Raw genomic sequence first — 50,926 nt, 5'->3', positions numbered from 1 at the left:
GACAGGAAAAAGGTGAGATTCCTTTTCGGTAGTTGGCATTTGACTTGGTTCGCCAACAATTTATAGATTTTTATAAGAATTTTAAACCAGGGGACGTTATGAGCTTAGGACAACAACTTAAAAGATTACGAGAGTCAAACGGGTTTTCACAGGAAGATGTTGCTAAAAAAATTGGTGTGACAAGGCAAGCTGTGTATAAGTGGGAACATGATAAAAGCTGTCCGGATATTGATAATTTAATTTTGCTTAGCGAAATGTATAATGTCACATATATGATAAGAAGTGAGAAGCGTAAGTTATATTTCCTAGGAAAGAGTATAACGAATGAAAATTGTCTTATAATGATTTTGAGATGATGATAGTATGTTAAAAAGCTCAAACAAGCATAACCCCGTTCTAAAGTTAGGACGGGGTTGGAAATCTAAGTTTTATGAAGCAAGAATTTCTTTCAAATATTTTTACTTTAGTAAAGACTTCTTATAAAACATTACTTATTTATTACCGAGTTCTTCTGCTAAACCAATTAAAATTCCTTCAGTTCCACGAATGTAGCAAAGTCGATACGAATTCTCGTACTGAACTACTTCACCAACGAGCTGAGCACCATGCTTCTTAGTAAGTCTAGATACCATTTCGTCAATGTCTTCAACGGTGAACATGACGCGCAAATAACCGAGGGCATTTACAGGAGCTGTCCGGTGATCTGCAATAGTAGGTGGTGTGAGAAATCGCGAAAGTTCAATTCGGCTATGGCCATCTGGGGTTACCATCATAGCAATCTCCACGCACTGAGAACCGAGACCAGTTACGCGACCGGCCCATTCACCTTCGACAGTAGCGCGTCCTTCTAGTTTTAATCCAATCTCTTCGAAGAAAGATATTGCGTTATCAAGAGATTCTACAACGATGCTGACATTGTCCATTCTTAGTAATTTGTTGTTTGCCATAGTTTTTATCTCCTTATATGTAGAAATGTATTATTTAATTCTCCCCATAATTATACTAAAGTTCCTTCTAAACCAAAAACACCTTGTCACAGTGTAGGAAAGTGTGACAAGGTGTTTTCAGTATAGTATATAATATCTTATTAACGAACAACACTTCGTAAACCCTCTACTATTGAAATACGCGTGAACTTTCTTTCGTGAATGCTATTATTTTAAGGGTTTGATAATGTAGTTTCTATTCGGTAATATAACTTCGACTTCCCCGCAAAATATTCCCATCCTATTTCTATTAATATAGGTAGGAAATAGATTCATATAATTTGTTTTAAGTTTTACTAGTGGAAATTAGCTCATCTGCACTAAAGGCTCAATTTTCGCCATAAATGATTGATGCAGCGCCTCGACACCTGTTACTAAATGAAGGCGGTCAATAACGACAGACACTTTAATTTCTGATGTACTTACCATTTTAATATGAATATCTTCTTCTTTTAAAGTAGTGAACATATTCGCAGCAACACCTGGATTAGAGACCATACCAGATCCTACAATTGATACTTTTGCTAAATGATTTTCATATTCTACAGATTCATATTGTAACGTTTCTTGATATTGTTCTAATACCTCTAATGTTTCTTTTAAATCATTAGAATGGATTGAGAAGGAGAGGTGAACAGTTCCTTCATTTGTAATACTTTGAATGATGATATCTACATTAATATGTGCCGCTGCTAATGTAGAGAAGACTGTTGAAAGTGAACCGTGTTCCAATCCTTTCATTGTGACGCGTGTAATATTATCTTCAAATGCAATACCTTTAACGATTGATTGTTGTTCCATGTTACATTCTCCTTTTACAATTGTTCCGTTTTCTTGTTCCATACTTGAGCGAACTTCTAAAATGACATTATGATTTTTAGCAAATTCAACAGCACGTGGGTGTAATACACCAGCACCGAGATTTGCTAGCTCTAGCATTTCGTCATAAGAAATTTCATCTAATTTATAAGAGTTTTTTACAACTCGTGGGTCCGTCGAATAAACACCGGTCACATCCGTGTAAATATCGCATTTTTTTGCTTTCAGTGCAGCAGCTAATGCAACAGCAGTTGTATCAGAACCACCGCGTCCAAGCGTTGTAATTTCATGGTTTTCACTAACTCCTTGGAAGCCAGCTACAATAACAATCGTACCTTCAGTAAGATAAGATTGAATTCGATCTGTATGAATGTCAGTAATCCGTGCACTACTATGTACAGATTCTGTCGTAATACCAGCTTGCCATCCTGTTAATGAAATCGCGTTATAACCTTTTGCTTGGAGTGCCATCGTTAATAATGAAATAGTTACTTGTTCTCCTGTAGATAGAAGCATATCCATTTCGCGTTTACTCGGATTTTCTGAAATCGCGTTAGCAAGTGCGACAAGTTCATCTGTGCTCTTTCCCATTGCCGAAACGACAGAGACGATATTATGTCCTCGTTCATATTCTTCAATAATTAAATTTGCTACATGTTGAATACGCTCAACACTTCCGACAGAAGTGCCGCCAAATTTTTGTACAATCGTTTCCATTACGAATTCCTTCTTTCATCCATTTTTAAGAATAGATTAGGACATATATAAATCCCAATATTCCTGTAGTTACCAGAGAAAAACAAAAAACACCATCTCAAATAAGTGAGGATGGTGCTGTTACAGGAAAAGGGAAACAGAAAACGGAGCTAATAAAAAAAACCGCCAAAAAAGGAATATCATAAGAATGATATCTCTTTTTTGTAGATAGCTCTTCATACATACACTTCTGTACATATGACAGTTCTGTTTCTATTCGAAAACAGCCCCAATCGATAAATGCAGAGAAGATTATCGATTTCGGCAATACTTCCTTTCATCTAATTTCGTAGACATCTCTGTGTCTCCATTAGAATAATCATAAGTATCGCAACCTCTATCTCACGTTTTAGGCGAGAGTGTTTGATTTATAAAGTTGTTGGTAACATTTGTTTTATAATAATTTAAATTTTTCGGGGAATCAAGTGTTTTGTATAAATTTTAAAAATTCTTTCTTTTCTTAAAAGAGTTTGTGAAAAATGTAGCAAAATAAATTCATTGCATGTACATTAAACTTATAGTGCATAGGAGGTGGAAGAATGAAGGGGAAAAAGCCTATTTATGTTTCGGCAGAAATGAATACAACAATGGAAAAATTATGGGGATATACGCAGGAACCAGATATACATACAGAATGGGATGCTCGCTTTACTGAAATTTCGTATTTAGAGAAAACGGAAGGAGAACCACAGAAGTTTTTATATAAAACAAAAATCGGATTTGGACTTGAAATAGCTGGTGAAGGGGAATCGATAGGTGAAATAAGAAAAGAAACAGGTGAACGGATTTCTTCTTTAAAATTTTGGACAGACAATCAATTATCACTTATTCAAATAGGGCGTGGTTATTGGAAGTATACACCGTGTAAAGAACACATTCATTTTGAGACACAATATGATTATAATACGAGGTTTGGTCGTATAGGGAATGTAATAGATATCTATATGTTTCGGCCGTTATTGGGCTGGGCGACTGCTTGGAGTTTTGATGCTTTAAAATTATGGTTAGAAAAGGGATTGCATCCTAGATTACTAATTAGAAGAACAATGACATACTGGCTCGTATGTTTTTTATTTGCATTTGTATGGATGTATCAAGGAATAGTGCCGAAACTAGTTTTTACTCATTCAGAAGAAGTAAAAATGCTATCTGTGATGATTGGTTCAACTGAACATAGTATTTTTGTACTTAAAATAATTGGATTACTAGAAATTATTTTTGGTGTCCTATGGCTGTTGCCATTTCCGAAACGAAAAGTATTTGTCGTACATATTTTTATTTTAATAGCCTTAACGATAGCGGCAGGATTTACGAATATCGTAAGCTTTACAGAGCCGTTTAATCCAATTACATTAAATGTTCTACTAATGGGGTTATCAATTGTCGGTTATATAAATAGCACGAATTTGCCAAGTGCAAAAAATTGCAAGAGGAAGAGAAAGGGATAATGTATGGCTAATATGTATGAAAGACTACTAGGGGATTCTTATAAAAAACTTCATCCGAAATTACAGAAACGCTATGAGATTACGGAAGAAAATAGCTTTACTGGAGAAGGAAAAATGGATGAAATTTACGGAGGTTCTATTTTCGTAAAATTAATATTAAAAATTGCATCGAAGTTTAGAATTTTTTTCTCTGAGCGGGGGAAGGAAGTGCCATTTACAATACATAATACCGCTGAGCGAGATGAACATGGAAATGAACTTGTGCGGTGGAATCGTACTTTTTATTTTCATAATAAGAAAAGATACTTTAACGCTATTATGCAGATGGATGAAGAGAATAATGAAATTGTAGATTATTTTGGTGAGCCGCACATACTTGTTTCTACATTGAATTTTCATATTGATGAGGTGGGGGCAATGCATATTTCTTCAAAGAAACAATGGTTTTACATGTTTGGAAGGAAAGTCCCGTTACCTAGGTTTTTATACGGAGAGGCCAACATTGTAGAAAGTTATGATGAAACACTACAATGCTTTCGAATTCATGTACAAGTACGAAATCCGTTAATTGGTTCATTATTTTCATATAAGGGAACATTTGTGGAGAGGAAATAAATAATATGAAAAATATAATAGTTGGACTTGCTTGTTATACTATTTTTCTAATATATGAGTGGTCAAATATAAACCCAGTTGAAGCAATTATATTATTATCTATTTTGTTATTTATACCGATGTCATTTTGCATTATTGATAAGAAAACAAGAAATGGATCGTATGTATTCTTTTATAAATTTGTAGTGCTGTTATATCCAATCGCAGCAATTAGTGCAACGCTAGCTTTCGTAACAAATCACTATTTCTTTGCGTTACTTTGGTTTGTATATACAGGAATTGTTGCGTTATTTGGTGTAAGTAGATTACTAGAAAGCGGATGGAAACCGTTAGAAGAGACGGCTATCGATAGTGCGTTTATGTATTTGTTTTTAGGTGGTTTCTGGTTTTTTGCTGTAGTAGCAAAACTCTCCATTATGCACTTTAGTTCTGACATTGTTTTGCTTACCGCTGCACACTTCCATTATTCGGCATTTCTACTGCCGTTATCAGCTGGTTTAATTGGGAGAAAAAGAGAAAAGAGAAGTAAAGTATATGATGCTATTATGTTTATCATCGTCATTTCACCTATGACAGTTGCAATAGGAATTACGTATTCAAGGGTATTTGAATTTTTTGCAGTGTTCCTATATTTATGCGCTATTTATAGTTATGGGATGTATGTTTGGCGCACGAAATTTAATGCTATCAGTGCAAAGGTTCTTCTGATCATATCTTCTAGTACACTCATGGTAACTATTATGTTTTCACTTATATATTCATATGGGAATTTGAAACATGTAATGACGATTACAATTGCTCAAATGGTTTGGATCCACGGTGTTGTCAATGGAATTGGAGTAGCGTTACCGGCATTTGTCGGTTGGATGATTGAAAAGAGTGCTCCGAATTATGAATATTACGGGAAACCAATGAGCAGGTTAAGAGGAAATGCGACAGTTGGGGAAGCATTTTTACATAACAGAAATTTAATAGATAGTAAGGCATACAACGGTTTAGTTGATAAAATGAATGATTTTCATAGTGAGTTATTTGACGCGGCGAAGATTCCTTTAAGCATTGTTCGCTTTTATGAAAATACAAAAGAGTATGAGTTACAATCACATATTAAATGGAATCGTTGGTTCCACCCGCTTGCATTTTGCTATGAAAAAATGAGTAAACGTGTAGGACAAATACATTTAGGAATGGGAGGCAAGTGGGAAACGATGCATGGCTCTATCGTCGGGATAATAGATGAGACGGATGGAAGAGAGGATGTAAGGGCTTGGCTAAGAAAAAATGAAGCAGGAGAATCTATATTTGTAGCTCTTTACTCAAAGCATACATATATGAACGAGACATATATGAATATTGCATTACCTTTACCATATTCGAATATGACAGGGATTTTGAAATTATGTAATAAGAGTAATGATTTAATCATTACTAGTAAGTTAAGAGAAAATGGTAAGGGAGATGAGGGTATTTATTTACATACTCGTTTCTTTACAATACGTTTACCGTTAGCAGAGACATTTATTATAAAAGAGCGCACGAATCACATATTAGAAGCTAATCATAGAATGTGGATATTTGGAGTTAAGTTTTTAGAAATTGATTATGAAATTAAGAAAATAGAGGAGAAGTAAGAAAAGCTTGGAGAGATTCCAAGCTTTTTTATGTATGTGTAATTGTTATAGCAATTTGTTTATCTAAGTCTCGGTCCCAAACGCGTTGAATTTCAAACGTACCCTTTTCAAAAAATAATGGGAATCTCTCTTTAAACCAATCTTGCATAGGAAGATTTAGTGCTTCATCAATTGGCACCCATAATAATTCGCCCTCAGGAGGGTTCCTAAGAAGTTCACCATCAAATGAGTCTGTCCAATAATTGAATACCATATATCGAACATTTTCTTTCGGATTTACGTATTCATCTAGTCCCTTGAAAATTAAGTTAGAAACGTGAAGGCCGGTTTCCTCTTTCGATTCTCGTATAGCAGCTTGTAAGATGCTTTCTGGGAAATCTACTTTTCCGCCAGGAGCTATGTAGCCAGGAAAACCTCGATGATTGGGACGTTTTATAAGTAAAACGTCATTATTTTGCTGGATCATACACATTGTATAGATGCGGTGCTCGATGTTATGAGGGTTTTGAGGCATAATCATGTATTCTCCTTTATTTTTCTTGATAATTTTACCATAACATAATAGTTTCTTATATAATCAAAAATAGAATAGTACTAATTTTCAGTTATATATATTATAAATCCTATAATCAATTGAAAAGAGGAGAGAGAAATGCAAGGGGAAGTACAAAGAGAAAAAGATTTGGGGTATGTTGGAAAATTATTGTTGCCAGTTAAAGCATCACCACATTTTAAATTTTTGTGGATTGGGCAATTGCTTTCGACTTTAGGCAGTTCTATAACGATGGTTATTTTGCCAGTCGTTGTGTATTCATTAACTGGTTCAACAGTTGTAATGGGAATGACAATGGCAATGTATATGCTTCCTAATGTTCTTGCGTTACCGTTTGCTGGATTAGTAGTAGATCGAATTGATCGGGTGAAATTAATGTTATTTACAGATATAATCCGTTGCACATTAATGCTATTACTTGCAATGCTTATATTTATGGATGTTTTAACAATTCCACTTCTATATGTACTCGTAGCATTATATGGGCTTATGGAAGGGATATTTCAGCCAGCATATGCGGCTGTAAGAGCGAAAGTATTTGTACCGGAAATTCGAAATGCAGCTAATGCATTAACGCAAATGAGTAATCAAGGTATACGACTAATAGGACCGGCTCTTGGAGGATTAGTCGTTTCAGTTGCATCTGCTGGAATAGGATTTGGACTGGATGCAGTAACATATTTGCTATCATTTTTTTGTTTATTATTTTTAAGAGAAATAAAGTTTAAAAAAGTAAAACCCATCGAAAAGAGGAAGATTGATTACAAACAAGAGTTTATGGAGGGTGTTTTCGTTTTAAAAAGTCATCCGTGGTTGTGGGTTACAATTTTAGTTTTTTCTTTTGTAAACATTTGTTATGCCGGCATTATCGTCGTATTAATTCCATGGTTATTTAATGTTCATCATCATTTTGAAGCATACGTGTATGGATTAGGAATGGCATCTTCTGGTGTTGGAGCTGTAATTGCCGCGCTAATATTTGGCGGGAGGGAACGGTGGCATAAGCGGGGATTACTTGCCTATGGTGGTGTACTAATAAGTGGTTGTGCGCTTTTAATAATGCCGTTTATTACTTGGGCACCTGCATTAATTGGATTAATGGCAATTGAAGGGTTCGGTATGATGATATTTGGACTCATTTGGGAAACAAGTTTACAAGAACTCGTACCAGAAGAAGCATTTGGAAGAGTGGCAAGCCTTGATATGCTAGGTTCATTTGCTTTATTGCCACTAGGTTATGTGGTTGTAGGATGGTTAGCTACTGTCATAGGTGGCGAGATAACGATTATAACACTAGCTATATTAGTACTTGTAACAATTGGAATAGCGTTATGTGTACCAAGTATTCGAAGATTTGATTGATGATATAAGGGAAGGGGAACGACTTATATGATTATAGAAAACTTGAACGACATAGTAGCAAAGGAATTGGACAGCGAATACACTTTGCAGGAAAAGATCTTTGAAGCAAAAAATTTCACAGTCTATATCGTTACCCGTAGAGAAAATACGCTAACATATAATCAACTAGTATTATTAAAACATCTTTGTAACGAAAAGCCTTCTGTACATATTTGGCGTAAGAAAATTAGCACCGAAGCAACAGAACTGGAAATCACAAAAGAGGTAACAGAAGCGATTCAATATGGTTTTGTAAATGAAGAGTAAGCCATAATCAAATTAGGGCTTACTCTTCATGGAATACAAATGTTTGTTTCATTTGTTCCCCCTCATTTACCGGATGGCCGTTGTAAGAGAAATTATTTTCTTCCCAAGTGATGACGACTTTGAAATTATGGCTGTGAAAGTCTAAAGGGAATACGATGTAGTCAAAGCTTGTCTGACTTTTTGAAACGTTGTTATGTAATGTAGTAGGATTAAAAGCAACTTTAGAGGTAGGAGTGTTATCAACTATTTCTACAGCTATGTTTGACACATCATTACCGATGTTTTTTACGAGTAAACGATATGTATCATACACACCTTGTTTTGGCTGCACTGCTTGCTTGTTTGCGTTATGGGATTTATCAATTTTGATATACCACTGTTTTGACTTTGATTCAATTGGTAGTGATTGGAATGTGTATGCACTAGCTTGTATTGGCAATGCTAAACAGATTAGTGCAAAGAGAGAAAATATTTTTCTTTTCATTTTTAGAGAGCCACCATTCTGTAACGGATTTATTTATTATTATCTTCTCTTTATGTGAGTATATACCATATAATGTAAGGTGATATTTGTGACAATCATGAATATAATTTATATTTTAAATGCAAAAATTGCTTTTAACATTCAGTTAAACACATCTTATATGGTAGGTGCGGGGGGAATACCGTTATATTAACGGCTGTATTCTTTATGAAAGCTGTGAAAAATAAAAATGAGAATATTGAAGTAGATGTGCAATTAGAGAAGGAAGCTGTGTAGAGATTTTTCTACACAGTTTTTTCTAATGTGAAAAAATTTCCAAAAATATGTTAAAATAACATTGTCATACAACAAGGGGGATTTGTTTTATGGAAAATGGACATCTTGCTAAAGTAGATGTAACGAAAAGAATTGAATCGAAATCTAAGTACAATAAGAAACTTGAAAAATATCAAAGGCGCTTATTAGCATTGCAGCAAATAGTAAAAGAAGAAAAAATCGCAGTGATGCTCGTTATGGAAGGCTGGGATGCGGCTGGAAAAGGTGGAGCGATTAAGCGAGTGACAGAACACCTTGATCCACGTGGGTTCCAAGTAAATCCAATTGGAGCACCAGCACCTCATGAAAAACGGTACCATTACTTGCAACGTTTCTGGCGAAAACTTCCTCAGTACGGACAAATTACTATTTTTGATCGCTCATGGTACGGCCGTGTGTTAGTTGAGCGTGTTGAAGGTTTTGCTACAAAGGAAGAGTGGACGAGAGCGTATGATGAGATTAATGATTTTGAAAAACTATTAACAGATGATCATTATATAGTCGGAAAGTTTTTCTATCATATTAGTAAAGACGAACAATTAAAGAGGTTTAAAGATAGAGAGAACAATCCTTTGAAAAGATGGAAAATTACAGACGAAGATTGGCGCAACCGTGAAAAATGGGATGAATATGTTGAAGCGATGGAAGACATGTTTGAAAAAACAAATAAGCCAAATGCGAAATGGCAAATTATCGCGAGTAACGATAAATTATACGCTCGATTGAAAACGTTGAAAGTGATTATTTCATTAATTGAGGATTACCTCTTAGAACATAATATAGAATTACCTTCGTATTATCATGAAATAAAAGAGGGAAAGACAGAGGTTTTTGCAGCTAATGAAGATGCAGTTGTAAAATAGTACAGAGTTTACATATGAAATATAAAGTAGAGTTACCCTGTAATTTTGAACAATAAAATTACAGGGTATTTTTTTATTTAGAAACATTTTACAATTAACGGAATAAGGTATATAATCAATAATTATATTAACATTGTTAATATAATTATTGATTATATACAATGTGGGGGTCTTATTTTGAAGGGAAGAGATGTTGTTTTAGGTTTATTGATGGAAAAAGAATTGTCTGGTTATGATATTAAAATTGTGTTCGAAGACGTATTTACTCATTTTTTTGATGGGAGTTTTGGAATGATTTATCCAACGTTACGACAGTTGGAAAAAGAGGGGAAAATAAAAAAAGAGGTTATTATGCAAGAAGGAAAACCGAATAAAAAAATGTACTTTATTACAGATGAAGGACGTGAAGAATTTTATCAATACATGCAAACAGATGTAGAGAAAGATGTTTTACGTTCAGATTTTTTAATGAGGATGTATTTCGGTAATTATAGCGATGACAAGGCGATAAAAAAATGGATTGAGGACGAGATTGAAAGGAAAGAGGTATACATTGCGGATCTTCGTTTGAAATATGAAAAGTGGAGAGAAGGTATTACTTTTGTTGAGGAAATTTCACTCGATGTAGGTATCGCATCGTATAGTGCTCAAGTAGAGATGTTGAAAAGAAAACTAGAGCAACTAGAAGCAAAAGAACACAATAAAATGGAAGAATGAAAAATCCGTTCATAATAAATAAAGGGGTAGATGAACATGGAGCAATCAAAGGGTATTAAGGTTGTCTTTTTAATGTGTCTAGGTATATTTCTTTGTATGATTGATACGACAATTATGAATATAGCTTTACCCGCGATACAAACGAGTGTAAATACGTCATTAGAAAAGATGTCTTGGGTATTAAATGTATATACGATGACGATTGCGGTACTCGCCATTCCGTTAGGGCGGATAGCTGATATTTTTGGGAAAGCAAAGATGTATATTCTTGGTTTGATAATTTTTGGCGGTGGATCCGTACTTTGTGCTTTTGCTAATACGGGCGATTTCCTTATCTTTTCTCGCTTTATACAAAGTGTAGGTGCAGCGATTTTATTTCCGACAAGTATGGTAATTGGTGTATCAGCAATGCCATTAGCTAAGAGGCATGTTGCACTTGCAATTTTAGGAGTATCACAAGGATTATCAGCCGCGATGGGACCAGTAATAGGTGGAATTATTACACAAAATTTCGGTTGGAGATGGGTGTTCTTCGTTAATATTCCAATTTGTATTCTTGGAGTCATTTTATGCTGCATTATGTTACAAATAAAAAATGAAGAACGTATTATTTCAAAAATAGATTGGGTAGGACTACTATTAAGTAGCGCAGCAATTTTTTCTTTTACTCTCATATTAGTAAAAGGCAATGCATGGGGATGGCAAAGTAATATAGCTTTGTCTTGTTATGCAATTAGCACTATTTCTCTTATTCTATTTGTTCTAGTGGAACGAAAGATTCATAATCCAATGGTAAATTTAAATTTATTTAAAGATCGTATATTTGTTGGAGCATCTATCGTTGTAATATTAAGTAATTTGTTTTTAATTGGAGTAACTGTATTACTTCCAACGTTCTTAACGAAAATACAAGGCCGAACGGAAATCGAGGCAGCTTTTTTAGTGACACCTATTTCAGCAATGATATTTTTTGTTTCACCAGTTGCAGCAACATTAATTAAAAAGCTTGGCAAAGTAACTATTATTTTGTCAGGCTTTCTTATTATGGGTGTATCTTATTATTGGTTGCAAATGATTGATGTTAATTCAACAAATATAGAAATAATTATTCCATGTATGATATTAGGTGTTGGGTATGGTTTAGTAGTAGGTCCAATTACAGTTTTAAGTGCTTCTTCGTTTGAAGGGGAATTATTAACTGCTTCTCAAAGTGTTGTCTCGATGTTACGACAAGTTGGAATTGTATTAGCAGTTGCAATATTTGTATCTAACTTAACGTACAACATAACTGTAAATAAAGAGAATGTATATCGTTATGCAGAAGAAAAAGTGCGTAATATTCATGTGAATAGTGCCCAGCAAGCTGAGATATTGCAAATAACAAAAGAAAAAATAGAGAACCAAAGTATAGAAACAAATGCAGAAAAACATCAAAATGAAACATTTGTAGAGTTAAATAAAGAGAAAAAAGATGAATTAATCCGCCAAAAAGTAAATGAAGTATTAAATGATGTTCCGGTAGAATATAGAGATATAAAAAGAGAAGAAGTTATGAATCAAGTGACAAAGGAAGTTGAAAAACAAGAGGAAAGTATAAAAAAAGAAGTACTTGTATTTTCGAAGGATGTAAATCACTATACTCGAAATCAAATGGCTATGAGTTTTACAGATTTATATAAAGCAAGTGTGCCGATTATATTCATGTGTGCTTTAGTAAGTTTGTTATTTTTGGAAGGAAAGGCTTGGAGTAAAAGGAGAAGGGGAAGAGCGGTTGGGGGACTGTAAGGGAAATAAGTTAAAGATCAGTTATATTCAAATGATGGAACGCTAGTTATGAAAAAAATAGTATAGTTATTTTGGGAACTCTTCGGTAATGGTTGAAACATAAGCCGTAGGGTTCTTTACATGTATAAATAAATGTTCGTATTTTAAATTTGGGGATTTTGTTGTTCTATAGTACATTAACAAGAGGTATTAGTTTTATAGAAAGGGTGAGAAAATGATAGATACAGCAGATGCTTCAATAAGTAATCATATATATACAGAAGAAGAGCAACAAAAATTATACAAAAGAACATTAATAATCGTAAGTATTTCACAAATGTTCGGCGGAGCAGGGTTAGCTGCTGGCATTACAGTAGGTGCACTTCTTGCGCAACAAATGCTTGGGACCGATGCATTTGCAGGATTACCGGCGGCTATGTTTACAATGGGATCTGCGGTAGCGGCTTTCTTTGTTGGCAAGTTATCACAAAAACATGGCCGCCGCATAGGGCTTGCAGGAGGTTTTATAGTAGGTGGACTAGGGGCTATTGGAGTTGTGGTGGCAGCTTTAACAAATAGTATTATTCTTTTACTAGTTTCTTTACTTATATATGGCGCGGGCACAGCTACGAATTTACAAGCGCGTTATGCTGGAACAGATTTAGCGAATAAGAAGCAAAGAGCAACTGCTATTAGTATTACGATGGTAATGACGACTTTTGGTGCAGTCGCAGGTCCAAATTTAGTAGGTGTAATGGGAAGGTTTGCTCATTCAATTGGAATTCCTGAACTTGCTGGTCCGTTTATATTATCTGCAGCTGCATTTATACTGGCGGGTATTGTCCTATTTGTTATGCTTCGTCCAGATCCGTTACTTATTGCAAATATGATAGAAACATATAAACAAGAACATACATATAAAGGGCAAGCAGTAACAGAAGAAGCGACAGAAAACAAACGAGGTATTACTGTTGGGGCAATTGTAATGATACTTACGCAAATCGTGATGGTTGCGATTATGACGATGACTCCAGTTCATATGGGGCATCACGGTCATGGATTAAGTGCAGTAGGGCTTGTGATTGGTTTTCATGTAGGTGCCATGTACCTTCCATCTCTCGTTACGGGAATGTTAATTGATAAAATTGGAAGAACTACGATGAGTATAGCTGGTGGAGTAATTTTACTAGCGGCAGGTGTCATAGCTGCAATCGCGCCGAGTGATTCTTTAATACTATTAATTGTTGCTTTATCTTTACTTGGATTAGGGTGGAACCTCGGTTTAATAAGTGGTACGGCTCAAATTGTTGATGCAACTATACCTTCCACACGTGCAAAAACACAAGGGAAAATAGATGTGTTCATTGCGCTAGCTGGAGCTTCTGGCGGTGCGATGTCAGGTATGGTAGTAGCGAATTCAAGTTATGCGGCATTGTCATTAGCTGGAGGAGTTTTAGCTTTCATGCTGATTCCTGTTGTGATATGGGCTCGGACAGGTAAAGTGAAACTTTAATTAGTGGGGGGGGTCTTACTGCCCATTAAAGCGGGATAAATAAAATTAAGATAAAAAAAGCTGCGTTCAAAGGGAAGTAACCAATCTTTGAATGCAGCTTTTTTGTAGTTAGTTGTATAAAAAAATGTTAGTTTAAATCCCACTCTATAATAAGGCCTAAATGCGTAAGACCACCGCCAAATCCGTATAGTAAAAGTGTGTCTCCGTTATTTAATTTTCGTTCTTTTCTAGCTAGATCTAGAGCGAGTGGAATAGAGACGGAAGATGTATTCCCCATATATTCCACACTCGTTAATGTTTTTTGCATTGAAATTTGAGATTTTTCGCAAATAGATTCGATCATTCTTAAGTTAGCACTATGAGGAATAAACCAGTCTAGATCATCTATTTGCATATTAGCGGTATGTAATAGTTTTTTTATACCTGCTGGCACCGTACGTGTTGCCCATTTATATACTTCTCGCCCATTTTGCACGATTTTTTCATTTGTTTGCAGTTGTGTGCCATTCATAGTAGTAGATAAGTTTGTTCGGTATAGATGAATACCACCGTGCCCATTTGTTCCCATATGAGCAGCAATAAAGCTCGGTTTGTTTTCATCCCTTTCTAATAAAATAGCGCCAGCACCATCACCGAATAAAATACAAGTCGTTCTATCGGTGTAATCAGTAACTTTAGATAATGTCTCAGTTGCTACGACAAGTACTTTTTTATGTGATCCAGAAGTAATCAAGCTATTCCCAACGTGCAAGCCATATGTGAAACCAGCGCAAGTTGCATTTAAATCAAAAGCTATTGTATGGGGTATGTTGAAGTGTTGTTGTATTTGACACGCGACACTAGGAAAAACATAGTCAGCGGTTGTTGTAGCGACGATGATACAATCTATATCTTCTAAGTTCTTTTTAAAAGTTGTACATAAATTTTCAATTGCTTGAATGGCTAAGTGTGAGGAGTATTCGTCTTCGCAAGTAATTCTTCTTTCCTTCATTCCTGTTCTTTGTACAATCCATTCATCGTTCGTATCAATCATTTTCTCTAAATCGTTATTAGATAATATTTGATTTGGAACATAAGTACCAATTGCAGTAATACGAGATTTAGAATGCATAGGAACATCTCCTAACTTATTTTATAACCTGATACTAATATTAGGTTATAAAAATGTCAATAAAGACTTTTATTATATTGAAGTGATAATGCTTAACTTATTATGAAGGAATTTGGTGAGTGGTGTAAAAATAATATACGATAAGTTTTAAAAATTGATAATGAAGAGAGTTGAGCTCCTTGAAAAGGATTTTGTATATATTTCCTGTTCTCATTATTTGTAGCTTTATTCTCATTATTTTTCCAGAGAAATCTTATGCTTGTGATTGTATGAACGTATCAGCAGAAGATGCATTTCAAAAAAACGATGTAGTATTTGAGGGGAAGGTAATTGAGGTTGGAAGGAAAGAAGGGATTGGGATTGAAGTATTATTTGAAGTGAAGGGAATTTGGAAAGGGACAACGTCTTCGCAAATTATTGTGTATACAAATGGTGGGGATTGTGTGTTTCACTTTGTAGAGGGAGGAGAGTACTTAGTATATTCTTCTCAAAGAGGATCAGAAAAACAATTATACACACATAGTTGCAGTGGAACGAAGAGATTAGATGAGGCAGGGGCGGACAAAGTGGCTTTAAGTCAAATTGCAAAAGAATCTGTTCCGACGAAGAAAGTCGATTTAAAAGATGACATGTTGAACGGTTTCAGTTGGTGGCAAGTTGTTACTCTTTCTGTAGGTCTGTTACTAATAGTAGTTCTTGTGATTTTTATTGTAAGAAGAACGCGCAAAAAATGACGATTAAAGTAAATATATAAGGATTTTCTTTCTGTTTCTATAGGTGGTTTCATCTTGTGAAAGCGAATTACTTATGCTACACTTTATGTAACTTAAAATGAACGGAGGGGCTTCCTTTGATCTTAATCAGATTACGTCTCAATACTTTGTGCCGATAATTGAATAGCGCTCAAAGGCTCTGTCTGTGTACAGAGTGAACGGGATTGGTCTGCCTATTTTAAAGGAACCCTTTATTAAGCTTATATGTGAAAAAGAGGGAGGGACGAATACGCCCTCTTTTTGTTTTGCCTTTATAAATAGAATGGGATTGTATAGGTGAACACTTATTGTGGATACGTATATGATCTTGGGACTTATTGACTATGAGATAGGATGAAAGTATAGCTTTCTCCTGTTTCTTTGGTGAACCCTTATCCGTTTACGAAAACACAGGCAGTGACCTGTGTTTTTTATTTTACGTAATCGAAATGGAGGAATAAATATATGGAAGAATTATTACAAAGAGCAGTTTTAGTTGGAGTAAATTTAGGTAATGAAGATGACTTTGCGTATTCGATGGAAGAGTTAACAAATCTTGCAGAAGCTTGTGATGTAGAGGTAATCGGGCAAGTGACGCAAAATTTACAACGAGTAAATCCGTCCCATTATATCGGAAAAGGAAAGATTGAAGAAGTAGCAGCCTATGTAAATGAAGTAGATGCGAATATGGTAATCTTTAATGATGAATTATCTCCTTCTCAAATTCGAAATTTAGAAGCGGATTTAGATTGCAAAGTAATTGACCGTACCATATTAATTTTAGATATTTTTGCGCAACGTGCGAAAACGAAAGAAGCGCAGTTGCAAGTTGAGGTAGCGCATCTTCAGTATATGATGCCTCGTTTAATCGGGCTTCGTGAATCATTAGGAAGACAGAGCGGCGGAGTTGGTACGAAAAATAAAGGTGTCGGTGAGAAGAAATTAGAGTTAGATCGTCGTAAAATTGAAGAACAGATTTCAGTTTTAAATAAAGACCTAGAAGCACTTGTTGCCCAGCGTCAAACGCAGCGAAAGCAGCGTAAGAAAAATGAAGTTCCTGTTGTAGCTTTAGTAGGTTATACGAACGCAGGAAAATCAACGACGATGAATGCGATGCTTGAAATTTATAATGGTACAGAAGAAAAACAAGTATTTGAAAAAGATATGTTATTCGCGACGTTAGAAACATCTGTACGAAATATTGATTTGCCAGATAACAAATCATTTTTATTAACAGATACAGTTGGATTTGTAAGCAAATTACCGCATCACCTTGTGAAAGCGTTCCGTTCAACGTTAGAAGAAGTAGCGGAAGCGGACTTACTTATTCACGTTGTAGATTACGCAAATCCAAATTATGAACAGTTAATTGATATTACAAATGAAACGTTAAAGAAAATTGGAGTAGAAAATATTCCAACCATTTATGCTTATAACAAATCAGATATGGTAGATGTTGAAATTCCGAAAGTACAAGAAGAACGCGTTTATTTATCGGCAAAGAAACATATTGGAATAGAAGAGCTTGTCGAAATGATTCGCTCACACATTTATAAAGAGTATACGAAGTGTGAAATGTTAATTCCATATGACCAAGGGCAGGTAGTTTCCTATTTCAATAATCATGCGCACGTTTTATCTACGAGTTATGAAAACGAAGGTACGAAACTAGAAGTAGAATGTAAGACGAGTGATTACGAAAAGTATAAGCGTTTTGCGATTTAATAAAAAAGGCGATCCTAATATATGTTAGGATCGCCTTTTTCTTATTCTGTAATAGAAGCCCATTTATAAGAATAAATTCCTGCAAATGGACGAATAACAACACCTTTGACTGTTGGACGTTCTAAATATACAAGTCCTGATTGGAAGATTGGAGCGATAGCTGCATCATCTTCCAGTAATATTTTCTCAGCATCTTGGAACGCTTTCCAACGTGCTGGTAAATCAGTTGCTAAAGTAGAGCTAGTTCTCTCAATTAATTCGTCGTATTTTTTGTTTGAATAACTCATCTTATTAAACGGTCCGTCAGTGACAAACATATTTAAGAATGTTGTAGGATCAGGATAATCCGGTCCCCATGTAGAAAGTGAGATGTCATAGTCACCATTTCCTTCACGGTCTAAAAATGCTTTTACTGGAAGGGGCTGTAATGTGATTTTTAATCCTGGTAAGTTTTTCTCCAGTTCACCTTTTAAAAACTCACTAATTTTCTTATCGTTAGATTCATCAGTTGTTATGATTGAGAGAGAAGCATTTTGTAAATTTGTTTCTTTTTTCGCAGTTTCCCATAGTGTTTTAGCTTCTTTCACATTTGTTTCTACTTTTACATTACTTGTACTGCGAAAATCTTTATTATCAGGTCCTTTTACAAATCCTTTCGGAACGAATGCATTCGCAGGTATAGAACCATTATTTAAAATTGTTGTTGCGATTCCTTGTTTATCAAAAGCAAGCGAAATAGCTTTTCGAGCGTTTTTGTTTGCTAATAAAGGATTCTTTTGGCTAAATCGGAAAAATGTCATAGAAGGACGTTCCATTTTCTTTAAGCTCGGATCTTTTTGATATTTATCAACAAACTCTGAATTAATCGTAATTCGGTCTACTTGTTTGCTTTCAAATAAATTAACGGCTGTGGAAGTATCTTTTACGATATTTACATTAATTTCATTTAACTTCACATTTTTATTATCCCAGTAGTTCGGATTTTTTGTCATTTTATAACTTGTATCATGTTTCCATTCACTTAATTGGAACGGCCCGTTATAAACCACATTTGCAGCTTCAAGTCCGTAATTTTTTCCTTGCGCTTCTACAACTTTTTGGTTTTGAGGATAAAATGTCGCAAATCCCATTAAACCTAAAAAGTATGGAACAGGGTGTTCTAACTGTACTTCTAACGTTTTATCGTCAATTGCTTTTACACCAAATGAGTCAATTGGTAATTCTTTTTTATTTATTTTTTCAGCGTTTTTAATATCGAACATAATATGTGCGTATTCAGAAGCAGTTTCTGGATTTACGGCCCGTTTCCATGCATATTCAAAATCATGGGCAGTCACTGGATCACCATTTGACCATTTTGAATCGTGCAATGTAAACGTATATGTTTTTCCGTCTTCGCTCAGTTTGTGTGATTCAGCTGCTGCAGGAACGGGTTTATTGTCAGGACCAGGCATATATAATCCTTCCATTACGTTGTTTAATGCAGCGTAAGAAAACCCATCGGTTGCGATAGACGAATCAAGTGTAGAAATTTCCCCAGCTTCTACAATATTTAATACTTGTTTTGAAGATTCTTTTTTCTTTTCCCCGGTAGTTGTTGCCTCTTGTTTTTGACCACATGCTGTTAAAAACATAGATAATGTGATTGAGAGTGCAACGATTCCTTTAGTTTTTTTCTTCATAGTTGTCATCCCTTCCTTCATCTCTGTCCTAGTATAAAAGAAAATATAGAAAATTTCTATAAATAAATCCGATAAAACGTATAGAAAAAATATATTATGTGAGAAGTGATATTTCTGGAAAAAGAAATGAAACCAGTATAGAATAGAAATGTTTCAAAAGTCAGAATTTATTACACCTACTGTAATAAATATATATTTTGTACAGGAAGGAGAGATTCATATATGCAGGCAGTTTCGAAAAAAAATACAATGGAAACACCGACGATATATCGAATACTATTTGCGATTAGTTTCGGTCATTTTTTAAATGACTCGATGCAAGCAGTTGTGCCGGCGTTGTTTCCTATTTTGGAAAAAACGATGAATTTATCCTATATGCAAGTAGGGTGGATTGCGTTTGCGTTAAATATGACGTCATCGATTATGCAGCCGGTTTTTGGTATGTATTCTGATAAGAAGCCGTCACCATTTTTATTACCGGTCGGTATGTTTTCGAGTATGCTTGGGATGATTGGACTTGCATTTGCACCGAACTTTATTATTGTTATTATTTCTGTTTTATTTATCGGATTAGGTTCCGCAGTCTTTCATCCAGAAGGGGCTCGAGTTGCTTATATGGCAGCCGGTGCAAAACGAGGTTTAGCGCAAGCGATTTATCAAGTAGGAGGAAATACAGGGAATTCCCTAGCGCCTATTTTTACAGCGTTAATTTTCGTGCCACTCGGCCAAATTGGCTCTTTAGGTTTTACCGCATTTGCAGCGGTAGGAATTGTATTATTAATATTCGTATCAAATTGGTATAGGAATGAATTAGCTACTGGTGCTGTAAGAAGAAAGAAGAGGGCTGCGCTTGAGGCTGAAAATGCCATAGTAAGTACACATATTAAATTTGTTATTATACTTCTTGTTTTTCTTACTTTTGTACGTTCTTGGTACGGTGCTGGTATCGGGAATTTTTATCAATTTTACTTAATTGAACATTACGGTTTATCTATAAAAAATGCCCAGTATTTCGTATTCGCATTTATGATTGCCGGTGTATTAGGAACTTTCTTTGGTGGACCGTTAGCAGATCGATTTGGAAAGAAAACAATTATTGTATTTTCAATGCTAGGTTCGGCACCACTTGCACTTTTATTACCTCACGTTTCGCTCGTATGGGTCGTACCGCTATTCTTATGTATTGGTTTTATTAGTTCAAGTAGTTTTAGTGTAATTGTTGTTTATGCGCAAGAGCTTGTTCCTGGAAAAGTAGGAATGGTATCTGGATTAATTGTAGGGCTTGCGTTTGGACTCGGCGCTTTAGGTTCTGTAGTCCTTGGGAAATTGGCTGACATATATAGTTTACAATTTATTATGCTACTATGTAGTTGTCTACCATTAATTGGTCTTACTTCTTGGTTATTACCAAGTGATAAGAAAACGATAGAATAGGGGATGCACTATGAAATTATGTGAAAATGTTACAGAATTAATAGGAGATACACCTGTCGTCCGATTATCTAAATTTATTCCAGAAGATGCAGCAGATGTGTATGTGAAACTAGAAATGTTTAATCCGTCACGCAGTGTGAAAGACCGTGCTGCCTATAATTTATTGCACGTTGCAGAAGAGAATGGTCTTATCAAACCAGGTGATACAATTATTGAGCCAACAAGTGGTAATACAGGAATCGGTTTAGCGATGAATGCAGCTGCTAAAGGATATAAAGCGATTTTAATTATGCCAGATAATATGTCAAAAGAGCGTATAAATTTATTGAAAGCATACGGCGCAGAAGTAGTTTTAACACCAGCAGAACAAAGAATGCCAGGAGCAATTGCGAAGGCATTAGAACTGCAAAAGCAAATCCCAAATAGTTTTATTCCGCAACAATTTGAAAATCCAGCAAACCCAAATATTCATCGTTATACGACTGCACTTGAAATCTATGAACAAATGGATGGTAAGCTGGATGCATTTGTAGCAACAGCTGGAACTGGTGGGACGATTACAGGGACTGGGGAAACGTTAAAAGAGAAACTACCAAACTTATATATTGCAGTAGTAGAACCGAAAGGATCTCCCGTTTTATCAGGTGGTGTTCCAGGTCCTCATAAACTAGTAGGAACAAGTCCAGGGTTTATCCCGAAAAACTTAAATACAGAAGTGTATAACGAAATTATTCAAATCGCAGACGAAGAGGCTTTAACGACAATGAGAAAATTAGCTAGACAAGAAGGATTATTAGTTGGGCCATCGTCTGGAGCATCTGTTTACGCAGCAATTATGATAGCGAAACGATTAGGCGTTGGTAAAAGAGTTTTATGTATTGCACCTGATACAGGTGAGCGTTATTTGAGTATGGGATTATTTGAATAAAAATGATAGAAACCCCTTAATGGTGAAATAGCGCTATTAAGGGGTTTGTTATAGGTTATTAAGAGAGGAGAAACACAATGAAACTATTAAAACCGACAAATGAATATAGCGAACTAATTATGGAGTATCGAGAGGCATTTTTACATGCGGATGAACAACCACATGGCAGTAGTTCTTTACAAAATTTTGCTGCACTTGATGAATGGTTTGAAAAAGTGAGTAAACAGGAACTGGGAGAAAACTTACAAGATAATCGAGTACCTTCTAGTCAATTTTTAAGTGTTGAACAAGGAGAACTTATAGGCTTTGTGAATATTAGAAAACGATTAAACCAAGAATTATTACGGGAAAGTGGTCATATTGGATATAGTGTTCATCCGAATAAACGTCGCCAAGGTTACGCGACAAAACAATTGAAACTCGCATTATATGAAGCACAAAAGTTAGGATTGCAGAAAGTGTTAATAACTTGCGATAAAGCTAATATTGCTTCGGTTAAAACGATTCAAAAGGTTGGCGGTGTTTTAGAAAATGAAGTAGTTTCTTCTCATACTGGGGAAATTGTTCAGCGTTATTGGGTAAAAATATGATTTAGTGGGAATTTGAAAAGGGAATGTAATGCGCAATATCGAAATAGATAAATGAAAAAGTAAGGGTGTACTGCATTTATAGGGGGAAATGAAGTGGGATTAAAAGAGAAAGCGATAGAAATGTCGGAGGTTTATAGGAAGAATCCGAAAGTGGAGGCTGTTATTTTAGCGGGTTCAGTAGCTAGAAAGTTAGAAGATGAACATTCAGATATAGAATTACATATATTATGGTCAACGCCACCAGAGGATGAGGATCGTAAAGGGCCTATTAATCATATTGGTGGAGTGATTTTGTCATATCATCCTTACGAGGAAGAAGAATGGTCGGAAACATATTTGACAAAAGAGGGAATTAAATTAGAGATTAGTAACTTTTTAACAGAAACAGTAGAGAAAGTTATTTCGGATGTGGTGGATCAATATGATATAAGTTATGAAAAACAATGTATCATATCATCCGTTCATGACGGTGTTAGTTTGTATGGAGAAGAGAAAGTGAATGAATTAAAAGATAGGGTGGTAGCATATCCAGAAGACCTTGCGGAACGGATGATTTCAGAAAATCTTTGGTTAAGCAATCGCTGGCATAATCGAGAGGCACTTTTAAAACGAAAAGACTGGCTTATGTTATATGATGTTATTTGTGAAGTACAAAGGAATATATTTGGGGTCTTATTTGGTTTAAACCGAATGTATGTGCATCACCCTGCATTTAAATGGATGCCGAATAATGTGGAACGAATGAGTATTAAGCCTGAAAACTTATATGAGCGTATGGCGAATACGTTAATAGGGAAACCGGAGTATAGTGTACAGGAGTTAGAGGTGTTAATCGAAGAGCTATTACATTTAGTAGAACAACATGCGCCAGAATTACATATTGCGGAACAACAAAAACATATTCAATATGCGAAGTAAAAAATAAGGGATGTAACAATGAGTTACATCCCTTATTTTTATTTGACTAATTTACCTAGTACGGGTAATCGCTGAATCCTATCACCGAGAATATGTGAAGCGAGTCCGCTTGTTAATACGAATAAAAGGTAAACAATCCCTCCTGCAGCGCCACATATAACAACAATGAGAAGTGATTCGATATAAGATTGTCCAGGAATTAACCATTTTAAAATTGCTTTTAATGCAATTACAACAGCAGACATTGCTGCGGAGTAAATTATGATAAGGAGTACTGTTTTTGCTGTTTCGCCAATTTTAAATTTCGCAAACTTAATGATGCAGTACAACATAATAACATTGGAAACGAGGTATCCAAGAATTGTTCCAAGTACAGCACCGTGTCCGCCAAATAAATGTAAGAGCGGTGTATTTACTAAAACTTTAACGAGAATACCGGCTGAGAAAGCAATCATCGTTTTTCTTTGATAATCGATTCCTTGTAAAATAGCTGCTGAAACTGTGAAAATCGCACTTAATATAGCAGAAGGTGCAAATGAAATTAAATATTGTGATCCACCAAGTGCAATTTCAGGATTTACATAAACCATACGAAATGCATCATAAGCGATACTAGCAAGACCGAATGCAGCTGGGATAGTGAAGAATAACAAGACTTGAAATATCTTTGCAATTTGTTCTTGTAATTCTTCTAGTTTCCCGCTTGTATAAGATTTCGTTATAGCTGGAATGATCGTTAATGAGAATCCGGTTGCAAGTGAAGCTGGAATCATAATTAACTTTTGGGCATAGTTCGTTATATAAGCGAACACTGCATTCGCTGTTTCTAACCGCTCTCCCATCGCTCTAAGGACATCAGCTACAGTATATTGATCTACTAACGTATAGAGCGGAATGGCAATACCGACAAATACAATTGGGATTGCATATCGAAGTAATTCCATATAAATATTTTTTAACGGGATATTCGATGCTCTTGATTTTAATTCTCCTTCGGGAGGTTTTAATCTATTATATTTTTTCCAGTACATCATTAAAATCGAAACGCTGGCAAGTGCCCCGATAACAGCGCCAAACGTAGCAACTGCAACAGAAGAGGCGACTGAACCTCCTAATAGTTTTGAGACGATAAAACTACCAACTAAAATGAAAACAACGCGCGCAATTTGTTCTACGACTTGAGAAACGGCACTTGGTTTCATATGTTGAAAACCTTGGAAATAACCACGTGTAACACTCATAGCTGGTACGATAATAAGTGCGAAACTTAATGCTCGCATCGTAAGTGTTACGTCAGCAATAAATTGTGGATCTGGCGTTTTTGAGCGAATAATAAATTGTGATATGTACGGTGCTCCAATAAATAAAGTTAAAAACCCTAAAAAGCCCATAAACAACATTAATTTTACGCTAGAGTTGTATAATTTTTTGCTTGTACTATAATCACCAAGCGCATTATGCTTTGCAACAAATTTGGAAACGGCAATAGGAATACCAGCTGTTGAGAAGCTTAATAAAATACCGTACCAAGAGTATGCATATCCATATAAAGCGACACCTTGTGTTCCGACTAATAGTTGAAAAGGGAAGAAGTATATAAAACCTAATATACGTGAAATCATTGTTGCACCACTTAATAAAGCAGTACCTTTTAAAACTTTTGAAGTAGACAAAATTCTTTCCTCCTACTCGTGCTGTCTTGCATTCATCGTATACTACTATAAACCCGTTAGCGAAGTTAATACAGTATAAACCATAAATGTTCTAATACTATTCATTTAAAAAGTCATATTTCGAATTTTATAAAAGAAAGTACTCATAAAAATTCAAAATATAAGTTGACACTATTTTTAATGTGTGATAAAAATGATAGTAATCAATTCGGAAAATAATATTTGGGCAATGAAAGGGTATAGTAGTGAATATCTCCCTATTTCAGAGAGCTGATGGTTGGTGTGAATCAGTATATAGATTATTCATGAAGTTCGTCCTGGAGCATCTTTCATAAATCTCACATTATGAGGAAATGAAAGACGGTAGTTTATACCGTTATCAAATAAAGTGGTGAAGATTGTTTCACAACTAGGGTGGTACCGCGATATTTATCGTCCCTACGTATTTACGTAGGGACGTTTTTTATTTAGGTCCTAACTTTGGTGTGGCTTCATAACTAGGGTGGTACCGCGATAATTTATCGTCCCTACGTATTTGCGTAGGGACGTTTTTTATTTAGGTCCTAACTTTGGTGTATCTTCATAACTAGGGTGGTACCGCGATATTTTTGTCGTCCCTACGTATTTACGTAGGGGCGTTTTTTATTAGTAGGGAGGAAGTGAACGTATTAGAAAAGAGTATGGATAGAACAATATAAATACCGAATTGTAATAAAGAAAAAGAGATAGAGAGGAGATTAATAAATGAATTCACAGCAATGGACATCGAAATTAGGTTTCGTATTAGCTGCAGCAGGTTCAGCAATTGGTCTAGGGGCGATTTGGAAATTCCCGTATATGGCCGGAATTGGAGGGGGCGGCGCGTTCTTCCTTATTTTCATCGGTTTCACATTATTAATTGGTTTACCGCTATTATTAGCTGAATTCGTAATCGGAAGAAGTACACAAAAAGAGGCTGTTGATGCATATAGAGAAATCGCACCAAAAACATTATGGCCATGGTTAGGGAAATTAGGAATTGTAACTTGTTTCATACTACTTTCTTTCTACAGTGTTGTAGGCGGATGGATTTTATTATACTTATGGAATGCAATTACAGGTAGACTATGGGAAGGAAATGGAGCATACGAAGCTACGTTTGGTGAAATCATTTCCAATCCGTATTTAGCAGTTGGATCACAGCTATTATTCATCCTTATTACTATTTTCATCGTAAGTAAAGGTGTACAAAATGGTGTGGAAAAAGTAAATAAATATTTCATGCCAGCACTATTCGTTTTATTCTTTGTATTAATCGTTCGGGCACTTACATTAGACGGTGCTGGAGAAGGGGTTCGTTTCTTCTTACAACCTGATTTCTCAAACGTAACATCAGAAGTCATTTTATACGCAATGGGGCAATCGTTCTTCTCCCTATCTGTCGGTGTAGCTGTTATGGTAACGTATAGCTCTTACTTACCGAAAGAAGAAAGTTTACCGCGTTCAGCATTTTCTATCGTAGCTTTAACGCTTGTGATTACATTACTTGCAGGACTTGCAATTTTCCCAGTTGTGTTCGCATTTGGAATGGAACCATCACAAGGACCGGGACTATTATTCATCGTACTGCCAGCTATTTTTAGTAAAATGGCATTCGGGAAATTATTCTTCATCGTTTTCTTATTACTATTCTTCTTTGCGACTATTACTTCAGCAATTTCGATGTTAGAAATTAGCGTTGCATCTTTAACTGCAAAAGGTAAAGGGAAACGTGAAAAAATGGCTTTAATCGTAGGGTTATTAATCTTCGTTGTTGGAGTACCATCAGCATTATCATTTGGTATATTAAGTGATCTGAAGATTTTTGGAAAGACAGTCTTTGATTTAGCGGATTATGCAGTTAGTAACGTACTAATGCCACTTGGTGTTTTATTAGTTTCTATCTTCGTTCCTTTAAAAATGAAGAAAGATGTATTAATGAAAGAGCTTGGGGTAAGTAAAAATAAGGGTTATAAACTGTTCGTGTTATGGTTGTTTTTACTTCGCTTTATCGCACCAATCGCGATTATTATCGTATTCTTAAATGTACTTGGCATTATCTAAAAAGAAAGGTAGCGCATCGTTTTATGATATGCTACCTTTTTATTTTGCTCTTTTTTGCAGTTCGTTTACTGTTACGAACTGATAGCCCTTCTTAGATAATGAGTTTAAAATACCTTCAATGGTCTGTAAATTTTCATTAGACTCATCATACATAGAGTGCAGTAAAATGATAGAACCTGGTTTTACGTTTTTAGCAACATATTCAATTTTATCGTCCGCAGATTTATAAAAAGTATCAGGTTCAAGGTCCCATGTGATTGTTTCGATATTATTTTTATTTAAATAATAGGGCAGACCAATTAGCTTTTTACCGTTAGGTGGTCTAAAATCAATTTCACCTGTATATCCTGTTTGGCGGATTAATGCATTCGTTTTTTCTATTTCTTCTTTAATAAAAGAAGGTGTTTTAAAAACCATTCTGTTATGAGAGTATGTATGGTTTCCAATTTGGTGTCTAGATTGTACGATATCTTCTCCTAACGATAGGTTTTTCTCTAATTCATTACCGATTAAAAAGAATGTAGCTTTTGCATTGTATGTATCTAGTAGCGGTAATATTTGTTTTACATTGTTAGTAGGGCCATCATCAAAAGTTAAAGCAATCACTTTTTCATTTGTTTCTACTCGGTTTGTTAAATCTCCAAACAATTGAAAACTTCTTGCGTTCATCAATTTGTATGTTCCAAATAATGCTACAGTAATAATGAATAATGTAATGATTGTAATGATTATTTTCTTGTTCATAAAGCAACCTCACTATATTTTTGGATTGGACTAAAAAGTATTATATCAAACTAAGTAATTTCATGCTTTAAAAAGTATGAAGATGCAAGGAGCAGAGATTTATCATATAATAAAATACAAAAGGTATATTAGGAGGTGTTTAAATGGCGATTATAATTCAATTGCCGGACACTGCAACGTCTCATGCAAAGCCAAGTATGGAAATGGCGATACTTTGCGTGAGGTAGACAAGTAATATACAATCGCCTAAATGAGCTCGTATCATTTTTTATATTTGGCTTTGCACCTTATTGAAATGAATCATAAAAAATAAGGGGCGAGCAGAAATGAAATACGTTAAAGCTGCGACAGTTTTACCAGAAAGTTTAATTATTGAAATTCAAAAGTATATACAAGGTGAAACAATTTACATTCCAAAACAGGAAACAAAACATTATAAATGGGGCACACGATCTGGAGGAAGAAAACAACTAGATGAAAGAAATAAAGCAATTAAAGAAGCGTTTAAAAGTGGGCTTTCTGTTCATCAACTTGCAGAGGAGTATTTTCTGTCCGGAGAAACGATTAAAAAGATAGTGTATTCTAAATGAAGATAAAAGAGTCTAGTTCAAATATTATTTTGAACTAGACTCTTTTTGCTTTGTATGTATCGGATATATTGTGAATGAATGGACAAGATATTAGAAAAAATGTGCCGTTTTTATACTAGAATATAGAGCATTTGAGTGAAAAGCAGAAAGGTGAGCATATATGAATCATTTAGGACAAATAACGATAGAACTATTTTTTGGTTTTTTTGTGCTATTGATTGCTACTAAAATATTAGGGAAAACACAAATATCTCAGTTAACGCCATTTGATTTTATTTCTGCCATTGTTCTTGGAGAATTAGTCGGAAATACTATATATGATCCGAAAATAAAAATATGGTCTATTTTATATGCCGTACTTGTATGGGTAGTGTTAATCTATTCAATAGAAGTGGTAACACAAAAATTTAGAGGGACGAGAAGTTTTTTTGAAGGCTCACCTTCAATCATTATCCGTAATGGATATATTGATCGGGAACAATTAAGTTCAAATCATTTGGATATGAATCAACTACAACAAATGCTTCGGCAACAAAAAGACATATTTTCAATCAGAGAAGTTGAATATATGATTTTGGAACCTAATGGGAACATAAGCGTTTTGAAGAAAAGTAAATACGAATCACCCACTATAAATGATTTAAGTGTAAAACATAAGCCTGTATACTTACCGATTTCATTAATTAGTGATGGAAAAGTAGTGAAAGATAATTTGAGAGAAGCTGGCTTTGATGAAGGATGGCTGTATAAACAAATAAAGCAAAAAGGAATTACTAAATTTGAAGATGTATTATATGCAGAATGGAAAACAGACGATGGTTTCTTTTGTCAGGAAATGAAGCGGTAGAACATAATCGAAGTATGTAATATTCGTTTCTAAGTTATCTTTTACATATCAAAAAGCTGAATCTTTGTATACAATAAAACTAAATCAACAATTTGTATGGAGTGATAAAGATGGAAGCTTTTATTAGAAGTGATCAATACAATTTTATAAAATCACAAGCTTATATTTTAGCAAATGGGCATGCAACGGCAAATGATAGAGGTGTCATTCAAGCGCTAAAATCACTTGCGATTGAAAAGATAATACATGTATTTGAGAATTTAACGGATGAACAGAAAGAGTTAATTGATACGGTATTAACAGTTCAAAATAGAGAAGATGCAGAATCGTTTTTAATGAAAATAAATCCGTATGTCATTCCGTTTCAGGAAGTTACAGCGCAAACATTAAAAAAATTATTTCCTAAAGCGAAAAAGTTAAAACTTCCTGATATGGAAGAACTGGATATGAAAGAATTATCTTATTTAAGCTGGATTGATAAAGGATCAAGCAGGAAATTTATTATAGCGAAAAATGATAAAAATAAGTTTGTTGGTCTGCAAGGTACGTTCCAAAGTTTAAATAAAAAAAGCATTTGTTCATTATGTCATGGGCATGAAGAAGTAGGAATGTTTTTAGTTGAAATTAAAGGTGATGTACAAGGAACTTTCGTGAAAAAGGGAAACTATATTTGCAAAGATGGTGTAGTTTGTAATCAGAATATGAAATCACTTGATAAATTGAACGATTTTATTGAACGATTGAAGAAATAAAGAAGGAGCCTCTAGTATTTAAACTGGAGGTTTTTATTTTTGAAGAAGTAATAATAAGCTTCTTTTATAGTTGTAAATTTATAAAAAAATCGGGTCATTTATAATGAAATTAGATAAAAATATCTATTTGGATACAGTTGCTTATATGCAAGGAGGTAAAACATGAATTACGAAGAGATATTAAAAGTGAAACGGTGGCCTAAAGATACGATAGCGGCAGGTCGAGGGCATACAGTTGCTCTGAAATCAGATGGCACGGTAGCAGCAGTAGGGCGAAATAAAGAAGGAGAATGCAATGTAAGTGGCTGGTATGATATTGAAGCAGTCGCAGCGGGCAATGTTCATATGGCGACGAACACCGGTAACGCTCATACAATCGCTCTGAAATGTGATAATACTGTGGAAGCGGTGGGATGGAATAAGCATGATCAGTGTGATGTGAACGACTGGCATAATATTGTATCGGTTGCGGCAGGATGGCGTCGTACTATTGGTCTTAAACTGGATGGTACGGTAATAGCGGCCGGGCGAAATAAAGAAGGAGAATGCAATATAAGCAGCTGGAGAGATATTGTGGCGGTTACGGCGGGTGACTGGCATACAGTTGGTCTTAAATTGGATGGCACGGTGACGGCAGTAGGTAATAATCGATATGGCCAATGTAATGTAAGCGAATGGAGTGGTATTGGGGCGTTGGCAGCTGGTTATCTTCATACTGTTGGTTTGAAATCGGATGGCATAGTGATGGCCATGGGGAATAATAAACATGGTCAATGTGATGTAAGCAGCTGGAAAGATATTGTGGCAATAGCGGCAGGGAGTAATCATACAATCGCTCTGAAATCAGATGGTACTGTGGCGGCAGTAGGTTCGAATGGGTATGGCCAATGTAATGTAAGCGATTGGAAAGATATTGTAGCAATAGCGGCGGGTTGTGCGCATACGGTCGGCCTGAAATTAGACGGAACGGTGGTAGCGGTAGGGGATAATACATACGGTCAATGCGACGTAAGTAACTGGTGTAACATCCGATTGCCTGGCAAATAGTTAATTTACAATAAATCATTAGTAATATTATTCTATCATGCCTTTCGAGAGGACTCCCACCTCTAAACGTAAGTGAAGGTGGTGAGGTGAATCGAAAGAAATATTTTATTTTCAAGAAAAAAGAAGAAACATACGTTCCTTTTTTGTTATAATATCCTTAACAAGGAGGTGAATAAAATGAAAAAGGAAAATCCGTCAAACTATAAAACTCTTCAAATCTGGATTAAAAAAGGGCATCGTATGTATTCTTATTTTCAAGAATCTTGTCATAACGCTAAGAATATGTACAACACCACAAACTTTTATATACGCCAGGTGTACACTGGATTAACACAAGAAAAAGAGTTGCAGCCTTTGCAAAAAGAAGTTCTGGATAATATTCATAAAAATATTGGTAAGATGAATGACACACAACTTCTTGCCTATCAGAAGAAATTGGAAAAAGAGAAATTAAAGCCTAAAGAAGAACAGAAAGAGATTACATGTAATTTGTTTTCAGAACCTAATTTTGAAAAACCTTATGTAGATTACAACTTTCTGGATGCACTATTTAAGGCTATGATTCAAAATGATTATCGAGCTTTGCCTACGCAATGTAGCCAGTCAATCATGAAAGGTTTGTTCCAAAATTGGAAATCTTTTTTTGCTAGTTTAAAAGACTATAAAAAGAATCCAAACAAATATGCTGGAATGCCTAGGATTCCAAAGTATATTCGTTCTTCTGAAAAAGAGATTCTGTATACAAACCAAGATTGCATCATTAAAAACGGTAAATTTTTAAAGTTTCCAAAGACGAAATTGCAATTAAATATTGGGAAACTAGGTTTCACTGAAGGTAAACTGAAACAAGTTCGTGTGATTCCAAAATACAATGAATATGTAGTGGAATTGGTAATTGATGTTCCTTCTGAACAACAAATTATTGAAGAGAATGCTCGTTATATGAGTATTGATTTAGGGATTGATAACCTTGCAACCATCGTAACAAACACAGGTATGAAACCTGTCCTTGTTAAGGGCAAACATGTCAAAAGCATAAATCAATATTACAACAAAATGAAGAGTCATTTTACAAGCATTCTTAGAAATGGAAAACAAACTAATGAAGGACCTTTTACTTCTAAAAGGATAGAAAAACTTCATCAAAAACGTTACTTGAAAATAAAAGACGTCTTCCATAAAGTTAGTCACCATATCGTAAAACTAGCTCAAGAAGAAGAAGTTTGTAAAATCGTTATTGGTCAAAACAAAAGTTGGAAACAAGAAACGAATATGGGAAAAAGAAATAACCAATCGTTTTGTCATCTCCCACATAGTTTACTGATTCAAATGATTACATACAAAGCAAATGTTGTAGGCATCCAAGTTGTTGTAACTGAGGAATCATATACATCGAAAGCAAGTTTTCTGGATAACGACTTCATTCCAACGTATGGAGAAAATGACCAAAATACAACTTTTTCAGGAAAACGAATAAAGCGCGGCATATATCGTTCAGCAAATAAAACTTTAATTAATGCAGATGTAAATGCTGCGGCTAACATTTTACGAAAAGTAATCCCAAATGCATGGACAAATGGGATAGAGGGGTTAGGCGTGAAACAGCTCGCTAATGTGTTAACTCCCCTGACGTTAATCGTCCGTTAGGTCGAAACGTTAGAAACCCCCACTTCAAGCTTTGCTAAGTGGGGGAGTGTTCATTTTAGGAGTAATTATGGAATAGGATATGTAGAAAATAATTAAACTTAAATCTGCTGCATGGAGCTTTTGGGACAGCCCCATTTTTATTATTTTTTTTGCCAATTTTCTTTTATAAAGTCTTCACGGCCAGATTCTTTTTGCTCAGTAGCATATTTTTCTGGGTTCTTTTTATAGAAATGTTGATGGTATTCTTCAGCCTCATAAAAAGGTGCAGCCGCGCGAATTTCAGTTACGATTGGGTCTTTAAACATACCGCTTTCTGCGAGAGCTTGTTTTGATTTTTCAGCAAGCTCTTTTTGCTTTTCAGTATGATAAAAAATAGCAGTGCGATAAGATGGACCACGGTCAAAGAATTGTCCGCCATCATCAGTTGGATCGATTTGTGGCCAATATAAATCTAGTAATTTTTCATATGGAAAAATAGAAGGATCGAATGTAATTTGTACAACTTCTAAATGACCAGATGTACCAGCTTTTACTTGTTCATATGTTGGGTTTTCTACATGACCACCTGCATAGCCAGAACGTACTTTATGAATACCAGGAAGTTCATCAAATGGCTTTACCATGCACCAAAAGCAACCGCCTGCGAAGGTTGCGAGTTCGTATGTTTTTTCGGACATTGCTGTAATCCTCCTAAATGTATATGTTTTATATAGTATTATACAAAAAGTTTTATTGCGCAATAAAAAAGATTCGAAAATATATGTATTATTAAAAATATTTTCTGAAAATATGTTGACAATGAAAAGAACAACGTCCTATAATACGTTTAACAAATAAAAGTTAATTAAGAATTTTCGAACTTTATATGTTGCATATGCAAAGAAGAGGAAAGTAGATGGTTATGATCGTTTCAGAGAGCTGCTCCTAGGCTGTGAGAGTAGTAACAATCGAATCATTGAAGATCACCTCGGAGCATCGCTAGCGAAAGGGAAACTGAGTAGAGGGCGACGGCATCGTCTCCGGTAAAAGGACGGGGGTCTAATTGGACCTGCAAAGCTTATATTTCGTGAGAAATATAAGGAAGCTGAGTGGTACCGCGAAACTCTCGCCTCAGCAATCAAAGCTACTAAATTGTAGTAGTTGATTGCTGAGGCGAGAGTTTTTATTTTAAAAATAAAATAAGAGAATGCGTAGAAGCGGAGAGTAAATGATAAAAATTGTTTCAGAGAGCTGCCTACAAGCTGTGAGGGTAGTAACAATTTCATCATTGAAGATCACCACGGAGCACTACTTTTGAAAACTAGTAAAAAGTAGCGGAGTTGTTTCCGATAGAAAAACAAAAAGTCTAATTGGACTTGCAGAGCTTATATTTCGTGAGAAGTGTAAGGAAGCTGAGTGGTACCACGATTCCCTCGTCTCAGCAATGGATTGCTATAAGTATGTATGTAATCGATTGTTGAGACGAGTATATTTTTAAGGTCTATATACTGAATATTCTGTTAAAAATACTCATCTCAGCAATCGATATAGAAATAGGTTGCAAAAATAGAGAGAAAAAAAGAGGAGCGATGTGAGATGGGAAACCAGTACATTTATATGAATGGGGAATTTGTAGAAAAAGAAAAGGCAGTTGTTTCAGTATATGATCACGGTTTTTTATACGGAGACGGTGTATTTGAAGGGATTCGTAGTTACGGTGGAAATGTATTTTGTTTAAAAGAACATGTAAAACGATTATATGAATCGGCAAAATCTATTTTACTTACAATCCCGCTGACGGTTGAAGAAATGGAAGAAGCAGTTTTACAAACATTGCAAAAAAATGAGTATGCGGATGCTTACATTCGGTTAATTGTTTCAAGAGGAAAAGGTGACTTAGGGCTCGATCCGAGAAGTTGTGTGAAACCGAGCGTTATTATCATTGCAGAACAATTAAAGTTATTCCCACAGGAATTTTACGAAAATGGATTAAGCGTTGTATCTGTTGCATCAAGACGTAATACGCCAGATGCATTAGACCCACGTATTAAGTCAATGAACTATTTAAATAACGTACTTGTAAAAATTGAAGCGGCACAAGCTGGAGTGCTAGAAGCACTTATGTTAAATCAACAAGGATATGTTTGTGAAGGATCTGGAGATAATGTTTTCATTGTGAAAGATGGAAAGGTGTTAACACCTCCTTCTTATTTAGGAGCGTTAGAAGGTATTACGAGAAATAGTGTGATTGAGTTATGTGAGCGACTTAATATTCGGTGTGAGGAAAGACCTTTTACTCGCCATGACGTATATGTAGCAGATGAAGTATTTTTAACGGGAACGGCAGCAGAATTAATTCCAGTTGTAAAAGTTGATTCAAGAGAAATTGGAGATGGGAAGCCAGGAAGTGTAACGAAACAATTGACAGAGGAATTTAAAAAGTTAACGAGAGAAAGAGGAGTACGTGTTCCAGGATTAGCGGAAAGCTTACTGTAGGTAGGGAGAGGAGTTAATTGAAATGGAGCAACAGTATACAACACGTGAGAAATTGCATTGTGAAGAAGTGACAGGAGCTGGACACGTTATTCAATGCTTGAAGAATTTAGGTGTAACTACCGTTTTCGGTTATCCAGGCGGAGCGATTTTGCCAGTGTATGATGCGTTATTCGGAAGTGGTTTGAAGCACGTTTTAACTCGTCATGAACAAGCTGCCATTCATGCGGCAGAAGGATATGCGAGAGCTTCTGGAAAGGTCGGGGTAGTCTTTGCTACCTCTGGACCAGGGGCGACAAATTTAGTTACAGGCTTAGCGGATGCTTATATGGATTCGATTCCTTTAGTTGTCATTACAGGGCAAGTTGCAACACCTCTCATCGGAAAAGACGGATTTCAAGAAGCGGATGTTGTCGGGATTACAGTACCTGTTACGAAGCATAATTATCAAGTTCGTGATGTGAATCATTTATCACGTATTGTACAAGAAGCTTTTTACATAGCCGAAAGCGGGAGACCAGGACCAGTATTAATTGATATTCCAAAAGATGTTCAAAATGAAAAGGTAACAAATTTTTATAATGAAGTAATTGAGATTCCAGGATATAAAATAGAGCCTATGCCAGACAGTATAAAGCTTAGAGAGGTGGCTAAAGAAATTTCAAAAGCTAAACGCCCACTTCTTTATATTGGAGGAGGTGTCATTCATTCGGGTGGATCTGATGAACTCATCAAATTTGCAAGGGAGAATCGTATTCCAGTCGTTTCCACTTTAATGGGACTTGGTGCATATCCGCCGGGAGATTCATTATTTTTAGGAATGCTCGGCATGCATGGAACGTATGCTGCAAACATGGCAGTAACAGAATGTGATCTACTACTTGCTCTAGGTGTTCGCTTTGATGATCGTGTAACAGGAAAGTTAGAACTCTTTTCACCGCATTCGAAAAAGGTACATATTGATATAGATTCTTCAGAGTTTCATAAAAATGTAACTGTGAAATATCCGGTTGTCGGTGATGTGAAAAAAGCGTTACACAAGCTGTTACATATGCAAGTTTGTACACAAACAAAAGAATGGCTTACGAAAATCGAGGAATGGAAAGCAGAATACCCTCTTTTCTACAATCAAAAAGAAAATGAGTTAAAACCACAACATGTTATTAGCCTAGTAAGTGAAGTAACGAATGGTGAAGCGATTGTTACGACAGAAGTAGGACAGCATCAAATGTGGGCTGCGCATTTTTATAAAGCGAAAAATCCACGGACTTTTCTAACATCTGGCGGACTAGGAACGATGGGGTTTGGTTTCCCGGCAGCAATTGGTGCTCAGCTTGCAAAAGAAGAAGAACTCGTCATTTGTATTGCAGGCGATGCTTCTTTTCAAATGAACATTCAAGAACTACAAACAATTGCTGAAAATAATATTCCTGTAAAAGTATTTATTATAAATAACAAATTTTTAGGGATGGTAAGGCAATGGCAAGAAATGTTTTATGAAAATCGTTTATCAGAGTCAAAAATCGGATCGCCAGATTTTGTGAAAGTGGCAGAAGCTTATGGAGTGAAGGGATTAAGAGCGACGAATTCAACCGAGGCGAAACAAGTGATGTTAGAAGCAATTGCTCATGATGGTCCTGTCGTAGTTGATTTTTGTGTAGAAGAAGGTGAAAACGTATTTCCGATGGTTCCACCAAACAAAGGGAATAACGAAATGATTATGAAGAGGTGGGAAGAATGAGTCATACTTTTTCACTCGTTATTCATAACGAGCCAAGCGTCTTATTACGTATAAGTGGAATTTTTGCTCGGCGTGGTTATTATATTTCTTCTTTACATTTAAACGAAAGAGATACTAGTGGCGTTTCTGAAATGAAACTCACAGCAGTTTGTACTGAAAATGAAGCGACATTACTTGTTGGTCAGTTGAAAAAGTTAATTGATGTACTGCAAGTATATAAATTATAAGGAGTGTATGGAATATGAAAACGTATTATGAGAAAGATGCAAATTTAGAGTTATTACAAGGGAAAACAGTTGCGGTAATTGGCTATGGATCTCAAGGTCATGCGCAGGCACAAAATTTACGTGATTCTGGTGTGGAAGTTGTAGTTGGTGTTCGCCATGGTAAGTCTTTTGAAGTAGCAAAAGCAGATGGGTTTGAAGTAATGTCTGTTTCAGAAGCGGTTCGAACCGCGCAAGTTGTACAAATGTTATTGCCAGATGAACAGCAAGCACATGTGTATAAAGCAGAAGTAGAAGAGAATCTCTGTGAAGGGCAAATGCTACTTTTCTCACATGGATTTAATATTCACTTCGGACAAATTAATCCGCCAAGTTACGTAGATGTAGCGATGGTCGCACCAAAAAGTCCAGGTCATCTCGTTCGCCGTGTATTCCAAGAAGGAAATGGTGTTCCGGCATTAGTCGCAGTACATCAAGATGCTACGGGCACGGCATTACGTGTAGCGCTTGCGTATGCAAAAGGTGTAGGTTGTACACGTGCAGGTGTAATTGAAACGACATTCCAAGAAGAAACGGAGACAGACTTATTCGGAGAGCAAGCAGTGCTTTGCGGCGGGGTAACTGCACTTGTGAAAGCTGGTTTTGAAACATTAACAGAAGGTGGATATCGTCCTGAAATTGCATACTTTGAATGTTTACATGAATTAAAGTTAATTGTTGATTTAATGTACGAAGGTGGTTTAACGAACATGCGCCATTCTATTTCAGATACGGCTGAGTTTGGAGATTATGTAACAGGATCGAGAATTGTTACAGATGAAACGAAGAAAGAAATGAAACGAGTACTTACAGAAATTCAGCAAGGTGAATTTGCAAAGAAATGGATTTTAGAAAACCAAGCTGGGCGTCCAACATATAATGCAATGAAAAAAGCAGAGCAAAATCATCAGTTAGAAAAAGTAGGGGCAGAGCTTCGTGAAATGATGAGCTGGATTCATGCACCGGAAGAATTAGTAAAGAAATAGAGTAAGTGATTGTAAGTGAAAAATACGTAAGAGGGGATTTGACAAGATGAGAAGTGACATGATTAAAAAAGGTTTTGATAAAGCGCCGCACCGTAGTTTATTAAAAGCAACTGGTTTGAAAGATGAAGATTTTGATAAACCGTTTATAGCTATCTGTAATTCTTTTATTGAAATTATTCCAGGTCATAAGCACTTAAATGAGTTTGGGAAACTTGTTAAAGAAGCGGTGCGTGCAGCAGGTATGGTTCCATTTGAATTTAATACAATTGGAGTAGATGACGGTATTGCGATGGGGCATATCGGTATGCGTTATTCGCTTCCGAGTCGTGAAATTATTGCAGATTCAGTAGAAACGGTTGTAAATGCACATTGGTTTGATGGCATGATTTGTATTCCAAACTGTGACAAAATCACACCTGGTATGATGATGGCTGCACTTCGTATTAACATTCCAACTGTATTTGTTTCAGGTGGTCCGATGGCGGCTGGAAAAACATCTAAAGGAGACGTTGTCGATTTAAGTTCTGTTTTCGAAGGAGTAGGAGCTTACCAATCTGGTAAAATTTCAGAAGAAGAATTAAAGGATATTGAAGATCATGGCTGTCCATCTTGTGGTTCTTGTTCCGGTATGTTTACAGCGAACTCTATGAACTGTTTATGTGAAGTGTTAGGTTTAGCTCTTCCAGGTAACGGAAGTATTTTAGCCATCGATCCAAGACGTGAGGAATTAATTAAACAAGCGGCAGAGAAATTAAAGATTTTAATTGAAAAAGATATTAAACCAAGAGACATCGTAACGGAAGAAGCAATTGATGATGCGTTCGCGCTTGATATGGCGATGGGTGGTTCAACAAATACAGTGTTGCACACATTGGCGCTCGCGCAAGAGGCTGGATTAGATTACGATATGAACCGTATTGATGCCGTTTCAAGACGTGTACCACATTTATGTAAAGTAAGCCCTGCTTCCAATTGGCATATGGAAGATATTGATCGAGCTGGCGGGATTAGTGCTATTTTGAAAGAGATGAGCCGAAAAGAAGGTGTGCTTCATTTAGATCGTATTACTGCTACTGGGCAAACGTTAAGAGAAAATATTGCTCATGCAGAGATTAAAGATAAGGAAGTGATTCATTCTCTCGAAAACCCTCATAGTGAAGAAGGGGGATTACGTATATTAAAAGGAAACCTTGCGAAAGATGGTGCAGTTATTAAAAGCGGAGCGACCGAAGTAAAACGATTTGAAGGACCTTGCGTTATTTTTAATTCACAAGATGAGGCGCTTGCGGGCATTATGCTTGGGAAAGTTAAGAAAGGCGATGTAGTTGTTATTCGCTATGAAGGACCAAGAGGCGGCCCTGGTATGCCGGAAATGTTGGCACCAACGTCAGCGATTGCTGGTATGGGATTAGGTGCAGATGTTGCGCTATTAACAGATGGACGTTTCTCGGGTGCTTCACGTGGTATTTCGGTAGGGCATATTTCACCAGAAGCAGCTGCAGGCGGAACGATTGCACTTCTTAAACAAGGGGATATCGTTTGTATCGATGTTGAGGAGAGATTGTTAGAGGTAAGAGTTAGTGATGAAGAATTAGATCAGCGTAAAAAAGAATGGAAACGACCAGAACCGAAAGTGAAAACGGGCTGGCTTGGGCGTTATGCACAAATGGTAACATCGGCGAATACAGGTGCAGTCCTAAAAATCCCGAATTTCGATTGAGCCAATTTAAAAGAGATAAGGATGATATGAGATGGTGCAGAAGGTAAAGGAGAGAGTGAAAATTGAAGATATCTTAATGGCTCATAATTGCATGAAAGATATCGTTATTAAAACACCGTTACAACGTGATACAGTTTTATCTGAGAAATATGATTGTGACGTTTATGTAAAAAGAGAAGACTTACAATTGATTCGCTCTTTCAAAATTCGTGGTGCGTACAATTTGATTCAAAGTTTATCGGCAGAACAATTACAAAACGGCGTTGTTTGTGCAAGTGCTGGCAATCATGCACAAGGGGTTGCTTATACGTGTAATTTATTGAAGATTCCGTCAAAAATCTTCATGCCAACAACGACACCTAAACAAAAAGTATCGCAAGTACAATTTTTCGGTGGTGATTTTGCGGAAATTGTATTAGTTGGTGATACATTTGATAGCTCGTTCCAAGAAGCACAGCGCTATTGTGAGGAAAATAGAATGACGTTCGTTCATCCGTTTGATGATCCGTATGTTATTGCTGGTCAAGGAACAGTGGCAGTTGAAATTATGCATGATATGGAGAAATCGGTTGACTTTATTTTTACAGCAATTGGCGGTGGTGGATTAGCATCAGGTGTTGGTACATATGTAAAAGGTGTTAGTCCTGCTACAAAGGTCATTGGTGTAGAGCCAATGGGAGCTGCATCTATGAAAGAGGCTTTTCTTCAAAATGATAATGTCGCATTGGAGAAAATAGATAGTTTTGTTGATGGGGCAGCTGTTAAAAAGGTAGGAAAGTTAACATTTGAAACTTGTAAAGATGTAATTGATGACATTGTTTTAGTACCAGAGGGAAAGGTTTGTACGACGATTTTAGAACTGTATAAGAAAAATGCAATTGTAGCTGAGCCTGCTGGTGCACTATCTATTGCAGCGCTTGATTTATACAAAGATGAAATAAAAGGTAAAACGGTTGTATGTACGCTAAGTGGTGGAAATAATGATATTGATAGAATGCAAGAAATGAAAGAACGTTCGCTCATTTATGAAGGACTAAAACATTACTTCATCATTGAATTCCCGCAGCGTTCAGGTGCGCTAAGAGAATTTCTTGATAAAGGATTAGGGCCAGGAGATGATATTACTCGCTTTGAATACATTAAGAAACATAATAAAGAAAATGGTCCAGCGTTAGTCGGCGTAGAATTAAAACATAAAGAGGATTATGAGCAATTAATTACTCGTTTTAAAGAAAATAATATTCAATTTATGGAGCTGAATAAAAATCCTGTTTTGTTTGATTTACTTATTTAATAGAAGGAAAGAGGAAACATACAGTTGTACCTGAAATAAAAAAGATAGATGCAAACAGCGGAAATGCTGCTTGTATCTATCTTTTTATAATTAAACAATATATTTTCCATATTCAAGAAGGATAAAGCTAGTTAACCAAAAGAATATCGCAATACGAATGATTACATACATAGTAAATTCAAAGGTAGTAAGCTTTCGTTCGCGTTTTATTTTTTTTAGAAGTCTAACAGAAAAAAATGAACATAAAAGTAGAACGGCAATAGATATTTTATAAATATTCTCTAACAAACTTACATTTTCTAATAAGTCTTTCAGCATATTCATCACCTATTCTGTAAAGTATGTTACAGAGAAATAAATCTTGCGTTGTCTAATTTCGTTTGTTTTTTATGTTCCCTGTATCATCAATTTCTACGTCAGTTGAAATTGTTTGTAAATATTGTAGAGCTTTTTTCTTTTCGTCCTCATTTACAGGGGAGATTTGGTTGTTGCGAATGATGTAAGGATTGAATGACATTTGGACATCCTTTCCTTTAAAAGTTAAAGTTAATACGCCAGTTTCGGCGCTTTTCCCGCTCACATAGCTTGGGAATAAAAAGTTTCCTAATGAGTAAGCGATAGGAACTTTATTATAATACTCAAATCCTTGAAGCCAATGAGGGTGACTTCCGACAATCGCGTCAGCTCCTGCTTCAACTATTTTAGGAACATATTGTTTTTGGTATTCTACCGGACGATTTGATTTTTCAACGCCCCAATGCATATAGACAATTAAATAGTCTGCATCTTGCTTTTGTTCTTTAATTGTTTTTGTTACGAGATTTAAATCATATCCGTTCGCAACACCAGGTTTATTGTCACCAGCTACCCAATTCGTATCAGGCATAAATCGAACGAAGGAAAGAAATTTGAACTTTTTCCCTTTTACGGTCATTTCCCGTGCTGTATATGCATCTTTTGCATTTTTTCCAGCTCCAATGTAAGGGAACTTTAATTTTTCTACGTGAGAAATCGTGTCTAATAATCCATCTTGCCCATAATCAAGTGTATGGTTATTTCCGATATTTACGATGTCATATCCAGTGTTTTTTATCGCTTGTAGTGTGGATGGATCACTTTTAATCCAAAAAAGTTGTCCAGGAGCTTTCTTTTCTCTCGTTGTAAATGCTGACTCTAAATTAACGAAAGAAATATCAGCCTTTGTTATTTCTTCCTTTACATGCTGGAATGGATAATCAGCCCCGTTTTTTTCGATTACAGGACGTAATTGCCAATCGAACATTGTATCACCAGAGAAGGTGAGTGTGATTTCCGGGTCTTCTATTTTCTTTTCACTTGTTGAAACGATTTTACTAGATTTGTTTTGCAAATCGGATTTGTCTTTCGCTTTTGAAGTAAAAGAGTAGTTAACTAATAAAACAATTGGTGTAATGCAAAAGGCTATTAACAGAAATCGTTTTAGTAAAGTTTTCATAAATACCTTCCCTTTTGAGTTTATACCGCAATTTGTAGGCAGTAAAACCCGCGTTAGTTAAAGTTTCACTTTATGTATAACTACAAAAAATTGCGGCTTATGTAGTGAAAAACATTTGTTAATATTCTCAATATTAAGTTAACATATAGATAACCTGTAAATCAATGAATAAACCAAAATATAGAAATAAAGAATTCGAAGGGTGAAGAATGAGAAATGGTTATATTAGGAGCAGTTGTAAATGGGGTTTGTATTATATTTGGTACTTTACTAGGTAAATTATTTAGTAGAATTCCAGAAAGTATGAAGGGAACAATTATGCATGCAATCGGTTTAGCGGTTACTGTGCTTGGACTTCAAATGGCATTGAAAAGTGAAAATTTCCTGGTTGTCATACTAAGTCTTGTAATTGGTACCGTCATCGGGGAATGGCTACAATTAGAGGGAAAGTTAAAACAGTTAGGTGATTGGCTAGAAAATAAAGTTGGATCGAAAGGGAAAGGGAGCATATCAGAAGGTTTTGTAACAGCTACTTTAATTTTTGCCATTGGTGCGATGGGTATACTTGGTGCACTCGACAGCGGGATTCGCGGAAATCATGATATTTTATTTACAAAGGCGATTATCGATGGATTTATTTCTATTATATTAACGACAACTTTAGGAATTGGCGTAGTATTTTCGGCAATTCCAGTTATTTTATATGAAGGCGGTATTGCGGTTTTTGCAACACAAATTAATAGTTTAGTCCCGAAAGCATTAATGAATCAATTTATAGTGGAAATGACAGCGACAGGTGGTATTATGATAGCCGCTATTGGATTGAACTTACTTGGTATTATTAAAATTAAGGTGGCAAATTTACTGCCAGGTATATTGGTAGTTGGTATAATTGTTTCACTTATTTACGGTTACGGTTTAATAGTAAAGTAATAGGGGGGGGGGAGATACATATGGAGGAATTTCAATTTACGAAACGTGTTCATAACATAATGCATATTGCAGCAGAAGAGGCAGAAAGTAATATTATTCAACCAACTCATCTGTTTATCGGCATGTGTAAAGAAGGTACGGGAGTTTGCAGCGAGTTGCATATGTATTTGTTTCGTAACGTGGGTACGGATTTTTTAGAAAAACTTTCATTACGAAAACAAGATGATTTGACAGATCAAGAGTATGAAAAAATAGGACAATATAAGGTATCTTATAAGGTGCTAGAAATTTTACAAATAGCGAAGAAACGTATGGAGCGTTTTCAGCAAGTAATAATAAATGAAGGACATGTTATAGATGCACTATTTCGCGCGGATACGTTTATTGGAAATGCACAAATACAAAAAGATATATTACGTATTCTAGCTGAGCCAAGAGACTTAGCGGTCGATCTAAAATGTTTTGATCCTACTTATAATCATTTAATTTGTACTGTTAGAAAGGCTAACCCTTCTGATTTTGAAAAATTAGCAAGTTTTGTTAAGGGGGAATTTGGTGAACGTTGGTTACATTCAATAGAGTATGGATTTCGTACATATAAAGAAAATGTACCTATTTATATAGCAGAACAAGAAGAAGTGATAGTAGGATTCGCTTGTTACGATGTAGTGAGAGGAAAGAAGGGATTGTTTGGTCCAATGGGAACAGCGAAGCAAAATCGCGTGAAAGGTATAGGGAAGCAATTGTTACATCTTTGTTTACAGAGTATGAAGCAGGATGGGTATGAATACGCAATTATTGGACAAGCAGGTCCAGTTGAGTTTTACGAGCGATGTTGTAATGCATGCTTAATACCGATAATGGATCATTAACCAACTTCATTTAGGTGGAGTTGGTTTTATTATGAAAAAAATGTGGGAATGTAGTGATTTTTACTAGAAAATAGCGGGTTTTGTAGTAAATCTTACAAATAAAGCAAATTACTAAACTTTTTACAAGAAAGGGTGTAGAATGGGTATCTAAAGAAAGAAGGTGTGAAAATGGCCAGCTGGAAACGAAATTTGATGATTTGTTGGCTAGGTTGTTTTACCACTGCAGCCGGTATGAGTTTAGTAATTCCTTTTTTATCTTTTTATATTGAGGAATTAGGAGTGACTGGCACTTCTAGTATTGCACAGTGGTCGGGACTTGCATTTGGTATTACATTTTTAATGGGTGCGATCGTATCACCAATATGGGGAAAACTCGGTGATATACATGGACGGAAATTGATGCTGATTCGTGCGAGTCTTGGTATGGCGATTATTATGACGCTTATGGGATTTGTAACGGATGTGTATCAACTAGTCGCACTAAGATTTTTAATGGGAGCAGTATCTGGTTTCCTTTCAACGGCGATGACATTTATTGCGGCAGAAACTCCGAAAGAACATTCAGGTTGGGCAATTTCTACAATTTCAACTGGTGGCGTGAGCGGTTCTTTACTTGGCCCATTACTTGGTGGTTATTTGTCAGAGTTAATTGGAATGCGTCATGTTTTTCTTGTTACAGGAGCTTTTTTATTCCTTTCTTTTCTCATCGTTTTTTTCTTCCTACATGAAGAGAATCACTCCGCTCAAGCAAAAAAAGTACAAACGAAAAAAGTATGGACGATGGTTCCAGCGAAGCATTTAATTATTAGCTTGTTTGTAACAACATTTATTATTCAACTTGCGAACATGTCAATTCAACCTATTATTACATTGTATGTAAAGAATTTAGAAGGCGCAGGAACAGCTCATATTGAAATGATTGCAGGTGCAGTTATGTCAGCGACAGGGTTAGCGGTTATTTTGGCAGCACCAAGACTAGGAAGATTATCAGATCAAATCGGTCCTCAAAAAACGTTAGTTGTAGCGTTGTTTGCTGCAGGAATTATTTTTATCCCGCAAGCATTTGTAACCTCAGCTTGGCAACTATTAATTCTTCGGTTTTTATTAGGTATCGCACAAGCAGGATTATTACCTTCCGTACAAACTCTACTAAAACAACATACACCAACCCATGTAACGGGACGAATATTTGGATATAATCAATCGTTTCAGTTTTTAGGGAATATGATTGGACCAGTACTTGGTGGACAAATTGCAGCACATGCGGGCTTCCAATATGTTTTCTTCTCTACTTCATCATTACTATTTATTGCGTGCATTTGGGTTTATTTTCATAATAAGAACGAAGAGGTATCAGAGAAACGACATTTGGAAGTTAGTTAACTAAGTGAATGAAAAAGAAAAAGGATGAAGCAACGATTGCTTCATCCTTTTCTTTAAAATTGAAGACAAAGATAGCTTAATGTACCAAGCTCGTAACTGCGGTGAATGATTTCACCGTTATTTTCACCGCTTCCCATAGCGATAAATAAAGGAACAAAATGCTCTGCTCTTGGTACTGCTAATTGTGCATGAGGGGCGTTGTTCTCCCAATTAAATAATGCATCTTTATCAGTAGTCTGCATATGTTTAATAATCCAATCATCAAATTCAATTGGCCATTGTTCGGGTGTCGTTTGATTCCATTTCAAAGCTCGTAAGTTATGAACGGTAACACCGCTACCGATTATTAAAATATCTTCTTTTCCAAGTCCTTTAAGCGCTTCTCCAATCTTAAATTGCTCTTTTGCAGGAAGGAATGGATTGACTGAAATTTGAACGACAGGAATATTTGCTTCTGGATACATGCGGTGCAAGAGTGTCCATGAGCCATGATCTAAACCTCTCGTCATATTATGATGGACTGGAATACCTTTGTTTTTAAATTTTGTTTCTAACATAGATGCAATGTTAGAAGAGCCTTTCGCACGATATTTGATTTCGTATAACTCAGGAGGAAACCCTCCAAAATCATAAATTGTTTCATATTCGTTATCTGATGAAGAAATCGTTAATACTTCACTTTCCCAGTGAGCAGTGAAAATAACAATTGCTTTCGGTTTATATGTTTCTCCAAGTGTTTTTAAAAATCTTGTATAGTCTGTATCTTGAACAGCAAGCATCGGTGATCCGTGTGCTAAAAATAATGATGGCATCATAATAGAAACCTCCCAAAAATATTATAATTACTTTATGTAAGTAACTATACAATTTTATTTTACATTCGTCAATATATTAGTTTAAGAGCTAATTGGAAAAGTGAGTCATTTGTCATAATGAAGGCAATTGCATATAATACATAATAAGAATAATGAATGGATATTCATTTTTTGATATACATAATAGAGTTGGGGGCTGACGAAATGAACGTACAGGAAAGTTTCGTTACGGCATTGGATGGATCGGAAATTTATTTACGTAAGTGGCTACCAGAAGGAGATCCGCGAGGGATTATTCAAATTGCACATGGTATGACAGAACATGCAGGTGTTTATACAGACTTTATTGCTGCGTTATTAGAAGCAGGGTATGGTGTTTATGCACATGATCATAAAGGTCATGGGAAAACAGTGAAAAGAGAAGAAGATTATGGTCATTTTAAACCAAATGTAGGTTGGAATGAGGCTGTTTCTGATGTTATTTTTGTATCAGAAACGATAAGAAAAGAGCAGACATGCCCGTTATTTTTACTTGGACATAGTATGGGTTCTTTTTTATCAAGACGTGCTGTACAACTGAAAGGTGAATTATATGATGGATTCCTTATTTCAGGAACTGGTGGAAATCCAGGGCTTTTAGGAAGTATCGGTCATAAAGTAGCGACAATTGAGATGAAATTACGCGGCGAAAAAACGAAAAGTCCGATGCTAAACTTTTTATCTTTCGGAAACTTCAATTCACACTTTAAACCAAATCGTACAAAATTTGATTGGTTATCTTCAGATAATAATCAAGTTGATAAATATATTGCGGATCCGTTATGTGGATTCATTTGTACGACGAGTTTTTATCGAGAATTATTTTCTGGTGTATTAGAAGTAAATAAACTAGAAGAGTTCAAGAAAACACCGAAAAACCTTCCGATACATATTTTTTCAGGAGATCGTGATCCAGTTGGGGATATGGGGAAAGGTGTAAAAGAAGTATATGAAAATTATAAAAAATGCGGCGTGACAGATGTAACGCTGCGTTTATATGAAAATGGAAGACATGAAATGTTCCATGAAGTAAATCAAGATGAAGTATTTCAAGATTTGATTTTATGGTTAGATAAGCATATTGTATGAGAAGAAACCTCACTTTTTTGAAGTGAGGTTTCTTTAAGAAGATGGAGGAATAGTTATGAGTGAATTTGTTAATAAAGAATATGTAGAAATAGATTTTCAAGATGTCTTGATTAAAGAAGAGGAATTGAAAAATTGTACATTCATAAAATGCCGTTTTAGAGGGATAGATGCATCGGAAGTTTATACTGAAAATTGTAATTTCATAGAATGTGATTTTACTGGTGCTCTTTTTAACGCTTCTATCCATAAAGGAACTACATTTGCGAATTGTAAGTTTGTTGGTGCGAATTTATTCGTATCAAAGTTTGAAGAATGTAAAATGACTGGTTCTGATTTTGAAGAAGCGAATTTAGACGGAATAACTATCATATCGGGTGATTGGTCATATACGAATTTAAGGTTCGCGAACTTAAGTAAACAAATGTTAAAGGGTATACGTTTAATTGAAGCGGACCTATATGAATGTAATTTAGAAAAAGCAGATTTACGTGAGGCGGATTTAACAGGTGCACAATTAGGCAAGGCGAAACTTAGTGGTGCAGATTTAAAAGGAGCGGTAGTTGATAGAATTGATTTTACAAGTTTTAATTTAAAAAATGTGAAATTAGATATAGCGCAGGCAGTTGCAGTAGCAAGATGTTATGGGGCTAAGGTGAACTAAATTGTTTGAAAAACCGTTCAAAGTGCTGAACGGTTTTTCAAATCATAATAGTAGTATAATAGTAAATGAGGTGTTCATACTATGGAAGATAAAACATTAGGTATACTACTAGATGTAGTTGGGGAATTATTTTCAGATGAAATATCAATTGCCGTTTCGAATACGAAAGAATATATTTACTATCGGCCAAGTAAACGAATTGATTTAAAGATTAGCGCCGGGGATCCTATTAAGGAAGGGACGATTGCTCATAAAGCAATGGTAACGAAGCAAAAAGCCTCTGAGTTTATTAACCGGGACGTTTTCGGTATTCCTTATCATGGAATGGCCGTACCGTTTTCAAATAATGGGAAGATTGAAGGGTGCGTGACGGCAATTTATCCCGCTTTAACGGATGGAAAGTCAGTCGTTACTTTAAAAACAACAGACGGATGGGTTCCGGTTCCTTTCTCAAAGGTGATGTATTTAGAAGCTAAAGATAAAAAGACGTATGTGAATTCAGAAGAGTTAACAGGAACACATAAGTACTCGCTACAAGAATTCGAATACTTGTTGCCGAAAGATTCCTTTATTAGATGCCACCGTTCCTTTATTGTAAATGTTAATCATATTAAAGCGATTTACCCTGATACGCATTCTACTTTTGTACTTTCTATGGATAACGGAGAGAGGGTACCAGTGAGTCAGTCATACGCTAGGTATTTTCGTAAGCTTCTAGGATTCTAAATTTTTCTGCTTTAGAACCTAGATTTGCTGTTTTATCTGAATTTTCGGCATTGTGTACAAAAATCCCTATTTTGATAGTGTTAATGTGTAAAATAATTATGAATATTCATTGAGAGAGGGATTACATATGGAGAATAATTTAGATAGAATTAGGGATCAACGTTTCAAAGATCGAGTAGTTACACCTGAAGAGGCAGCTTCATGGATTGAAAGTGGAATGACTTTAGGTTTAAGTGGATTTACACGTGCTGGGGATGTAAAAGCAGTCCCATTTGCGCTGGTGAACCGAGTGAAGAATGATAAATCTTTTAAAGTAAATGTTTATACAGGGGCTTCCTTAGGTTCGGATGTAGATAAATTATTTGCTGAGGCAGGAATTTTAGGGAAAAGATTGCCTTTCCAAGCCGATGCGACTATGCGAAAAGGAATTAATAACGGAGACTTTTTATTTGTGGATCAGCACTTATCTCATACAGCAGAGCTACTCCGTGCTGACGTTATGGATATAGATGTTGCTATTTTGGAAGCGGTTGCGATTACTGAAGATGGTATGATTATTCCAACCACTTCAATTGGAAATTCCTTAGCATTTTCCTTAAATGCTAAGTCCATTATTATTGAAATGAATATGGCTCAATCTACACAACTAGAGGGGCTGCATGATTTATATGAACCAGGTAAACAAGGGGAAAGACTTACAATTCCGCTCGTAAAAACGGATGATCGAATTGGAACAATTGGTATCCCGATTGATGCTGAAAAAGTGAAGGGGATTGTGTTTACGAATCAACTGGATTCACCATCGACAATTGTTCCTCCAGATGAAGAAACTGTCATTATGGCACAACATTTAATAGAGTTCCTTCGAGAAGAAGTTAAAGTAGGCCGATTAACAAAGAGTTTAGCACCGTTACAATCGGGAATTGGTTCAGTTGCTAATGCAGTATTGCACGGCATGCTAGATTCGGAGTTTGAAGATTTAGAAGTGTATTCTGAAGTTTTACAAGATGCGGTCTTTGATCTAATGGACGCTGGGAAAGTTAATTTTGCTTCCTGCTGCTCGATCACGCTTTCTGAAGAGAAAATGCAACAAGTATTTTCTAACTTTGAAAAATACCGAGACAAATTAATGATGCGCCCGCAAGAGATTTCTAATCACCCTGAAATCATTCGCCGCCTTGGATTGATCTCGATTAATACTGCTTTAGAATTAGATATATACGGAAATGTTAACTCTACTCACGTTTTAGGTACAAAGATGATGAATGGTATTGGTGGTTCTGGTGACTTTGCAAGAAATGCACGTCTAGCTATATTTGTTACGAAATCGATTGCAAAAGGTGGTAACATTTCAAGTATCGTTCCTTTCGTTTCTCATGTAGATCATACGGAACATGATGTAGATGTTATCGTTACTGAACAAGGGTATGCTGACTTAAGAGGGCTTGCGCCAAGAGAAAGAGTGGAACTTATTATTGAGAATTGCGTACATCCAATGTATCGTGAACAGCTACGAGCTTATTACGAGGAAGCAAAAACAAGAGGTGGACAAACTCCTCATATTTTAGAAAAAGCTTTTTCTTGGCATACAAACTATGCTAAAAATGGGACAATGCTTGAAGAGATAGTAGAAACTGTTTAGAAGTGTAAAAATGATTCTTAATATAATATGCTATACAGGTTAAAAGAAAAAGAACGCCAATTCTCAGGAATGTGAAGTGACCCCTAAAAGTTAGACACGGTTATTTCATTAGGCAGCTTGATCCAAATGAGTCCGGTATTGTACCGGGCTCATTTTTAATTT

Annotated in this window: 46 protein-coding genes, 2 pseudogenes, 1 riboswitch and 2 other annotated features; of the genes and pseudogenes, 36 read left to right on the top strand and 12 right to left on the bottom strand. The window is 35.7% G+C overall.

Features of this window, described 5'->3' with window-relative positions:
• Positions 1-98 precede the first annotated feature (98 nt).
• A pseudogene (locus MR115_RS27025) lies at positions 99-269 on the top strand (helix-turn-helix transcriptional regulator); the annotation flags it as partial.
• Positions 270-491: 222 nt separating this feature from the next.
• Here MR115_RS27025 and MR115_RS27020 read toward each other — a convergent pair.
• The gene (locus MR115_RS27020; RefSeq protein WP_242243339.1) at positions 492-947 is read right to left on the bottom strand and encodes a VOC family protein; all 456 of its coding nucleotides are present in this window, start codon (positions 945-947) and stop codon (positions 492-494) included.
• Positions 948-1,292: 345 nt separating this feature from the next.
• The gene (locus MR115_RS27015) at positions 1,293-2,522 is read right to left on the bottom strand and encodes an aspartate kinase (protein ID WP_242243338.1); all 1,230 of its coding nucleotides are present in this window, start codon (positions 2,520-2,522) and stop codon (positions 1,293-1,295) included.
• 200 nt (positions 2,523-2,722) lie between these two features.
• Positions 2,723-2,909: riboswitch (Lysine riboswitch) on the bottom strand.
• A 191-nt stretch (positions 2,910-3,100) separates the two neighbouring features.
• Between MR115_RS27015 and MR115_RS27010 the strand changes: the two genes are divergently transcribed.
• Genes MR115_RS27010 through MR115_RS27000 form a run of 3 tightly spaced genes read left to right on the top strand, consistent with a single transcriptional unit; the run spans position 3,101 to position 6,255 of the window.
• Positions 3,101-4,009, top strand: coding sequence for a DoxX-like family protein (locus MR115_RS27010; protein ID WP_242243337.1), 909 nt, complete (start codon positions 3,101-3,103; stop codon positions 4,007-4,009).
• 3 nt (positions 4,010-4,012) lie between these two features.
• Positions 4,013-4,624: a DUF4166 domain-containing protein gene (locus tag MR115_RS27005; protein WP_242243336.1), complete on the top strand. Its 612-nt coding sequence runs from the start codon at positions 4,013-4,015 to the stop codon at positions 4,622-4,624.
• A gap of 5 nt (positions 4,625-4,629) precedes the next feature.
• Positions 4,630-6,255 carry a YndJ family protein gene (locus MR115_RS27000; RefSeq protein ID WP_242243335.1) on the top strand — a complete coding sequence of 542 codons (1,626 nt, stop codon included), beginning with the start codon at positions 4,630-4,632 and terminating at the stop codon, positions 6,253-6,255.
• 28 nt (positions 6,256-6,283) lie between these two features.
• On the opposite strand, the gene MR115_RS26995 is transcribed toward MR115_RS27000, so the two are convergent.
• The gene (locus tag MR115_RS26995) at positions 6,284-6,769 is read right to left on the bottom strand and encodes an 8-oxo-dGTP diphosphatase (RefSeq protein WP_242243334.1); all 486 of its coding nucleotides are present in this window, start codon (positions 6,767-6,769) and stop codon (positions 6,284-6,286) included.
• Between the two features lie 138 nt (positions 6,770-6,907).
• Between MR115_RS26995 and MR115_RS26990 the strand changes: the two genes are divergently transcribed.
• Both MR115_RS26990 and MR115_RS26985 read left to right on the top strand, forming a co-directional pair.
• Positions 6,908-8,170, top strand: a complete 1,263-nt coding sequence (locus MR115_RS26990) for an MFS transporter (RefSeq protein ID WP_242243333.1) — start codon at positions 6,908-6,910, stop codon at positions 8,168-8,170.
• Between the two features lie 27 nt (positions 8,171-8,197).
• A complete protein-coding gene (locus MR115_RS26985) occupies positions 8,198-8,476 on the top strand; it encodes a hypothetical protein (RefSeq protein WP_242243332.1) in 279 nt (92 codons plus the stop codon).
• Between the two features lie 19 nt (positions 8,477-8,495).
• Here the strand turns inward: MR115_RS26985 and MR115_RS26980 are convergent, their stop codons facing one another.
• Positions 8,496-8,960 carry a hypothetical protein gene (locus MR115_RS26980; protein WP_242243331.1) on the bottom strand — a complete coding sequence of 155 codons (465 nt, stop codon included), beginning with the start codon at positions 8,958-8,960 and terminating at the stop codon, positions 8,496-8,498.
• Between the two features lie 82 nt (positions 8,961-9,042).
• Here MR115_RS26980 and MR115_RS26975 point away from each other — a divergent pair.
• From MR115_RS26975 to MR115_RS26955, 5 genes and pseudogenes are all read left to right on the top strand, one after another.
• Positions 9,043-9,236 (top strand): annotated as a pseudogene (locus MR115_RS26975) (carbon starvation CstA family protein); the annotation flags it as partial.
• 89 nt (positions 9,237-9,325) lie between these two features.
• Entirely contained in the window at positions 9,326-10,138 is an 813-nt protein-coding gene (locus MR115_RS26970) for a polyphosphate kinase 2 family protein (protein ID WP_063263602.1), read from the top strand.
• 177 nt (positions 10,139-10,315) lie between these two features.
• Positions 10,316-10,855, top strand: a complete 540-nt coding sequence (locus MR115_RS26965; protein WP_063263601.1) for a PadR family transcriptional regulator — start codon at positions 10,316-10,318, stop codon at positions 10,853-10,855.
• Between the two features lie 36 nt (positions 10,856-10,891).
• Positions 10,892-12,640 (top strand): MFS transporter, encoded by a 1,749-nt coding sequence (locus tag MR115_RS26960; protein WP_242243330.1) that lies wholly within the window; start codon positions 10,892-10,894, stop codon positions 12,638-12,640.
• A gap of 214 nt (positions 12,641-12,854) precedes the next feature.
• Complete coding sequence (locus MR115_RS26955; RefSeq protein ID WP_242243329.1) at positions 12,855-14,132, top strand: MFS transporter; 1,278 nt, start codon at positions 12,855-12,857, stop codon at positions 14,130-14,132.
• 127 nt (positions 14,133-14,259) lie between these two features.
• Here MR115_RS26955 and MR115_RS26950 read toward each other — a convergent pair whose 3' ends face one another.
• On the bottom strand, positions 14,260-15,243 hold the full coding sequence (locus tag MR115_RS26950) for a ketoacyl-ACP synthase III (RefSeq protein WP_242243328.1): 984 nt from the start codon (positions 15,241-15,243) through the stop codon (positions 14,260-14,262).
• Between the two features lie 179 nt (positions 15,244-15,422).
• Between MR115_RS26950 and MR115_RS26945 the strand changes: the two genes are divergently transcribed.
• Positions 15,423-15,977 (top strand): cobalamin biosynthesis protein CbiN, encoded by a 555-nt coding sequence (locus MR115_RS26945; RefSeq protein ID WP_242243327.1) that lies wholly within the window; start codon positions 15,423-15,425, stop codon positions 15,975-15,977.
• Between the two features lie 483 nt (positions 15,978-16,460).
• On the top strand, positions 16,461-17,720 hold the full coding sequence (gene hflX, locus MR115_RS26940; RefSeq protein ID WP_000391884.1) for a GTPase HflX: 1,260 nt from the start codon (positions 16,461-16,463) through the stop codon (positions 17,718-17,720).
• 41 nt (positions 17,721-17,761) lie between these two features.
• On the opposite strand, the gene MR115_RS26935 is transcribed toward hflX, so the two are convergent.
• A complete protein-coding gene (locus MR115_RS26935) occupies positions 17,762-19,402 on the bottom strand; it encodes a peptide ABC transporter substrate-binding protein (RefSeq protein WP_242243326.1) in 1,641 nt (546 codons plus the stop codon).
• A 222-nt stretch (positions 19,403-19,624) separates the two neighbouring features.
• Here MR115_RS26935 and MR115_RS26930 point away from each other — a divergent pair, with 222 nt between their 5' ends.
• The 4 genes from MR115_RS26930 (at position 19,625) to MR115_RS26915 (ending at position 23,272) form a co-directional block, all read left to right on the top strand.
• Positions 19,625-20,836, top strand: a complete 1,212-nt coding sequence (locus MR115_RS26930) for an MFS transporter (RefSeq protein WP_242243325.1) — start codon at positions 19,625-19,627, stop codon at positions 20,834-20,836.
• 10 nt (positions 20,837-20,846) lie between these two features.
• The gene (gene cysK / locus MR115_RS26925; protein WP_242243324.1) at positions 20,847-21,764 is read left to right on the top strand and encodes a cysteine synthase A; all 918 of its coding nucleotides are present in this window, start codon (positions 20,847-20,849) and stop codon (positions 21,762-21,764) included.
• 77 nt (positions 21,765-21,841) lie between these two features.
• Positions 21,842-22,354 (top strand): GNAT family N-acetyltransferase, encoded by a 513-nt coding sequence (locus MR115_RS26920; protein WP_242243323.1) that lies wholly within the window; start codon positions 21,842-21,844, stop codon positions 22,352-22,354.
• A gap of 93 nt (positions 22,355-22,447) precedes the next feature.
• Complete coding sequence (locus MR115_RS26915; RefSeq protein WP_242243322.1) at positions 22,448-23,272, top strand: DUF4037 domain-containing protein; 825 nt, start codon at positions 22,448-22,450, stop codon at positions 23,270-23,272.
• A gap of 38 nt (positions 23,273-23,310) precedes the next feature.
• Here MR115_RS26915 and MR115_RS26910 read toward each other — a convergent pair whose 3' ends face one another.
• Positions 23,311-24,945 carry a putative polysaccharide biosynthesis protein gene (locus MR115_RS26910; RefSeq protein ID WP_242243321.1) on the bottom strand — a complete coding sequence of 545 codons (1,635 nt, stop codon included), beginning with the start codon at positions 24,943-24,945 and terminating at the stop codon, positions 23,311-23,313.
• Between the two features lie 220 nt (positions 24,946-25,165).
• Positions 25,166-25,388 (top strand) — a binding site (T-box leader).
• Between the two features lie 301 nt (positions 25,389-25,689).
• On the opposite strand from MR115_RS26910, the gene MR115_RS26905 reads away from it, so the two are divergent.
• Positions 25,690-27,027 (top strand): sodium-dependent transporter, encoded by a 1,338-nt coding sequence (locus MR115_RS26905; protein ID WP_001088193.1) that lies wholly within the window; start codon positions 25,690-25,692, stop codon positions 27,025-27,027.
• Positions 27,028-27,066: 39 nt separating this feature from the next.
• Here MR115_RS26905 and MR115_RS26900 read toward each other — a convergent pair whose 3' ends face one another.
• Positions 27,067-27,771, bottom strand: a complete 705-nt coding sequence (locus tag MR115_RS26900) for a polysaccharide deacetylase family protein (RefSeq protein WP_242243320.1) — start codon at positions 27,769-27,771, stop codon at positions 27,067-27,069.
• 326 nt (positions 27,772-28,097) lie between these two features.
• Between MR115_RS26900 and MR115_RS26895 the strand changes: the two genes are divergently transcribed.
• The 5 genes from MR115_RS26895 (at position 28,098) to MR115_RS26875 (ending at position 32,654) form a co-directional block, all read left to right on the top strand.
• A complete protein-coding gene (locus tag MR115_RS26895; protein ID WP_242243319.1) occupies positions 28,098-28,361 on the top strand; it encodes a CD3324 family protein in 264 nt (87 codons plus the stop codon).
• Between the two features lie 160 nt (positions 28,362-28,521).
• Entirely contained in the window at positions 28,522-29,208 is a 687-nt protein-coding gene (locus MR115_RS26890; RefSeq protein WP_242243318.1) for a DUF421 domain-containing protein, read from the top strand.
• A 110-nt stretch (positions 29,209-29,318) separates the two neighbouring features.
• Positions 29,319-29,960 carry a FusB/FusC family EF-G-binding protein gene (locus MR115_RS26885; protein ID WP_242243317.1) on the top strand — a complete coding sequence of 214 codons (642 nt, stop codon included), beginning with the start codon at positions 29,319-29,321 and terminating at the stop codon, positions 29,958-29,960.
• A 162-nt stretch (positions 29,961-30,122) separates the two neighbouring features.
• Entirely contained in the window at positions 30,123-31,007 is an 885-nt protein-coding gene (locus MR115_RS26880; protein WP_242243316.1) for an RCC1 domain-containing protein, read from the top strand.
• Positions 31,008-31,184: 177 nt separating this feature from the next.
• The gene (locus MR115_RS26875) at positions 31,185-32,654 is read left to right on the top strand and encodes an RNA-guided endonuclease InsQ/TnpB family protein (protein WP_242243315.1); all 1,470 of its coding nucleotides are present in this window, start codon (positions 31,185-31,187) and stop codon (positions 32,652-32,654) included.
• Positions 32,655-32,794: 140 nt separating this feature from the next.
• Here MR115_RS26875 and msrA read toward each other — a convergent pair whose 3' ends face one another.
• Complete coding sequence (gene msrA, locus MR115_RS26870) at positions 32,795-33,331, bottom strand: peptide-methionine (S)-S-oxide reductase MsrA (protein ID WP_242243314.1); 537 nt, start codon at positions 33,329-33,331, stop codon at positions 32,795-32,797.
• 505 nt (positions 33,332-33,836) lie between these two features.
• Positions 33,837-34,077: a binding site (T-box leader), on the top strand.
• Between the two features lie 152 nt (positions 34,078-34,229).
• On the opposite strand from msrA, the gene ilvE reads away from it, so the two are divergent.
• The 6 genes from ilvE to ilvA are packed head-to-tail and all read left to right on the top strand — an operon-like array spanning position 34,230 to position 41,130.
• Entirely contained in the window at positions 34,230-35,129 is a 900-nt protein-coding gene (gene ilvE, locus MR115_RS26865; protein ID WP_242243313.1) for a branched-chain-amino-acid transaminase, read from the top strand.
• 22 nt (positions 35,130-35,151) lie between these two features.
• Positions 35,152-36,867 (top strand): acetolactate synthase large subunit, encoded by a 1,716-nt coding sequence (ilvB, locus tag MR115_RS26860; protein WP_242243312.1) that lies wholly within the window; start codon positions 35,152-35,154, stop codon positions 36,865-36,867.
• Complete coding sequence (locus MR115_RS26855; RefSeq protein ID WP_242243311.1) at positions 36,864-37,094, top strand: ACT domain-containing protein; 231 nt, start codon at positions 36,864-36,866, stop codon at positions 37,092-37,094. Before ilvB ends, MR115_RS26855 begins: the two co-directional genes overlap by 4 nt.
• A gap of 14 nt (positions 37,095-37,108) precedes the next feature.
• Positions 37,109-38,116 carry a ketol-acid reductoisomerase gene (gene ilvC, locus MR115_RS26850; protein WP_242243310.1) on the top strand — a complete coding sequence of 336 codons (1,008 nt, stop codon included), beginning with the start codon at positions 37,109-37,111 and terminating at the stop codon, positions 38,114-38,116.
• A gap of 46 nt (positions 38,117-38,162) precedes the next feature.
• Positions 38,163-39,836: a dihydroxy-acid dehydratase gene (gene ilvD / locus MR115_RS26845; RefSeq protein WP_063263766.1), complete on the top strand. Its 1,674-nt coding sequence runs from the start codon at positions 38,163-38,165 to the stop codon at positions 39,834-39,836.
• 31 nt (positions 39,837-39,867) lie between these two features.
• Positions 39,868-41,130 carry a threonine ammonia-lyase IlvA gene (gene ilvA, locus MR115_RS26840; RefSeq protein ID WP_242243309.1) on the top strand — a complete coding sequence of 421 codons (1,263 nt, stop codon included), beginning with the start codon at positions 39,868-39,870 and terminating at the stop codon, positions 41,128-41,130.
• A gap of 90 nt (positions 41,131-41,220) precedes the next feature.
• On the opposite strand, the gene MR115_RS26835 is transcribed toward ilvA, so the two are convergent.
• Complete coding sequence (locus MR115_RS26835) at positions 41,221-41,448, bottom strand: hypothetical protein (protein WP_000910220.1); 228 nt, start codon at positions 41,446-41,448, stop codon at positions 41,221-41,223.
• Positions 41,449-41,500: 52 nt separating this feature from the next.
• Entirely contained in the window at positions 41,501-42,604 is a 1,104-nt protein-coding gene (locus MR115_RS26830) for a CapA family protein (protein ID WP_242243308.1), read from the bottom strand.
• A gap of 216 nt (positions 42,605-42,820) precedes the next feature.
• On the opposite strand from MR115_RS26830, the gene MR115_RS26825 reads away from it, so the two are divergent.
• The 3 genes from MR115_RS26825 to MR115_RS26815 all read left to right on the top strand — a co-directional run bounded on the left by MR115_RS26825 (position 42,821) and on the right by MR115_RS26815 (position 45,792).
• Complete coding sequence (locus tag MR115_RS26825) at positions 42,821-43,537, top strand: DUF554 domain-containing protein (protein ID WP_242243307.1); 717 nt, start codon at positions 42,821-42,823, stop codon at positions 43,535-43,537.
• 20 nt (positions 43,538-43,557) lie between these two features.
• Complete coding sequence (locus MR115_RS26820) at positions 43,558-44,409, top strand: GNAT family N-acetyltransferase (RefSeq protein WP_242243306.1); 852 nt, start codon at positions 43,558-43,560, stop codon at positions 44,407-44,409.
• 168 nt (positions 44,410-44,577) lie between these two features.
• Positions 44,578-45,792: a multidrug efflux MFS transporter gene (locus MR115_RS26815; RefSeq protein WP_097817649.1), complete on the top strand. Its 1,215-nt coding sequence runs from the start codon at positions 44,578-44,580 to the stop codon at positions 45,790-45,792.
• Between the two features lie 53 nt (positions 45,793-45,845).
• Here MR115_RS26815 and MR115_RS26810 read toward each other — a convergent pair whose 3' ends face one another.
• A complete protein-coding gene (locus tag MR115_RS26810) occupies positions 45,846-46,607 on the bottom strand; it encodes a DODA-type extradiol aromatic ring-opening family dioxygenase (RefSeq protein WP_242243305.1) in 762 nt (253 codons plus the stop codon).
• Positions 46,608-46,811: 204 nt separating this feature from the next.
• Between MR115_RS26810 and MR115_RS26805 the strand changes: the two genes are divergently transcribed.
• The 4 genes from MR115_RS26805 to MR115_RS26790 all read left to right on the top strand — a co-directional run bounded on the left by MR115_RS26805 (position 46,812) and on the right by MR115_RS26790 (position 50,764).
• Positions 46,812-47,735, top strand: coding sequence for an alpha/beta hydrolase (locus tag MR115_RS26805; protein ID WP_242243304.1), 924 nt, complete (start codon positions 46,812-46,814; stop codon positions 47,733-47,735).
• Between the two features lie 55 nt (positions 47,736-47,790).
• Positions 47,791-48,396, top strand: a complete 606-nt coding sequence (locus MR115_RS26800; RefSeq protein ID WP_061676662.1) for a pentapeptide repeat-containing protein — start codon at positions 47,791-47,793, stop codon at positions 48,394-48,396.
• 81 nt (positions 48,397-48,477) lie between these two features.
• Positions 48,478-49,122 (top strand): LytTR family DNA-binding domain-containing protein, encoded by a 645-nt coding sequence (locus tag MR115_RS26795; RefSeq protein ID WP_242243303.1) that lies wholly within the window; start codon positions 48,478-48,480, stop codon positions 49,120-49,122.
• Positions 49,123-49,249: 127 nt separating this feature from the next.
• Entirely contained in the window at positions 49,250-50,764 is a 1,515-nt protein-coding gene (locus MR115_RS26790; protein ID WP_242243302.1) for an acetyl-CoA hydrolase/transferase family protein, read from the top strand.
• Positions 50,765-50,926 lie beyond the last annotated feature (162 nt).

The organism is Bacillus cereus group sp. BfR-BA-01309, from assembly GCF_022664315.1.
Taxonomy (GTDB): domain Bacteria; phylum Bacillota; class Bacilli; order Bacillales; family Bacillaceae_G; genus Bacillus_A; species Bacillus_A mobilis.
This window is presented reverse-complemented; position numbering and strand designations above follow the sequence as displayed.

Bases quoted from the DNA above. Each gene is read 5' to 3' on its own strand.
- MR115_RS26955 (WP_242243329.1), top strand. From the start codon at position 12,855: ATGATAGATACAGCAGATGCTTCAATAAGTAATCATATATATACAGAA.
- ilvA (WP_242243309.1), top strand. From the start codon at position 39,868: ATGGTGCAGAAGGTAAAGGAGAGAGTGAAAATTGAAGATATCTTAATG.
- MR115_RS26820 (WP_242243306.1), top strand. From the start codon at position 43,558: ATGGAGGAATTTCAATTTACGAAACGTGTTCATAACATAATGCATATT.
- MR115_RS26825 (WP_242243307.1), top strand. From the start codon at position 42,821: ATGGTTATATTAGGAGCAGTTGTAAATGGGGTTTGTATTATATTTGGT.
- MR115_RS26855 (WP_242243311.1), top strand. From the start codon at position 36,864: ATGAGTCATACTTTTTCACTCGTTATTCATAACGAGCCAAGCGTCTTA.
- MR115_RS26950 (WP_242243328.1), bottom strand. From the start codon at position 15,243: ATGCATTCTAAATCTCGTATTACTGCAATTGGTACTTATGTTCCAAAT.
- MR115_RS26890 (WP_242243318.1), top strand. From the start codon at position 28,522: ATGAATCATTTAGGACAAATAACGATAGAACTATTTTTTGGTTTTTTT.
- ilvC (WP_242243310.1), top strand. From the start codon at position 37,109: ATGAAAACGTATTATGAGAAAGATGCAAATTTAGAGTTATTACAAGGG.
- MR115_RS26935 (WP_242243326.1), bottom strand. From the start codon at position 19,402: ATGAAGAAAAAAACTAAAGGAATCGTTGCACTCTCAATCACATTATCT.
- MR115_RS26800 (WP_061676662.1), top strand. From the start codon at position 47,791: ATGAGTGAATTTGTTAATAAAGAATATGTAGAAATAGATTTTCAAGAT.
- MR115_RS27015 (WP_242243338.1), bottom strand. From the start codon at position 2,522: ATGGAAACGATTGTACAAAAATTTGGCGGCACTTCTGTCGGAAGTGTT.
- MR115_RS26880 (WP_242243316.1), top strand. From the start codon at position 30,123: ATGAATTACGAAGAGATATTAAAAGTGAAACGGTGGCCTAAAGATACG.
- MR115_RS26815 (WP_097817649.1), top strand. From the start codon at position 44,578: ATGGCCAGCTGGAAACGAAATTTGATGATTTGTTGGCTAGGTTGTTTT.
- MR115_RS26795 (WP_242243303.1), top strand. From the start codon at position 48,478: ATGGAAGATAAAACATTAGGTATACTACTAGATGTAGTTGGGGAATTA.
- MR115_RS26960 (WP_242243330.1), top strand. From the start codon at position 10,892: ATGGAGCAATCAAAGGGTATTAAGGTTGTCTTTTTAATGTGTCTAGGT.
- MR115_RS26930 (WP_242243325.1), top strand. From the start codon at position 19,625: ATGCAGGCAGTTTCGAAAAAAAATACAATGGAAACACCGACGATATAT.
- ilvD (WP_063263766.1), top strand. From the start codon at position 38,163: ATGAGAAGTGACATGATTAAAAAAGGTTTTGATAAAGCGCCGCACCGT.
- MR115_RS26980 (WP_242243331.1), bottom strand. From the start codon at position 8,960: ATGAAAAGAAAAATATTTTCTCTCTTTGCACTAATCTGTTTAGCATTG.
- MR115_RS26875 (WP_242243315.1), top strand. From the start codon at position 31,185: ATGAAAAAGGAAAATCCGTCAAACTATAAAACTCTTCAAATCTGGATT.
- MR115_RS26895 (WP_242243319.1), top strand. From the start codon at position 28,098: ATGAAATACGTTAAAGCTGCGACAGTTTTACCAGAAAGTTTAATTATT.
- MR115_RS26830 (WP_242243308.1), bottom strand. From the start codon at position 42,604: ATGAAAACTTTACTAAAACGATTTCTGTTAATAGCCTTTTGCATTACA.
- MR115_RS26810 (WP_242243305.1), bottom strand. From the start codon at position 46,607: ATGATGCCATCATTATTTTTAGCACACGGATCACCGATGCTTGCTGTT.
- ilvB (WP_242243312.1), top strand. From the start codon at position 35,152: ATGGAGCAACAGTATACAACACGTGAGAAATTGCATTGTGAAGAAGTG.
- MR115_RS27010 (WP_242243337.1), top strand. From the start codon at position 3,101: ATGAAGGGGAAAAAGCCTATTTATGTTTCGGCAGAAATGAATACAACA.
- msrA (WP_242243314.1), bottom strand. From the start codon at position 33,331: ATGTCCGAAAAAACATACGAACTCGCAACCTTCGCAGGCGGTTGCTTT.
- MR115_RS26970 (WP_063263602.1), top strand. From the start codon at position 9,326: ATGGAAAATGGACATCTTGCTAAAGTAGATGTAACGAAAAGAATTGAA.
- MR115_RS27000 (WP_242243335.1), top strand. From the start codon at position 4,630: ATGAAAAATATAATAGTTGGACTTGCTTGTTATACTATTTTTCTAATA.
- MR115_RS27020 (WP_242243339.1), bottom strand. From the start codon at position 947: ATGGCAAACAACAAATTACTAAGAATGGACAATGTCAGCATCGTTGTA.
- MR115_RS26790 (WP_242243302.1), top strand. From the start codon at position 49,250: ATGGAGAATAATTTAGATAGAATTAGGGATCAACGTTTCAAAGATCGA.
- cysK (WP_242243324.1), top strand. From the start codon at position 20,847: ATGAAATTATGTGAAAATGTTACAGAATTAATAGGAGATACACCTGTC.
- MR115_RS26835 (WP_000910220.1), bottom strand. From the start codon at position 41,448: ATGCTGAAAGACTTATTAGAAAATGTAAGTTTGTTAGAGAATATTTAT.
- MR115_RS26990 (WP_242243333.1), top strand. From the start codon at position 6,908: ATGCAAGGGGAAGTACAAAGAGAAAAAGATTTGGGGTATGTTGGAAAA.
- MR115_RS26805 (WP_242243304.1), top strand. From the start codon at position 46,812: ATGAACGTACAGGAAAGTTTCGTTACGGCATTGGATGGATCGGAAATT.
- ilvE (WP_242243313.1), top strand. From the start codon at position 34,230: ATGGGAAACCAGTACATTTATATGAATGGGGAATTTGTAGAAAAAGAA.
- MR115_RS27005 (WP_242243336.1), top strand. From the start codon at position 4,013: ATGGCTAATATGTATGAAAGACTACTAGGGGATTCTTATAAAAAACTT.
- MR115_RS26900 (WP_242243320.1), bottom strand. From the start codon at position 27,771: ATGAACAAGAAAATAATCATTACAATCATTACATTATTCATTATTACT.
- MR115_RS26995 (WP_242243334.1), bottom strand. From the start codon at position 6,769: ATGCCTCAAAACCCTCATAACATCGAGCACCGCATCTATACAATGTGT.
- MR115_RS26985 (WP_242243332.1), top strand. From the start codon at position 8,198: ATGATTATAGAAAACTTGAACGACATAGTAGCAAAGGAATTGGACAGC.
- MR115_RS26920 (WP_242243323.1), top strand. From the start codon at position 21,842: ATGAAACTATTAAAACCGACAAATGAATATAGCGAACTAATTATGGAG.
- MR115_RS26905 (WP_001088193.1), top strand. From the start codon at position 25,690: ATGAATTCACAGCAATGGACATCGAAATTAGGTTTCGTATTAGCTGCA.
- MR115_RS26885 (WP_242243317.1), top strand. From the start codon at position 29,319: ATGGAAGCTTTTATTAGAAGTGATCAATACAATTTTATAAAATCACAA.
- hflX (WP_000391884.1), top strand. From the start codon at position 16,461: ATGGAAGAATTATTACAAAGAGCAGTTTTAGTTGGAGTAAATTTAGGT.